Genomic DNA, 56,930 nt, shown 5'->3' on the forward strand with positions numbered 1-56,930 from the left:
TGCTGCTTGAGGCGGATGGCGGCCGACAGGCCGGCAGGACCGCCGCCGACGATGACCACGTCGTAGTCCATGGTGTCGCGCGGACCGTATTGGTCGAGGAGGCTGGCTGGTGAAATGGCTTGCGTCATGTTTCTCAATGGTGAATTCGATCAGGCAAACCGCATGCGATGCCGCGCCGACAATCACGCGGCGACTGGTCGCGACATGCGGTTTGCTTTTCGTGTAATGATACCGTCTCCCGCCCCGGTTTTGAGGCGGATGTGCAACGGATAATTTCAAGAAGGCAGGAGACGCGGTGGGTATCGAGGTGAATTTCGAGGGCAAGGTGGCATTGATCACGGGTGCATCCAGCGGTCTGGGCGCGCGTTTCGCCAAGGTGCTGGCGATGGCGGGCGCGCAGGTGGTGCTGGCCGCGCGTCGCATGGACAGGCTGAAGGAATTGCGGGCGGAGATCGAGGCCGAAGGCGGCGCTGCCCACGTGGTCGCGCTCGATGTGACCGATTACGCGAGCATCAAGGCTGCCGTCGCGCATGCCGAGACCGAAGCCGGGCCGATCGACATCCTCGTCAACAATGCCGGCGTCTCCAGCAGCCAGCGCCTGATCGACGTCACGCCCGAGGATTATGCCTACGTGATGGATACCAACCAGCGCGGCGCATTCTTCGTCGCGCAGGAAGTGGCGCGCCGCATGATCCTGCGCTACAAGGGCGATCCGCGCAAGCAGCATCGCATCATCAACATCGCATCGCTGGCCGCCTTGCGCGTGGTGCCGCAGCTCGGACTTTATTGCATGAGCAAGGCGGCGGTGGTGCACATGACGAAATCGATGGCGCTCGAATGGGGCCAGTTCGGCATCAATGTGAACGCGATCTGCCCCGGCTACATCGGTACCGAGATCAATCTCGATTACTTCGACAGTGAGCAGGGCAGGCAACTGCTGGCGACCTTGCCGCGCCGCCGCCTTGGCAAGCCGGAAGACCTCGACGGCCTGCTGCTCCTGCTGGCTGCCGAAGAATCGCACCTGCTCAACGGTACGATCGTGAATGCGGACGACGGGCTGGGTGTTGCATGAGCGAAGCGGGAGAACGAGAGCATATCGACAGCGCGCGCAAGGTCCTGCAACAGGCGGCTGCCACGGCGGTGCCGCGTATCCGTCACGTGCAATGCATGTCTCCCGCCGGCCTGCACCGCATGGCCTACAAGGAATGGGGAACGCATGACAATCCCGACGTGCTGGTCTGCGTGCATGGCCTGACGCGCGTATCGGACGACTTCGACGCGCTGGCCGCCGCGCTCGGCCAGCGCTACCGTGTGATCTGTCCGGACGTGGTCGGACGCGGGCGCTCCGATCATCTGCGCGATCCCCGGCACTACCAGATACTGCAGTACGTGGCCGACATGGTGACGCTGATCGCGCGGCTCGACGTGGAATCCGTGCACTGGCTCGGCACTTCGATGGGCGGGCTGATCGGCATGGTGCTGGCGGCACAGCCGACCGGACTGATCCGCAGCCTGATACTCAACGACATCGGCCCGGTGCTGGATGCGACGGCAATGGCGCGCATCGGAGAATACATCGGCCAGGACCGGCAGTTCGCGAGCTTCGAACAGGCTCGTGATTACGTGCGGCAGATCTCGCATTCCTTCGGTGCGCATGACGATGTGCAATGGAACAAGCTGGCGGCCGACGTGCTCAAGCAGGGTGCCGACGGCAACTGGCGATTCAGCTACGACCTCGGGCTCGCGATCCCGTACAAGGCAATGACGCCCGACGACGCGCAGCTCGCGCAACAGCAGCTGTGGGCTGCCTACGATGCGATCCGTTGTCCGACCCTGCTGCTGCGCGGTGCGCTGTCCGACATGGTGTCGCGCGAGACAGCACAGGAAATGACGCAGAGAGGACCGCAGGCGCAGTGCATCGAATTGCCGAATGTCGGCCATGCGCCGACCTTCCTGAGCGCCGAGCGCATTGCGCTGGTGAAAAATTTTCTGCCGGACTGAAGTCCGCTTCGATTGGAATTGGTATGAACATTGCTCGCATTCACATGGGCGACACTTTGTCCGAAATCGCCATTCATGGCGGCACGGTATACTTGGCGGGGCAGATCGCCGAAGACACGACGCAGGACATGCGTGGGCAGACGCGCGAGGTGCTGGGACACATCGATCGTTTGCTGGCCGACGCCGGCAGCGACAAGACACGCATTCTGTCGTGTCAGATATTCATTGCCAACACAGACGATTTCGAGGCGATGAACGAAGTGTGGAATGCATGGGTTCCGGAAGGCCATGCACCACCGCGCGCAACCGTCGGCGTGCGCTTCCCGGACCCGCGGCGATTGATTGAAATAATTGTAGTGGCAGCAACGAATCAGGTTTCTTGAATGGTTTCCACCGTTTCGGCACAAAGTGACGCACAGGCATTGCTCCGCTCGGATCTCAACGAGTCGGATGGTGATCGGGTGCTGGATGCGCTTGCTTTCGTCAAGCCTTATTACGAGGGCAGTACGGTATCTGCAGGACAGGACGCGTTCGAAAGCGACCAGGACGTCCTGGAATTTTCGCAATGCGTGGCGACCGTGCTGGCTCAGGTCGAAACCGATGCCGATACGCGCATTGCGGCCTTGCTGTTCGAACTGCCGGCCATCGATCCGGCTGCCGCTAAGAAGATAGAGGAGCGTTTCGGCAAGGAGGTGCACGATCTGGTCAATGGCGTGCGCCAGTTGATGCGCCTGCACGAACAGACTTTCGTCCAGCATGAAGCGTTGCGCAGCAAGAATGCCGCGCAGGAAGCGGCGGCCCAGCTCGAGGTGCTGCGCAAGATGCTGCTGGCGATGGCGGTCGATATGCGCGCGGTGCTGGTGCGCCTCGCCACGCGCGTGGCGACGTTACGCTATTTTGCCGACCGCAAGCTGCAGAACGAACGCTCGCGCCAGTATGCGCGTGAGACTTTCGATCTCTACACGCCGCTGGCCAATCGGCTGGGCATCTGGCAATTGAAATGGGAACTCGAGGATCTGTCTTTCCGCTTCCTCGAACCGGAAGCCTATCGCCGCATCGCTTCTTTGCTGGAAGAAAAGCGCGTCGAGCGCGAAGCCTTTGTCGCGGATGCCATCAAGCGACTGCAGTCGGAAATGGCAGCAGCCGGAATCAAGGCCGAAGTGTTCGGGCGGCCCAAGCACATCTTCAGCATCTGGAACAAGTTGCGGGGCAAGGAGATCGAGTTCTCGGATCTCTACGACGTGCGTGCCTTTCGCGTGATCGTGGAAGACGTCAAGACCTGCTACACGGTGCTTGGCATCGTGCACAACATCTGGCCGCCGATTCCCGAGGAATTCGACGACTACATCTCGCGTCCCAAGCCCAACGGCTACCAGTCGCTGCATACCATCGTGATCGCCGAGGACGGTCGTCCGCTCGAAGTGCAGATCCGCACCAACGACATGCACGAGTTCGCCGAGTATGGGGTGGCGGCGCACTGGCGCTACAAGGAAGCCGGTAACTCCAATTTCTCTGGACAGAAGTACGACGAAAAGATCGCCTGGCTGCGGCAACTGCTGGCGTGGAAGAGCGAGGTCGTCGATACGGTGGTGGGGCAGGAGGATGTGCACCGCGACTGGGTAGAGAAGCTCAAGTCGGCCACGCTCGATGACCGCATCTATGTGCTGACGCCGCAGGCGCGCGTAATCGAACTGCCGAACGGCGCCACGCCGATCGACTTTGCCTATCATTTGCACAGCGATATCGGCCACCGTTGCCGCGGCGCGCGTGTCGATGGCGTGCTGGTACCGCTCAATACGCAATTGAAGAACGGCCAGACCGTCGAGATCATCACTGCCAAGGGCGTCAACGCCGTTGCCGGTGCCGTCGGTCCGTCGCGCGACTGGCTGTCGCCCGGTTATGCGGCCAGTTCGCGCACGCGTGCCAAGGTACGCGCCTGGTTCAACGCGATCGACATGCAGGAAACGCTGGCGAACGGTCGTGCCCTGATCGAAAAAACGCTGCAGCGCGAGGGCAAGACTGCCATCAATCTGGAAGAGCTTGCGCATACGCTCGGCTTTTCCAAGCTGGATGACCTGTTCCTGGCGGTCGGCAAGGACGAGTTCAGTCTGCGCACGGTCGAACATGCGCTGCATGGTGAAAATCCCGATGCGGCACGGCAGGAAGAGGACGCGGTCATCCCGCGCAAGAGCCGTTCATCGAGCGTGGTGCATGGCGCCAAGTCCGGTGTGCTGGTGGTCGGTACCGATGGTCTGCTGACGCAACTGGCGCGCTGCTGCAAGCCGGCGCCGCCGGACGAGATCGTCGGTTTCATCACGCGCGGCAAGGGTGTGTCCATTCATCGCGCGGACTGCAAGAACTTCGCCGAAATGCAGAGCAGGGCGCCCGAGCGCGTGATTCAGACTGCATGGGGCAGTCCGGAAGCGACGACCGTCTATCCGGTCGATATCTTCGTGCTGGCCAGTGATCGGCAGGGGCTGCTGCGTGACATCTCCGATATCTTCCTGCGCGAAAAGATCAATGTCATCGGTGTCAGCACGCAAAGTGCAAAGGGCACCGCGCGCATGGCCTTCACGGCGGAGATCGGATCGACCGCGCAACTGAACAAGGCGCTCAATGTGATCAGCGAGGTCAGTGGTGTGATCGAAGCCAAGCGTCATTGAGCACAGGGAGACATGTCATGCTGCGCAGTACGATGCGGTCTGTTTTGCGAAGGCTTGAAGGCGTGACAAGACAGCCTGCCGTGAGGGTGTTGCAGAGGGCAATGAAATTTCCTGCAGAAATTTCAATTCGGCACTAGGCAAACAAAATCTTTGTGGCTATAATCTTGCTTCTTTAGGCGCGTAGCTCAGCTGGTTAGAGCACTACCTTGACATGGTAGGGGTCGTTGGTTCGAGTCCAATCGTGCCTACCAAAATACTTTGGTAAAACCTGTAAGAGCGAGAAAGGCATCCCGGTTATGACACCGCGAACGACGACCACCACGGTTTTCAAGCGCATCTAGCCGATTTCTTTTTTCGTTTGCCAATTGAGAAAAACGCGGCTGGTCCGCGTTTTTTTTTCGTCTGCAGTTTCCTGCGCAGTTTCTATATTGATTCCTTCCAACGTCAGCCGCGCCGCCGGCTGAAACGGAGAACACCATGATTACAGTCCGACTTCCCGATGGTTCGCAACGCCAGTTCGACGACGCCGTCACCGTGGCGCAGGTCGCCGCCAACATCGGCACCGGCCTGGCCAAGGCGGCCTTGGCCGGCAAGGTCAACGGCAAGATCGTCGATACCTCTTTCCTGATCGAGGAAGACAGCGATCTAGCCATCGTCACCGACAAGGACCCGGAAGGGCTGGACGTCATCCGCCACTCGACGGCGCACCTGCTGGCTTACGCGGTCAAGGAGCTGTTCCCGGAGGCGCAGGTGACGATCGGTCCGGTCATCGAGAATGGTTTCTACTATGACTTTTCGTACAAGCGTCCGTTTACTCCGGAAGACCTGAAGGCGATCGAGAAGAAGATGACGGAGCTGGCGAAGAAGGACGAGCCGGTCACGCGTCAGGTGCTGCCGCGCGACGAGGCGGTGGCCTACTTCAAGTCGATCGGCGAGGACTACAAGGCGGAGATCATTTCTTCGATTCCGGCCAATGAAGACGTGTCGCTCTATACCGAAGGCAAGTTCACCGATCTGTGCCGCGGCCCGCACGTGCCGTCGACCGGCAAGCTGCGCGTGTTCAAGCTGATGAAGCTGGCCGGCGCCTACTGGCGCGGCGATTCGAAGAACGAAATGCTGCAGCGCATTTACGGCACCGCCTGGGCGAAGAAGGAAGAGCAGGAACAGTACCTGCACATGCTGGAAGAGGCCGAGAAACGCGACCACCGCAAGCTCGGCAAGCAGCTCGATCTGTTCCACTTCCAGGACGAAGCGCCAGGCCTGATCTTCTGGCATCCGAAGGGCTGGACCATCTGGCAGCAGGTCGAGCAGTACATGCGCCATACCTACCAGATCAATGATTATCAGGAAGTCAAGGCGCCGCAGATTCTCGATGCCAGCCTGTGGGGCAAGACCGGTCACTGGGAAAATTATCGTGAAAACATGTTCGTGACCGAATCCGAGAACCGTTCGTATGCGTTGAAGCCGATGAACTGCCCGGGCCACGTGCAGATCTTCAACTCCGACCTGCGCAGCTATCGCGACCTGCCGCTACGCTACGGCGAATTCGGCCAGTGCCATCGCAACGAACCGTCGGGTGCGTTGCACGGGACCATGCGCGTGCGCGGCTTCACGCAGGATGACGGTCACATCTTCTGCACCGAGGAACAGATCCAGTCGGAAGTGATGGCCTTCCATCCGCAGGCGATGAAGGTCTATGAGGATTTCCGTTTCAGCAACATCGATGTCAAGATTGCATTGCGTCCCGACAACCGGATCGGTACCGATGAAATCTGGGACAAGGCCGAGGATGCACTGCGTACCGCGCTGCGTTCGTGCGGCGTGAGCTGGACCGAACTGCCGGGCGAGGGCGCATTCTACGGTCCCAAGATCGAATATCACTTGAAGGACAGCCTCGGCCGCCCATGGCAGGTCGGTACCATGCAGGTCGATTTCTTCATGCCGCAGCGCCTGGGCGCCGAATATGTCGATGTCGACAACACGCGCAAGACGCCGGTCATGCTGCATCGCGCGATCGTCGGTTCGCTCGAGCGTTTCATCGGCATTCTGATCGAGAATCATGCGGGCGCAATGCCGCTGTGGCTGGCGCCCGAGCAGGTCGCGGTCCTGAATATTTCGGACGCGCAAGCCGATTACGCGCGCGATGTTGCACAAAACCTGAAAAAACAAGGGTTTAGGGTACGGCTCGATTTGCGCAACGAGAAGATTACCTATAAAATACGCGAGCATTCCGTCCAGAAGCTGCCTTATATCGTCGTCATCGGCGACAAGGAGCGGGATGCCGGTACAGTGGCCGTGCGAGCGCGAGGAAACGTCGATCTGGGTGCGATGCCCGTCGATGAATTGGTGAAGCGCCTCAGGGATGAGGTCGAAGCCAAGGCCTGAAAAGGCGATCCGATGCGCAGGAGCACGGCTTAATTATTTGATTTTAAAAGGAAATTGCGATAGCTACTGACAAGTCTCATCGAATCAACGGTGAAATTACTGCGCCCGAATTGCGTTTGAGCGGTGTCGATAACGAACCGCTCGGTATTGTGAGCCTGGCAGAGGCGCTCCGCCTGTCGGAAGAGGCCAATGTCGATCTGGTGGAAATTGCGCCGACCGCGCAGCCGCCGGTTGCCCGCCTGATGGATTACGGCAAGTTCAAGTATCAGGAACAGAAACGCGCGCACGAAGCCAAGCTGAAACAGAAGGTCATCTCGGTCAAGGAGGTGAAGTTCAGGCCGGGTACCGACGATGGTGATTACAACATCAAGCTGCGTAACCTGACCAAGTTCCTGGAAGACGGCGACAAGACCAAGATCACGCTGCGTTTCCGCGGTCGTGAAATGGCCCACCAGGATATCGGCATGCGCATGCTCGAACGTCTGAAAGCGGATCTGGAGCCATACGGCCAGGTCGAGCAGTTTCCGAAGATGGAAGGCCGCCAGATGATCATGGTGCTGGCGCCCAAGAAGAAAAAATAAGATTCACCCGTTTGCCGCTCCGGCGGCAGGCAGGTAGAAGGCAGCGGTTCATGCCGTTGCATAACAAGTGAGAGCAGGCATCCAAGCGCAACGAAATTGTTGCCACCTGTGATCATCCAAAATGGAGCTGTCCGAAAAGGACAGATATGTGTCATGCCTAAAATGAAAACGAAAAGCAGCGCCAAAAAGCGCTTTCGTGTCCGTCCGGGTGGTACCGTCAAGCGCGGTCAGGCGTTCAAACGCCACATCCTGACCAAGAAAACCACCAAGAACAAACGTCAGTTGCGCGGTGCGGTCGGTGTCCACGACACCAACCTGAATTCGGTACGCGCAATGATGCCGAACGCTTAACCTCACACAAGGAGAAATCATGCCTAGAGTCAAACGTGGGGTTACCGCACGGGCCCGTCACAAGAAAGTTCTCGACCAAGCCAAGGGTTACCGCGGCCGTCGCAGCAAGGTCTATCGCATCGCCAAGCAGGCGGTCATGCGCGCTGGTCAATACGCCTATCGCGATCGCCGCAACAAGAAACGCGTGTTCCGCGCTCTGTGGATCACCCGTATCAATGCAGCGTCGCGTGAGCATGGCCTGACCTACAGCAAGTTCATGAACGGCCTGAAACGCGCTTCGATCGAACTCGATCGCAAGGTGCTGGCAGACATGGCTGTGTTCGACAAGCCGGCATTTGCAGCCATCGTCAATCAGGTGAAGGCAAACATCGCTGCTTGAGTGTTGTGATCGCATGCGCCGCTTCCGGGCGGCGCGGCAATATCGCGGGGCAGGGTTCATACCACTGCCCCGTTTTGTTTTCTTGTTCTTCTTTGCATTCCTTTTCGGCTTCCTGTAAAGGCGAAAACAAACCGCATGAATATTTTGGATCAACTCGTCACGCAAGCCCAGACCGATTTTGCCGCCGCTCCCGACGCGGCCGCTCTGGAAAATGCAAAAGCAAAATATCTCGGCAAGACCGGGCAGATCACCGAACAGATGAAGGGTCTCGGCAAGCTGGCGCCTGAAGAGCGCAAGACGCAGGGTGCCGTCATCAATGCCGCCAAGGAAAAGATCGAGCAGGCACTGACCGCGCGTCGCGATGCGCTCTCGAATGAGCAACTCGAAGCGCGTCTGAACGCCGAAGCGATCGACGTCACGCTGCCGGGCCGTGGCCGCGGCGTCGGCGGTATCCATCCCGTGATGCGCACCTGGAAGCGCGTCGAGGAAATCTTCGGTTCGATCGGTTTCGATGTGGCGGACGGTCCCGAGATCGAGAATGACTGGACCAACTTTACTGCACTGAACAGCCCTGAAAACCATCCGGCGCGTTCGATGCAGGATACGTTCTACATCGACGGCAAGGACACGCAGGGCAAGCCGCTGCTGCTGCGTACGCATACGAGCCCGATGCAGGTGCGCTATGCGCGCATGAACAAGCCGCCGATCCGCGTGATCGCGCCGGGCCGTACCTACCGCGTCGACAGCGACGCGACCCACTCGCCGATGTTTCATCAGGTCGAAGGCCTGTGGATCGACGAAAGTGTCAGCTTCGCCGATCTCAAGGGCGTGTATCTCAATTTCGTGCGTGCCTTCTTCGAGACCGACGACCTGCAGGTGCGCTTCCGTCCTTCCTATTTTCCGTTTACCGAACCCTCGGCCGAGATCGACATCGCCTTCGGCAGCGGTCCGCTCAAGGGCCGCTGGCTCGAGGTTTCGGGCGCCGGCCAGGTGCATCCGACCGTGCTGCGCAACATGGGCTTCGATCCCGAGCAGTTCATCGGTTTCGCGTTCGGCTCCGGCCTCGAGCGCCTGACGATGCTGCGCTACGGAATCAACGATCTGCGCCTGTTCTACGAAGGCGATCTGCGTTTCCTGAAGCAATTCAACTAAGACGGTAGCGGACGGGCGGCGCAGATCGTCGCTTCTCGAGGGTTCCGCTCCCTTTCCTTGTTCATGATGTTTGAAGGTATTTGAATCATGCAATTTTCCGAAAGCTGGCTGCGCACGATGGTTGATCCGAGCATGACCTCGGATGAACTGGCGCACATGTTGACGATGTCGGGCCTGGAGGTCGAGGAAGTCGAGCCGGTCGCGCCGCCGTTTTCCGGTGTGGTCGTGGCCGAGGTGCGCGAAGTCGTCAAGCATCCGGATGCCGATCGCCTGCGCGTGTGCCAGGTTGATGCCGGCACCGGCACCTTGCTCAACATCGTGTGCGGCGCACCCAACGTGCGCGCCGGCATGAAGGTGGCTTGTGCCACGGTCGGCGCGGTGCTGCCGCCGGGTGCGGACGGCAAGCCGTTCAACATCAAGCTCGGCAAGCTGCGCGGCGTGGAGTCGCAGGGCATGCTGTGCTCGGCCAAGGAACTGGGATTGCCGGACGAGGCGGACGGCCTGTTGGACCTGCCTTCGGATGCGCCGGTCGGCCAGAATTTCCGCGATTATTACCAGCTCAACGATCTGAAATTCACGATCAAGCTGACGCCCAACAAGGCGGACTGCCTGTCGGTGCTCGGCGTGGCGCGTGAAGTCGCGGCGCTGACCGGTTCCGTACTCAAGCAGCCGGCCTGGCAGCCGGTGGCGACCAGCATCGACGAGGTGCTGCCGGTGCGCATCGATGCGCCCGATCTGTGCGGACGTTTTGCGGGACGCATCATCAGCGGCCTCAATGCCAAGGCGCCGACGCCTGCCTGGATGAAGCAGCGCCTCGAGCGCAGCGGCCAGCGCCCGATCTCGGCGCTGGTCGATATTTCCAATTACGTGATGCTCGAGCTCGGTCAGCCGACCCACGTGTTCGACCTCGACAAGATCAAGGGCGGTCTCGCCGTGCGCTGGGGCAAGCCGGGTGAATCGCTGAGGCTCCTGAACGGCAACACGGTCGCCATCGACGACTGGATCGGCGTGATCGCCGACGACAAGGAAATCGAATCACTGGCCGGCATCATGGGCGGCGATGCCACGGCAGTCTCGCTCGAGACGCAGGACATCTATCTGGAAGCCGCATTCTGGCATCCGGCTGCGATCCAGGGCCGCGCGCGCCGCTTCAATTTCTCGACCGATGCCGCGCATCGCTTCGAGCGCGGCGTCGATTTCGCAGCCACGGTCGAACGCATCGAGCGCATCACCGCGCTGATCGTCGAAATCTGCGGCCAGCCTGGCAAGACGCAGGTCGGCCCGGTCGACGACCACGTGGTCAACCTGCCGGCGCGTGCGCCCGTCACGCTGCGCACCGCGCGTGCGGCCAAGGTCATCGGCGTGCCGTTCGACGATGCGCAGATCGCCGACATCTTCACGCGCCTTGGCCTGCAGTACACGCAAGGCGAGGGGACTTTCTCCGTTACGCCGCCGTCCTACCGTTTCGACATCGAGATCGAGGAAGACCTGATCGAGGAAGTCGCGCGCGTGCACGGTTTCGAGAACATTCCGGCGCTGCCGCCGGTGGCAGCCAATGCGATACGCATCGCGCCCGAGAACACGCGTTCGCTGTTCACGATCCGCCGCCAACTGGCCGATGCCGACTATCAGGAAGTCGTCAACTACAGCTTCGTCGAGCAGGCGTGGGAAGAGGATTTTGCCGGCAACAGCGATCCGATCCGTCTGCTGAACCCGATCGCGAGCCAGATGAGCGTGATGCGCTCGACCATGATCGGCAGCCTGATCGCCAACGTGCGCTACAACCTGAATCGCAAGGTGGCGCGTATTCGCGTGTTCGAAATCGGTGCCGTCTATCTGCGCGCGAACACCACGCAGGATGGTCCGCTGTCGGTCGCCGGTTACGATCAACCCAAGCGCGTGGCGGCATTGGCCTATGGTCCGGTGGTCGAGGAGCAATGGGGGCAGACGGCGCGCAATGTCGATTATTTCGATGTGAAGGCCGATCTCGAGACACTATTCGCGCCGAAAAAGTTAACATTTGTAAAAGTCGAGCATCCGGCATTGCACCCGGGGCGTTCCGCAGCCATCCTGCTGGATGGCCGACAGGTCGGCGTGATCGGCGAACTGCATCCGCGCTGGCAGCAGAAATACGATTTGCCGCTGGCCCCCGTGTTCTTCGAGGCAGACGCTGCCGCATTGCAGCAGGTCGGTGTTCCGTCCTATCGCGAAATCTCGAAATTCCCCGCAGTGACGCGCGATCTCGCGCTGGTGGTGAAACAGGACGTCGCAGCACAGGCGCTGGTTGATGCGTTCGAGGCGGAAAAGGCCGGCAATCCCGTTTGCAACATTCTGCAAGTGGTTGTTTTATTTGATGAATATCGCGGCAAGGGACTGGAGTCGGACGAAAAAAGCCTTGCTTTCCGCTTCACCTTGCAAGATACTCAAACGACCCTGCAGGACGATCAGGTGGATGCCGCGATGAATGCTTTTGTCGCTGCCGCAGGCAGGCATCATGGCGCCAGATTGCGTTGACTCTGCAGGAAAAAGACATGAATGACGTGAATTCAGCAGAACTCCAATCCGTACTGACCGCCGACCTGAACCGGGCCATGCTCGAGTCGCAGGTGCGTTCGCAGGCCGAGAAGGACCTGCCAACGCTGACCAAGGCCGAACTGGCGGAACTGCTGTTCGAGCAGGTCGGCCTCAACAAGCGCGAAGCCAAGGACATGGTCGAGACCTTCTTCGACGAGATCCGCGACGCGCTCGAGCGCGGCGAATCGGTCAAGCTGTCCGGCTTCGGCAATTTCCAGCTGCGCGACAAGCCGCAACGCCCCGGACGCAATCCCAAGACCGGCGAAGAGATTCCGATCACCGCGCGCCGCGTCGTGACCTTTCATGCGAGCCAGAAACTCAAGGGCATGGTCGAGGACGTCAGCAACCCGCTCACGCAGACAGCCTGATAGATGAACGAACGCGTCAACAAGGCCGAACTGGCCGTTCTGCCGCCGATTCCCGCCAAGCGTTATTTCACGATTGGCGAGGTCAGCGAATTGTGCGGCGTCAAGCCGCACGTGCTGCGTTACTGGGAGCAGGAATTCACGCAGTTGAAGCCGGTCAAGCGGCGCGGCAACCGCCGCTATTATCAGCACCACGAAGTCCTGCTGATCCGCCGTATCCGCGAGCTGCTGTACGAGCAGGGTTTCACGATCAGCGGCGCACGCAACAAGCTCGACAGTCGCATCCTGGATGCGGAAGAGGGCGACGCACAGGAAGAATCCGGTGCACAGAATGCGCGGCTGCTCGAGATCCGCAACGAGCTGCAGGACATTCTTTCGCTGCTGCGTCCGGACGCGCTTTCTTGAGCCGGAAGCTGGTTAAAAAAGGTTTTGCTCTGCTATAATCTTTCGTTCGTCGGGGCGTAGCGCAGCCTGGTAGCGTACTTGCATGGGGTGCAAGGGGTCGTGTGTTCGAATCACACCGTCCCGACCAATAGAATCAAAGACTTACGGATTTTTCTGTACGTATCCACAGCACTGTATATTAGACGCCGTCTAATATTCGAGTGCTGTTTTGTTTTCCGCTCATCGTCGTTGTGGCAAGATCGGCGCAGGGCATCGATATTTCGCGTTTTTGAATCATGGAGGAACACGCATGAAATCGCATTACGAAACCTACAAGGGCTGGAGCGTATCGGTTCAAGTCTCTGCGCATCTGTCGGCAGTCGAGGTGGACAAGCAGTTTGACGAATACATGCCGCGTGTCTTCGTTACCGAACATCTGGGCGGTCGCGATTTCAGGGACTTCGAGGTGATCGACGGTCACTCCTATCCGACCCGCGAAGAGTGCATCCAGCGCGGCATCATCGCCGCGCACGAATACATCGACCGCAAGACCGGTGCGCCGAAGAAGACGCTGCACTGATTGAAGTTGCGCCTGCTCGCAGGTCCGAATAAAAAGCCCGCATCTGCGGGCTTTTTATTTTTGTCCGAGACCACGCGTGCCTATTGTTCCTTGTAGCTTTCCTGGCGTCGCTGGTTGACGTTGAATTCCGACTGGGTGTCGGCAGCTTTTTCCTTTTCGATGGTGTCCGTCTCATGGCGCCCCTTTTTGCCCAGGCCGGCCTGCGGGGACTGCTTTTCGCGTTGCTTGTTCGTCTTCGTTTCCTTGTTCTGCATGGCATGCTCCTTGGTTGGCGATAGAGGACGTCCCATGATAGGAAAACGATGTCCGTCTTCACATCGGACAAGCGGAGTTTGATACGTGGGAAAAGCGGTCAGCGTGTGGATTCCTTGCCATGCCTCAATCATTTGCGCTCGGGAAAACATCTGCATTTTCAATGCGTTAACGCGACTGCCCAAGTCTTTTTCACATGGCTATCCACAGTTTTGCGGGATAACTTGAGAGGGAATGAAAGTGAATCCTACATGGAATGAATTGTGTGGCCGACATCGTGTTTCGGGCTTTCGCCTTACAGTGACGGATACATGTTCAACAACGCAAGGAGAGAACAATGAGCACGGAAAAAGATAAACTGGTGCCTGCAAGGCCGGCCACGCCTACCACGCCGGGCCACGACAAGGATCCGCGCTGGATTGCGGGCGACAATCTGGGAAAAGACAATGAAGAAAAACTGGACAAGGACCACCTGGACGACAAATCGAAAAAGATCGGCGGATGAGAATACCGCTACGCCCGCGCATAGCCGGCAAGGAGCGCTTTGATGGCGGCGCCGCTGTTCGGGTTCGAGCAGGATGGGCGTTATGCACTGCGCCGCATTCCGATGATCGTGCGATTCAATCTGGATGCGGTCGGTGTGCGATTCGATTTTGCCGCCTGGGCGGTGCTGTCCCGGGATGAGCGGCAGGAACTGGTGGAGCTGCCGTGCGAGACCGAACAGGAGCGCCAGGCTTATCGCCAGCGGTTGTTGCAGATGCTGGCACCTCATGCGGACAAGCCTGAAACGGCCATCCGCGATATCGATATCGACCCGTCACCGCCCTGGAGCCAGCCGACGATTCCGGCGCAGGTGGTCGATACGCTATCCGAACTCGACCTCGATATTCCCACCGATACACAGTGGCAGGGCCTGAGCGATCTGCAGCGTTTCGTCTTGACCAAGCTGACCCGACCAGGCCACAAGAATGCCAATCTGCCGGCGGCGCTGGAAGAGTTCGGGCTGGTGGGCAACGGCATCGCATAGAAGGAAGCCCGGTATCGCGATGGCTGTTTGCGACGCCGGAATCCTCTACAATTTCCTTCCTGAATGAAGGTGCATGCCGCGCCTTCACTGCATTTCCATCCCCGACGGATTCCATTCATGGCCATTCATATCAGCTCGGCATTCGATGCCGGCGCGATCGAGGTGGTGCGAGCCGATGAGGCGCACGCCATCGATCTTCGTTTGCGCAAGGACTCGCATGCCGACATTGCGCAATGGTTTTATTTTCGCCTGCAGGGCGCGCGCGGCCAGCGCTGCAGGTTGCGCTTCCTGAATGCGGCGGAGGCGGCCTACCCGGAGGGCTGGAAGAATTACCAGGCGGTGGCCAGCTATGACCGCGAACACTGGTTTCGCGTGCCGACTGCGTTCGATGGCAAGGTCATGACCATCTCCCATACACCGCTGCATGACAGTATCCATTACGCCTATTTCGAACCGTATTCGTGGGAGCGCCATCTGTCGCTGCTGGCGCGTGCGCAATTGTCGCCACGCGCACGCATCGTGCATCTGGGCCGCACGATCGATGGGCGTGATCTCGACATGGTGACGATTGGCGATCCGGTGGCCGGCGATCCGGCGGCCGGCGATGCCGCGGCACGCAAGAAGGTATGGATCATTGCGCGCCAGCATCCGGGCGAAACCATGGCCGAATGGTTTGTCGAGGGCCTGCTGGATGCGCTACTGGACGAGGACTGCGCAGTGGCGCGGCAAGTGCTCGATCACGCGGTGTTTCATATCGTGCCCAACATGAATCCGGACGGCGCATGCCGCGGCAATCTGCGCACCAATGCAGCCGGCGCCAACCTCAATCGCGAATGGATGTCTCCTTCGCTGGAGACGAGTCCGGAAGTGTTCCATGTGCGCCAGCGCATCCACGAGACCGGCTGCGATCTGTTTCTCGACATTCATGGCGACGAGGGATTGCCGTACGTCTTTGTCGCCGGCAGCGAAATGCTGGAAGGCTTCACGTCGGAGCAGATGACGGAGCAGCAGACCTTCATCGAAAGGCTGCAGCAGGCGAACGAGGATTTCCAGACCGAATACGGCTATCCGGCCGGCAAGTACCGCGAAGACATGCTCAAGCTCGCATCCAAGTACATGGGCCATGTCTTCAAATGCGTGTCGCTGACGCTGGAAATGCCGTTCAAGGACAATGCGTGTTCGCCGCAACCGAAGATCGGCTGGAACGGCGCGCGCAGTGCGCAATTGGGGCGTGACATGTTGCGGCCGATTCTCGACAACGTACGGCGCAGCACGCGATGAACATCGAGATCGAGCGCAAGTTTCTGGTCGTTGGCGATGCCTGGAAAAAGCAGGGAACGCCGATCCTGATCAGGCAGGGTTATCTGTCATCACACCCGGATCGCGTCGTAAGGGTGCGCGTCGAGGGCGAGACAGGGACCCTGACGATCAAGGGCAGGGTGGAGGGCATCAGCCGCGGGGAATGGGAATATGTCATTCCGCTTGAGGAAGCGAATGCCTTGCTGAGCGGGTTGTGCGAACGGCCTCTGATCGAAAAGACGCGCACACGCATCGTTCATGCCGGACTGACCTGGGAAGTCGATGCCTTCCTTGGCGACAATGCCGGGCTGGTGGTGGCCGAGATCGAACTGCAGAGCGAGACACAGGCCTTCGAGCGGCCGCAGTGGGTCGGGCAGGAAGTGTCCGACGATGCGCGTTATTTCAATGCCAGCCTGCTGCGGCATCCGTACAAGGACTGGCAGCAGGCCCGGTAGGCGACGTCAGTGCAGATGGCCTGAACCGCTCGCCGCTTCCTCGGGCATTTCCGCATGCACGAGTTCGGCATCCTGGTCGGCAAACAGCGGCGCGCCGCAGTCATCGCAGAATTCCATCACGAACGGTTCGGTGTGGCGCCGAATGCGGATGATGCCGCATCCTTCGAGCAAGGCATGAATCTCTTCCAGAGGCGTCTTGCGTGGCGGCATCGCGTCGGCGACTGTCCGGTACGGGGATTCCTCTGCTTCTTCATCGCCGTACAGCGGCCAGATCACGCCATACAGGATGTCGGATTGGTTGACGGGAGCAAAGCCGATCCGGTATTCGTCGATACGTCCATCATTTTCGTCTTCGCAGAAACCGCCAATGACAGCCTGCAAGGCAGCCGGTTCGACCGCCAGCGTGTGCGTCAGATAGTGCACGGCGGCGCGGATCGAGGCCGGACGAATCTGCTTGTCGCCTTCGCGGCAGGCGACAAAGTAGGCTTCTGGCAGCAGCAATTCGATGCCGCAGCCCGGCAGCAGGCGTGCGATGTTGGGCATGGCCTGCGCACTCCATTGCGCCAATGCGTCATCGCGGTCTGCCAGGTTGGTACTGGCCTGCCAGCGGAACATGGGTTCGCCGCACCTGACCGTCACGACCGCCAGCAGATAGCGCGTATCGGCCAGAAAGGGCGCGGTCTCGGCCTGCTTGGCGGCGGCCTTGATGGGCGTGCCGTTCAGCGCAGCCTGCGCCATTTGCTGCGTCAGCATGAAGATATCGCTATGCGAGCGCGGCAGCTGGTCGATCGAAAACAGCATGGGAGCCATTGCCAGTCTGGCGTTGTCCGACAGCACATGGGCATGCAGATGGGCCGAGAGGGTAGCGACCATGTCGGCGGCGATCGGTCCGGCCGCGATAGAGAAACGGGTCCAGGCGAGGATGGGCGCGGCAATCAGCAGCGCGTCGTAGGCGGTGCCATCGTGTTCGATGACGCAGGATTCGCTGGCGGCTTCCACCGCATCGGTCAAGGCGTCGTAAGCGGTCGGGGCCTGCTTGAACAGATGGTCGAGCGCCGCGTCGAGCGTGTCCTGATGGCGCGTGCGCAGCAGCTTGTGCAGCACGTCTTCCATCTGGTTTTCCCACTGTCGTTCCTCCACGCGGCTCGAAGCCTGAATGATGGCCTGGGAAAGCATGATCAGGCGTTGACTGTCGGCGGATAACTTGCGGGGGGAATTCTTGAGTGGGCGACGCATGGAAACCGATGAAAGAAAGTGAGGTGTCTATTGTAGTTGAATCGTGAAATTGCGACTGTACGACAAGCAACAAAAGAATCTCTCCGCATTCGGGCGAACCGGCATGCTGATGGGGCAGCCTGTTTTCCGGCATCGCTGGCGATAAAAAAAGGGCCGCATGCACAAGCATGCGACCCTTGCAGGCGAAGCCGGCGACTGGTGCGATCAGGCAGCCAGCAGCTGGCGCAGCACGAATGGCAGAATGCCGCCGTGCTTGTAGTAATCGACCTCGATCGGCGTGTCGATGCGCAGCAGCACGGTGACTTCGTGCGTGCTGCCGTTGGCGCGATGAATGACCAGCGTCAGTTCCTGTTGCGGCCGCAGTTCGCCGTCGAGTCCCTTGAGATCGAAGGTTTCGTCGCCCTTGATACCGAGTGTAGCCACGCTGTCGTTGCCGATGAACTGCAGCGGCAGCACACCCATGCCGACCAGGTTGGAACGGTGGATGCGCTCGTAGGAGCGCGCCACCACGGCTTTCACACCCAGCAGTTGCGTGCCCTTGGCAGCCCAGTCGCGCGAGGAGCCGGTGCCGTATTCCTCGCCGGCGAACACCATGGTCGGCGTGCCTTCGCGCTGGTAGCGCATGGCGGCGTCGTAGATTGACATTTCCTCGCCGCTCGGCTGGTGCAGCGTGATGCCGCCCTCGACGCGCGAACCGTCGGGCTTGACCGGCAGCATCAGATTCTTGATGCGCACGTTGGCAAAGGTGCCGCGCATCATGATCTCGTGGTTGCCGCGGCGCGAGCCGTAGGAGTTGAAGTCGGCCTTGAGCACGCCGTTCTCGGTCAGCCATTTGCCGGCCGGGCTGCTTTCCTTGATCGAACCGGCAGGCGAAATATGGTCGGTCGTGATCGAATCGCCGAATACGCCGAGCGCGCGCGCGCCGCTGATCGCGGTGGCGGTGGCTTTCGGCTCCATGGCGAAATCGGCAAAGAACGGCGGTTCTGCGATATAGGTCGAGGAAGGCCAGTCATAGACCTGGCCGGTGGCCACGCCCTTGATCTGTTCCCACAGCTTGCCGGGCTTGGTCTTGACCTGTGCGTAGTTGTCCTTGAAGTTCTTGGCATTCATGGCGAACTTCATGAGCTTCTCGACTTCCTGCGAGCTTGGCCAGATGTCGCCCAGATAGATGTCCTTGCCGTTCTTGCCGCGACCGACCGGTTCGGTCATCAGGTCGCGCGTGACAGTGCCGGCAATCGCATAGGCCACCACCAGCGGCGGCGAGGCGAGGAAGTTGGCGCGGATGTTCGGATGGATGCGCGCCTCGAAGTTGCGGTTGCCCGACAGTACGGCGGCCGCCACGATGTCGTTCTGCACGATCGCTTCGTTCATCGCGGGCGTCAGGTCGCCGGCGTTGCCGATGCAGGTGGTGCAGCCATAGGCGGTCAGGCCGAAACCGAGTTTTTCGAGATAGGGCAGCAGGCCCGCTTCTTCCAGGTATTGCGTGACGATGCGCGAGCCGGGCGCCAGCGAGGTCTTGATGTGCGGCGAGACCTTGAGCCCGGCTTCGACGGCCTTCTTCGCCAGCAGGCCGGCGGTCAGCAGCACGCTCGGGTTGGAGGTGTTGGTGCACGAGGTGATGGCGGCGATCAGGATATCGCCATTCTTGACCGGAATGCCATCGGCGTTGGTGTAGCTGGCCGGCAGGTCCTCGGCCTTCTTGTTGAAACCGTTTTCTGCCACCGGCTTGACGAACAGGTCGGTGAACTGCTGCTTGACCTGACCGAGCTCGATGCGATCCTGAGGGCGCTTGGGGCCGGCCAGCGAAGGCGAAACGGCACCGAGATCGAGGGCGACCACATGGGTGTAGTCGATCTCGCCGGATTTCGGAATGCCGTACAGATTCTGTGCCTCGAAATACGCCTTGAAGGCGGCGATTTCGTCCTTGGTGCGGCCGGTGCCCTTGAAGTAATCGATGGTGGCGTCGTCAACCGGGAAGAAGCCCATGGTGGCACCGTATTCGGGTGCCATGTTGGCGATCGTGGCGCGATCGGTCAGCGACAGCGATTCGGTGCCTTCGCCGAAGAATTCGACGAACTTGCCGACCACTTTTTCCTTGCGCAGCAGTTCGGTGATGGTCAGCACCAGGTCGGTGGCGGTGACGCCGCCGCGCAACTGGCCGGTCAGGTTGACGCCGACCACGTCCGGCGTCAGGAAATAGACCGGCTGGCCCAGCATGCCGGCTTCCGCCTCGATGCCGCCCACACCCCAGCCGACCACGCCGATGCCGTTGATCATGGTGGTATGGGAGTCGGTGCCGACCAGCGTGTCCGGATAGTAGAGGTCCTGCTTGCCGGTCTTGCGCTTGTGCACGCCGCGCGCCAGATATTCGAGATTGACCTGGTGCACGATGCCGAAGCCCGGTGGCACCACGCCGAAGGTGTCGAACGCCTGCATGCCCCATTTCATGAACTGGTAGCGTTCGTTGTTGCGCTGGAACTCGAGCTTCATGTTCAGATCGAGCGCCTTCTTCTCGCGGAAGTGATCGATCTGCACCGAGTGGTCAACCACCAGATCGACCGGCACCAGCGGTTCGATGTTCTTGGGATTCTTGCCGGTGCGTGCCGCCACGCCGCGCATGGCGGCCAGGTCGGCCAGCAGCGGTACGCCGGTGAAGTCCTGCAGCACCACACGCGCCACCACGAAAGGGATTTCCTCGGTGCGTGCCGCATTCGGCTGCCAGTTGGCGAGCTGGCGTACGTGTTCCTCGGTGACCTTCTGGCCGTCGCAGTTGCGCAGGACCGACTCGAGCACGATGCGGATGGAGACCGGCAGTCGCGAGATGTCGATACCGAGCTGCTTGCCCAGTGCCGGCAGCGAATGGAATGCGCCTTTCCGGGAACCTGAAATATTGAATTCCTTGAGCGTATTCAATGTGTTGCGCGACATGATTTTCTCCTTGATGCTAAATGGCCGATAAGCTGATGTTCGTGGCGATGGCACCGAATGTCGGCTGCAAGATGCGCCATCGCGATAGGTAGGCGGCAGATCGCAAGGCGAGTCTGCCGCTGAAACCGGTGTGGTTATCCTTTTTTTGCGGCAAATGCCTGTTGCTGTTCCGGATTGCGGCACTCGTTCGCCAGTTGCTGGCCCTTGCGGGAATCGAGCAGCATGGCCTTGGAAGGAATGTTGATCCAGACGATGCCGTAGCGGCGATTCTCGAAACGGTTGGCACCGGTGCTGGTACCGACGCGGCGCAGGCGCTCGACCGAATTTTTCCAGCGCAGCGCAATGTACTTGTCGTCATTGTCGTTATGGTAGGTAACGATCTTGACGCCGAACTCGCAGGTGTATTCGGTGACGATCGAGCCTTCGATATCGGCCTTGCCGAGATCCTCTTCCTGATCGTCGGCGATCAAGGCGGCGCCTCCCGCAGCGGCCGCGGCCGGCTTGGCGGCCTTCTTCACGGTTTTGGCCGCGGGCTTGCTCGCGGTGGATTTCTTGGCCGTGGTGGCCGATTGCGCCATGGCGGACGGCAATGCCGAGGACATGCCGATCAGAAGCAGGGCGCAGAACAGTTTTTTCATGCAGTTATCTCCAATCATGGGTTTCCGCTCGATGCGCGGAAGAAAGTAATTATTCAGGATAGTGTCCGTATCGAATCGGGCAGGGCAATGCCGGCAGCCTTCGCCCTTTGCACGATGGTCCAGTAATAGCGGTAGCTTGCGCGGTCGTGCAGCTTGCCTTCGTGCTGGATCGGCCCCCATTGCACGGACTGAGCCTGCGACAGAATTGTCGCGGCTTCGTTCACTTCGCCGAGCTGCGGCGAGAATGCCTGCACGATGGGTTGAATCTGGTCGGGATGGATGCTCCACATGCGCGTGTAGCCGAATTGGGTGGCAGCCAGTTGCGCATCGCCGGCGATAACACTCAGGTCGCGGATTTCGGTGGTGACGCTGTGCGATGGCGTTTTCCCGTGCGCATGGCAGGCAGCGGCGATCTCGAGCTTGGCGCGTGCTACCAGCGGATGCGTGAACTGGCCGGGCGAACGCATCGCTTCGCCCGGAATCGCGCCATAGTGGGCGGAAACGAAATCCATGATGCCGAACGACAGGCATTCGACCTGCGGCAGCGCGGCGATCGCGTGCACGTCGGCCAGTGCGCCATGGGTTTCGATCAGGACATGCACGGGCAGGTCGCGGCGGCCGTGCTTTTCGGCATGGCGATTGACAACGGCGATGGCGTCGCGCGTGTCGGCCACGCCGCCGACCTTGGGAATGACGAGGTAGGCCAGCTTCTGTGCCGCATGTTCGAGGACGATCCGCACGTCGCGCTCGAAGGAGTCGCTGCCGATGTCATGCACGCGCACGCCGATGCGGCCGAAGCGGTTGTCCTCGCCGGCCAGCAGCGAACCGATCAGGTGCGCATGCGCTTCCTCGTTGCCGTGGGCAGCGCCATCCTCGCAGTCGAAGGTGATGTCGAAGATCGGTCCTAACTGCTGTTGCAGGGCCAGCGACTTGCGCATGAGTTTTTCGGAACCCGCATAGTGGTCGCAGACCGGGATCGAGACCGGGGGGGGGGTGCCTTGAAACAGGACTTCGGAAGGATGCATGTGATGCGTATCGGGTTGGGCTTGCGTATTGGCTGGCATGGGAAAGGGGGAGGACGCAGACGGACATCTTCCCCTCGTTCCGTCAACTGAGCAGATGTTGGATGCTTTCGCGTTCTTCCAGGAGTTCCTTGAGCGTCTGTTCGATGTGTTCGCGCGAGAAGGTGTCGATGTCCAGCCCCTGCACGATCTTGTATTCGCCGTTTTCCGTGGTCACCGGGAAGCCGAAGATGGTGCCTTCCGGAATGCCGTAGGCGCCGTCGGACGGCACGCCCATGGTGGTCCACTTGCCGCCGGTACCGAGCAGCCAGTCGCGCACGTGGTTGACCGCGGCATTGGCGGCGGAAGCGGCAGACGACAGGCCGCGCGCCTCGATGATGGCGGCGCCACGCTTGCTGACGATGGGCAGGAAGACGTCGCGGTTCCACGCTTCGTCATGGATCAGTTCGGGAATCGGCTGGCCGTCGGCGGTGGCGAAACGGTAATCGGGATACATGGTCGAGGAGTGGTTGCCCCAGACAAAGAGCTTTTCGATGGCGGTCACGGGTTTGCCGACCTTGGCGGCGACCTGCGACAGCGCGCGGTTGTGATCGAGGCGCAGCATGGCCGTGAAGTTCTTCGACGGCAGGCCGGGCGCGGATTTCATCGCGATGTAGGCATTGGTATTGGCCGGGTTGCCCACCACCAGCACCTTGACGTTGCGCGAGGCCACTGCATCGAGCGCCTTGCCCTGTACCGTGAAAATCCTGGCGTTTGCTTCGAGCAGATCCTTGCGTTCCATGCCGGGACCGCGCGGGCGCGAACCGACCAGCAGGGCGACGTCCGCATCCTTGAAGGCTGCCGTCGCATCGCTGTGGGCGCTGATGCCCGCCAGCAATGGAAAGGCGCAGTCCTGGAGTTCCATCATGACGCCGCTCAGGGCTTTCTGAACCTTCTCATCGGGAATTTCCAGCAACTGCAGGATGACCGGTTGATCCTTGCCGAGCATGTCGCCATTAGCGATGCGAAACAGCAGGGAATAGCCGATCTGTCCGGCTGCACCGGTAATGGCGACACGCATGGGAGCTTTGGCCATATTGAATCTCCAGGACGATGGTGGATATCGGGTCTGCGTCGAAAATGCTTGCGTCGCGCAATGATACAGTCGAATACCCGATAAGTCAGCGGGGGTAAAGACAAAGAGCGATGAGGCTGTCACGCGGCTGTCATGTTCGGGCTGGACCATGTCGGCAATGCCATGCGGAAATCGGCAGCGGTAAAACGTAGTGCGATTTCCGCAGGGCAGGCGCCTGCGGCGAGTGTAAGAGTGCCTCAGGTTGATGTCAATATTTTTATCTTATGTCTTATATAAGACATATTTATTTTCATATTTCTCTGGACGCCGGCAGGGGTTTTGTGGTGAAATTCTCCGTCATGAGCTCTGCCAATCCACCATTGCCAGGTTTGCAGGCGGCGACTTCCTCGGGAGCGTCGGGAGCGGCTTCGCCGACTTTCAGTCCGCTTTACCAGCAGATCAAGAAGCTGATCATGCAAAGTCTGCAGTCGGGGCAATGGCGTCCGGGCGATCTGATTCCGAGCGAAATGGAGCTTGCCGCGCGCTTTGGCGTCAGCCAGGGCACGGTGCGCAAGGCGATCGACGAGCTGGCAGCCGAGAACCTGGTGGTGCGGCGGCAGGGGCGCGGCACCTTCGTCGCCACCCATCGCGAGGCGCGCTCGCAATTCCGCTTTCTGCGATTGAAGCCCGACGTCGGCGAGGCGCATTACCCGGACAACGTCATCATCGAGGCGCGGCGCGTGCGCGCGCCGGCCGACATCGCGCGCCAGCTCGACCTCAAGACCGGCGATTCCATGATCTTCCTCAAGCGCATGCAGTCCTTCGACGGCGCGCCGACCATCCTGGAAGAGCTCTGGCTGCCGGGCGCGAACTTCAAGGGGCTGTCGCTGGAACGCCTGCTGGAATACAAGGGGCCGATGTACGCGCTGCTGGAAACCGAGTTCGGCATGCAGATGCTGCGTGCGACCGAGAGCATACGCGCCGTTGCGGCCGACAAGGAGACGGCCGCCATGCTGCGGGTGCCGCTGCATTCACCGCTGTTGAGCGTGCATCGCGTGTCCTATACCTATGATGACAAGGCAGTGGAAGTTCGTCGTTCGTTCTATGTGACGAACGGGCATCACTATCACAACGATTTGAGCTGATGCCTCGTCGCCGCGGCGAGATGCATGCAGGAGACCGGTCTCATGAAAAATATCGATGTCACATGGTGTGGCACATCAAAATCGGTGAAAATGTGGAGTCTGTACCATCCGCGAAAGTCCGAACATGCCTGATCCAAGCAAAGCCGCCGCCAAGCCACAGTTCCGGAACATCGGACTGACGGATCTGTCCCGCTACCGCCTGCCACTGGCCGGCATTCTCTCGATCCTGCACCGAATCAGCGGCGCCATCATGTTTCTGCTGCTGCCGTTCGTCCTGCTGCTGCTGGACAAGAGCCTGATGTCGGAAATCTCCTTCGCCCACTTCAAGGGCATTGCCTCGCACTGGTTCGTCAAGCTCGTCATTCTCGGTCTGGTGTGGGCCTATCTGCATCATTTCTGCGCCGGCATCCGCCATCTGCTGATGGACGTGCATCTTGGCGTCGACAAGGACACCGGGCGCAAATCCGCCGTGATCGTGTTCGCGATCAGCCTGCCGCTGACGGCGCTGGTCGCTCTTAAACTGTTCGGAGCGTTCTGATGGCCAAGGACAATATCGGACCGCACCGCCTCGTCGTCGGTGCGCACTACGGACTCAGGGACTGGCTGGCGCAACGCGTCACGGCGATCGTGATGGCCGTCTATACGCTGGTGCTGCTGGTGGCGTTTCTCGGCGCGAGCGAGATCAGCTACGAAGGCTGGGCCGGACTGTTCGCGCACCAGTGGTTCAAGCTGCTGACCTTCGTCACGCTGCTGTCGCTGTTCTATCACGCCTGGGTCGGCGTGCGCGACATCTGGATGGATTACATCAAGCCCGTTTCGGTACGCCTTGCGCTGCAGGTGCTGACCATTCTGTGGCTGCTCGCGTGTGCCGGCTGGTCGGCGCAGATTCTCTGGAGAGCGTAACTTGGCTGCAATCAAAACCGCCATTCCCACCCGTCATTTCGATGCCGTGATCATCGGTGCCGGCGGCTCCGGCATGCGGGCCTCGCTGCAACTGGCCGAAGCTGGCCTCAATGTCGCCGTGCTGTCCAAGGTCTTTCCGACGCGTTCGCACACGGTGGCGGCGCAGGGCGGCATCGGCGCTTCGCTCGGTAACATGGCAGAAGACAACTGGTACTGGCACATGTTCGATACCGTCAAGGGCTCGGACTATCTGGGCGACCAGGATGCGATCGAATTCATGTGCCGCGAGGCGCCCAAGGTCGTCTATGAACTCGAACACTTCGGCCTGCCGTTCGACCGCAACAACGACGGCACCATCTATCAGCGTCCGTTCGGCGGCCACACCGCCAACTTCGGCGAGAAGCCGGTGCAGCGCGCCTGTGCCGCCGCCGACCGTACCGGGCATGCGCTGCTGCATACGCTGTACCAGCGAAACGTGCGCGCACGCACGCATTTCTACGTCGAATGGATGGCGATCGATCTCATGCGCGACGCCGAGGGCGACGTCATCGGCGTGGTCGCACTCGAGATGGAAACCGGCGACGTCATGATGCTGGAGGCCAAGACCACGCTGTTTGCCACTGGCGGCGCGGGTCGCATCTGGGCCGCTTCGACCAATGCCTTCATCAATACCGGCGACGGCATCGGCATGGCGGCACGCGCCGGCCTGCCGCTGGAAGACATGGAATTCTGGCAGTTCCATCCGACCGGGGTGGCCGGCGCCGGCGTGCTGATCACCGAGGGCGTGCGCGGCGAGGGCGGCATCCTCGTCAACAGCCAGGGCGAGCGTTTCATGGAGCGCTATGCGCCGACGCTCAAGGATCTGGCGCCGCGCGATTTCGTCTCGCGCTCGATGGATCAGGAGATCAAGGAAGGGCGAGGCGTCGGTCCGCACAAGGATCACGTGATGCTGGACCTGCGCCACATCGGCGCCGATACCATCCGCAAGCGCCTGCCGTCGATTCTCGAGATCGCGCACAAGTTCGCCAATGTTGACGCCACGCGCGAACCGATCCCGGTGGTGCCGACCATCCATTATCAGATGGGCGGCATTCCGACCAATATCCACGGCCAGGTGGTGGAGCCGCGCAACGGCAATCCGAACCACGTGGTCAACGGCCTCTATGCGATCGGCGAATGCGCGTGCGTCTCGGTGCACGGCGCCAACCGGCTCGGCACCAATTCGCTGCTCGATCTGATCGTGTTTGGACGCGCCGCCGGCAACCACATCGTCGCCAGCAACCTGCGCAAGCGCCAGCACAAACCGCTGCCGGCCGATGCGGCCGACATGGCGCTGTCGCGCCTGTCGCGGCTCGAGCACAGTACCGGCAGCGAGCGCGTGCAGGACGTCGCCAACGATATCCGCTCCACCATGCAGCATCATTGCGGTGTGTTCCGTACCGACGAGCTGCTGCAGGGTGGCGTCAAGAAGATCATGGAGCTCGACGAGCGCCGCAAGCATGTCTCGTTCAAGGACAAGTCGCGCGTCTTCAACACCGCACGCATCGAGGCACTGGAACTCGACAACCTGATCGAGACCGCCAAGGCGACCATTACCTCGGCCGCGGCGCGCAAGGAATCGCGCGGCGCGCATGCGCACCGCGATTATGAGCTGCGCGACGACGAGAACTGGCTCAAGCACACGCTGTACTACTCGGAAGGCAATCGTCTCGACTACAAGCCGGTCGTGACCAAGCCACTGACGGTCGAGACCTTCAAGCCGAAACCACGTACTTTCTAAAGGTCAGAACATGGCACGCACGCTGAGACTCAAGATCTACCGCTATGATCCTGACAAGGATGCCAAGCCTTACATGCAGGATGTGACGGTGGAGCTGCAGCCGCACGACAAGATGCTGCTCGATGCGCTGCAGCGCATCAAGGCATCGGTTGACGATTCGCTGGCGCTGCGCCGCTCGTGCCGAGAAGGCGTGTGCGGTTCGGATGCGATGAACATCAATGGCAAGAACGGGCTGGCCTGCACGACCAACCTCAATGAGCTGACCGAGCCGATCGTGCTGCGTCCGCTGCCGGGTCTGCCGGTGATCCGCGACCTGATCGTCGACATGACGCAGTTCTTCAAACAGTACGACTCGATCAAGCCGTTCCTGATCAACGATACAATCCCGCCCGAAAAGGAGCGGCTGCAGTCGCCGGCCGAGCGCGAGGAGCTCGATGGTCTTTACGAATGTATACTGTGTGCCTGCTGTTCGACATCGTGTCCGTCGTTCTGGTGGAATCCGGACAAGTTCGTCGGCCCCGCAGGGTTGCTGCAGGCGTATCGCTTCATTGCCGACAGCAGGGATCACGCAACCGGCGAACGGCTGGACAATCTGGAGGATCCGTACCGGTTGTTCCGCTGCCATACGATCATGAACTGTGTCGATGTCTGTCCGAAGGGGCTCAATCCGACACGCGCGATCGGCAAGATCAAGGAGTTGATGGTGCGGCGTACGGTATAGTCGCGGCCTGTTTCGCATTGCACAGTCTGGACCGATCATGCCGATATCCCACCAAGCCGACCCAGTGAAACGCGCACGCTTGCGCTGGCGCGGTCGCCGCGGTCTGCTGGAAAACGATCTGATCGTGACGCGTTTTCTCGATCGTCACGAGGAGACGTTGAGCGATGAAGAGGTGGAAGCCTTTTCCATGCTGATGGAGTTGCCGGACAACGATTTGCTGAATCTGCTGTTGACACGCAGTGAACCTGAAGGGGAGAGCGACCTTCCGCATGTTCATGCGTTGCTGGCGAAAATGCGCGCAGTCTGATGCAGGAGGCTGCGGCCGTTTTTTTATTTGCGATTTCCCGGAAATCGACCCTTGTTACCAGAAGGAAGAGCCATGCCACAAGCACAATCTGACACCAAAGCCACACTGTCGTTTTCCGACGGTTCGCCATCGGTGGAGCTGCCGATCTACAAGGGAAGTCTCGGCCCCGATGTCATCGACATTCGCAAGCTCTACGCCGGCACCGGCAAGTTCAGCTACGATCCGGGCTTCATGTCCACGGCGTCGTGCGATTCCACGATCACCTACATCGACGGCGACAAGGGCGAACTGCTGTATCGCGGTTACCCGATCGAACAACTGGCGGTCAACTGCGATTTCATGGATACCAGCCATCTGCTGCTCAAGGGCGACCTGCCATCGGCAGCCGAGAAGAAGGAGTTCGTCGGCCTGGTCAAGAAGCACACCATGCTGCACGAGCAGATGCAGTTCTTCTTCCGCGGCTTTCGCCGCGATGCGCATCCGATGTCGGTACTGGTCGGCACCGTCGGTGCGCTGGCTTCCTTCTATCATGACGCGCTCGACATCAGCGATGCGCATCACCGCGAACTGTCGGCAATCCGCCTGATCGCCAAGATGCCGACGCTGGTGGCCATGTCCTACAAGTATTCGGTCGGCCATCCCTTCGTCTATCCGCGCAACGATCTGTCGTACACGGCGAATTTCATGCACATGATGTTCTCCACGCCGAGCGAGGAGTACCGCATCAACGACGTGCTGGTGCGCGCGCTGGACCGCATCCTGATCCTGCATGCCGATCACGAGCAGAACGCCTCGACCTCGACCGTGCGTCTGGCCGGTTCGTCGGGTGCCAATCCGTTCGGCTGCATTGCGGCCGGCATTGCCTGCCTGTGGGGCCCGGCGCACGGCGGCGCCAACGAAGCGGCGCTGAACATGCTGAAGGAAATCGGCAGCATCGAGCGCATTCCGGAATTCATCAAGAAGGCAAAGGACAAGGATTCCGGCTTCCGCCTGATGGGCTTCGGCCACCGCGTCTACAAGAACTTCGATCCGCGCGCCAAGCTGATGCGCGAAACCTGCTACGAAGTGCTGAACGAATTGGGTCTGCACGACGATCCGCTGTTCAAGCTGGCAATGGAGCTCGAACGCATCGCGCTGGAAGACGACTACTTCGTCTCGCGCAAGCTGTATCCGAACGTCGATTTCTACTCGGGCATCGTGCAGTCGGCGCTGGGCATTCCGGTGCAGTTGTTCACCGGCATTTTTGCCATGGCCCGTACCATCGGATGGGTTGCCCAGTGGAACGAGATGATCTCCGATCCGGATCAGAAGATCGGTCGCCCGCGCCAGCTGTTCGTCGGCGAAACACATCGCGACGTGCAGATCAAGCGCTGATCGATTCCGAACGGGCAGCATGCATGCACGCTGTCCGATTTGCAGTTAAGCTCCAGTAATTACCGTTTGAACGTATAGATAACACACCGTCCTTCCCCACAACTTGATGTGCAATCCGCTAACCGGTCAGGCCGTGTCGCGGAAGGTTGAACAACCCGCTAATCTCGCGAAACGCGAAGAAAGGTGAGCAGAAGATGATGCAGCAGTCGATCTCCAATTCCTACCTGTTTGGAGGGAATGCGCCGTACGTCGAAGAACTGTACGAGTCGTATCTCGACAATCCGGGTTCGGTCCCCGATAACTGGCGCGCCTATTTCGACGCCATGCAGCACGTTCCCGCCGTTGACGGTTCGACGCGCCCCGACGTGGCGCATGCCTCGGTGATCGCCTCGTTTGCCGAGCGGGCCAAGCATGGCCCGATCCGTACCGTGACCGCAGCCGCCGATCCCGAGATGGAGCGCAAGCGCGTCGCCGTCGCCCAGCTGATCGCCGCCTATCGCGTGCTGGGCAACAACTGGGCCAATCTCGATCCTCTGCAACGGCAGGGACGGCCTTCCATTCCGCAGCTCGAGCCTTCCTACTATGGCTTCACCGATGCGGATATGGATATCGTGTTCAATATCAGCAATACCTATTTCGGCATGGAGAACGCGTCGCTGCGCGATCTGCTCAATGCCCTGCGCGATACCTATTGCCGGTCGATCGGGCCGGAGTTCATGTACATCAGCGATCCGAAGCCCAAGCTGTGGCTGCAGGAGAAGTTCGAATCCATTCGTTCCCAGCCTGCCTTTCCGGTGGAAAAGAAACGGCACATTCTCGAACGCCTGACGGCGGCAGAAGGCCTCGAACGCTATCTGCACACCAAGTACGTCGGCCAGAAGCGCTTTTCGCTGGAAGGCAGCGAAAGCTTCATCGCCGCCCTCGACGAAGTCGTGCAGCGTGGCGGTGAACGAGGCGTGCAGGAAATCGTGATCGGCATGGCGCATCGCGGCCGCCTCAACGTGCTGGTCAACATCCTCGGCAAGACGCCGCAGGAACTGTTCGCCGAATTCGAAGGACGGCACGTCGATGATCTGCCGTCGGGCGACGTCAAGTATCACCAGGGCTTCTCGTCCGACGTCAGCACGCCCGGTGGCCCGGTCCATCTGTCGCTGGCCTTCAATCCCTCGCACCTCGAGATCGTCAACCCGGTGGTCGAGGGCTCGGTGCGCGCGCGTATCGAGCGGCGCGGCGCCAACGATCCGTCGCAGCAGGTATTGCCGGTTCTGATCCATGGCGATGCCGCCTTTGCTGGCCAGGGTGTGGTGATGGAAACGCTGAACCTGGCGCAGACGCGCGGTTACGGCACCGGCGGCACGGTGCACATCATCATCAACAACCAGATCGGCTTTACCACTTCCGACCCGCGCGACTCGCGCTCGACGCTGTACTGCTCGGATGTCGCCAAGATGATCGAGGCGCCGGTGCTGCACGTCAACGGCGACGATCCCGAAGCCGTGGTGCTGGCCGCGCAGATCGCGCTCGATTACCGCCTCGAGTTCCGCAAGGACATCGTGGTCGATATCGTCTGCTACCGCAAGCTCGGCCACAACGAGCAGGACACACCGGCGCTGACGCAGCCGCTGATGTACAAGCGCATCGCGCAACTGCCCGGAACGCGCAAGCTGTATGCGGACAAGCTGGTGGTGCAGGGCGTGATCGGCGAAGCCGATGGCGACGAGCTGGCGAAGGCGTTCCGCGATGCGATGGATGCCGGCAAGCACACCATCGATCCGGTGATCTCGAATTTCAAGAGCAAATACGCGGTGGACTGGCTGCCATTCCTCAATCGCAAGTGGACCGATGCTGCCGATACGGCGGTGCCGATGACCGAGCTCAAGCGTCTGGCAGAACGCATCGTTGCGCTGCCCGAGAATTTCAAGGTGCATCCGCTGGTCGAGAAGGTGCTGGAAGACCGTGCCGCCATGGGGCGCGGCGAAATGAACCTCGACTGGGGCATGGCCGAACACCTGGCCTATGCCTCGCTCGTCAGCTCCGGCTATGCGGTGCGTCTGACCGGCCAGGATTCCGGACGCGGCACTTTCGTGCATCGCCACGCGATCCTGCATGACCAGAACCGCGAGCGCTGGGATGCCGGCACGTATTGCCCTCTGCAGAATGTGTCCGATCAGCAGGCCTGGTTCCGCGTGATCGACTCCGTGCTGTCGGAGGAAGCGGTGCTGGCATTCGAGTACGGGTATTCGACCGCGGAGCCGAACACGCTCGTCATCTGGGAAGCGCAGTTCGGCGATTTCGTGAATGGCGCGCAGGTCGTGATCGACCAGTTCATCAGCTCCGGCGAAGTCAAGTGGGGCCGTGTCTCAGGACTGGTGATGATGCTGCCGCACGGTTATGAAGGGCAGGGGCCGGAGCACTCGTCGGCACGTCCAGAACGCTTCCTGCAGCTGTGCGCCGACAACAACATGCAGGTGGTGCAGCCGACCACCGCCGCGCAGATTTTCCATCTGCTGCGTCGCCAGATGATCCGCCTGTTCCGCAAGCCGCTGGTGATCCTCACGCCGAAGTCGCTGCTGCGCAACAAGGATGCGGGTTCGCCGTTGACGGAGCTGGCCAAGGGTTCGTTCCAGACCGTGCTGGGCGAAGTCGATGACAAGATCGATCCGAAGAAGGTTAAGCGTGTCATCGCCTGCTCGGGACGCGTCTATTACGATCTGATGGCCGCGCGTCGCGAGCGCGGCCAGAACGATGTGGCCATCATTCGCGTCGAACAGCTTTATCCGTTCCCGCACAAGGCGTTTGCGGCGGAGCTGCGCAAGTTCCCGAATTTCACGGAACTGGTCTGGGCGCAGGACGAGCCGCAGAACCAGGGCGCATGGTTCCAGATCCAGCACAACATCCTCGAAAACATGGCGGACGGGCAGAAACTGGCATACGCAGGTCGTCCGGCCAGCGCGTCGCCGGCGGTCGGTTATTACGACAAGCATTATGCGCAGCAGAAGGCATTGATCGAAGCGGCTTTTGCCAAGCTCAAAGGCTTTGTACTGACGAAGTGAAGACCCTGTGACGGTACGGAAGCCGGACCGTCGCATGAACAAACCGAAACGGAGAGTTAAATGGCAATTCTTGAGGTGAAAGTTCCGCAATTGTCGGAATCGGTTGCAGAGGCGACGCTGCTGCAATGGCATAAAAAGGAAGGCGAGGCTGTCGAGAGGGATGAAAACCTGATTGATATCGAGACCGACAAGGTCGTGCTCGAACTGCCGTCGCCGGGCGCCGGCGTCATCAAGCAGATCGTCAAGCCCGACAGCGCCACGGTCACGGCAGGCGAAGTCATCGCCCTGATCGATACCGATGGCGCGGCGGCGGCCAAGTCGGACGCGCCGCCGGCCGAGGAGAAAAAGGAAGCGTCCGCTGCAGCACCGGCGGCAAGCGCGCCAGCTCCGGCGGCCGCGCAGGACAAGCCTGCATCGGGTGCCGCGGGCAATATTGCCATGCCGGCCGCGGCCAAGATGCTGGCCGAGAACAACCTGTCGGCCGGCGATGTGCAGGGTACCGGCAAGGATGGCCGCGTCACCAAGGGCGACGTGATCAATCAGCTGGAGAAGCCGCAGGCTGCAGCGCCTGCGCAACCCGCTGCCAAACCGGCGTTGCAGCAGGTGCCTGCGCCGACCAGCCCGGCCTTGCTCAACCGTCCCGAAGAGCGCGTGCCGATGAGCCGTCTGCGCGCCCGCATCGCCGAACGTCTGCTGCAGTCGCAGTCGAGCAATGCCATTTTGACGACCTTCAACGAAGTCAACATGCAGCCGGTGATCGATCTGCGCACCAAGTATCGCGACAAGTTCGAGAAGGAGCACGGCGTCAAGCTCGGCTTCATGTCTTTCTTCGTCAAGGCGGCGGTCGCGGCGCTCAAGAAGTATCCGATCATCAATGCCTCGGTTGACGGCAACGACATCGTCTATCACGGCTACTTCGATATCGGTATCGCCGTCGGTTCGCCGCGCGGTCTGGTGGTGCCCATTCTGCGCGATGCCGACCAGATGAGCATCGCCGATATCGAGAAGAAGATCGGCGAATTCGGCGCCAAGGCCAAGGACGGCAAGCTCACGCTCGACGACCTGACCGGCGGCACGTTCTCGATTTCGAACGGCGGCATTTTCGGCTCCATGTTGTCGACGCCCATCATCAATCCGCCGCAATCGGCGATTCTCGGCATCCACGCGACCAAGGAGCGCGCCGTGGTGGAGAACGGCCAGATCGTGATCCGGCCGATGAACTACCTGGCACTGTCCTACGATCACCGCATCATCGACGGTCGCGAAGCGGTGCTCGGCCTGGTCGCGATGAAGGAAGCGCTGGAAGATCCTGCGCGTCTGCTGCTGGATCTCTGATAACGATATGCGAAGCGCGTCTGAGCGCGCTTCGCGCAGGAGTCATGTATGCCAAAGAATTTTGATGTGGTCGTCATCGGCGGCGGCCCTGGCGGCTATGTTGCCGCCATCCGTGCCGCGCAACTCGGCATGTCCACCGCCTGCATAGACGAATGGAAGAACGAGAAGGGTGGTCCGGCGCCCGGCGGCACGTGTACCAACGTCGGTTGCATTCCGTCCAAGGCGCTGCTGCAGTCGTCCGAGCATTTCGAGCATGCGGGCCATGCCTTTGCCGATCACGGCATCGAGGTGAAATCGTTGTCGCTGAACCTGAAGAAAATGCTGGCCCGCAAGGAATCGATCGTCAAGCAGAACAACGACGGGATTCTCTATTTGTTCAAGAAGAACAAGGTCACGTTCTTCCACGGCCGCGGTTCCTTTCACAAGAGCGGGAACGATGCGCATGAAATCCATATCGCGGGTGCGACCGAGGAAATCCTGTTTGCCAAGCATGTGATCGTTGCTACCGGTTCGGTGCCGCGCGCATTTCCCGACTTGCCGTTCGACGAAAAACTGGTGTTGTCCAATACCGGTGCGCTGGCGTTGAACGAGGTGCCGAAGAAGCTGGGCATCATCGGTGCCGGCGTGATCGGTCTGGAGATGGGCAGCGTCTGGCGCCGGCTCGGTGCAGAAGTGAAGATACTCGAGGCCTTGCCGACCCTGCTCGGCGCGGCGGATGCTCAGGTCGCAGCCGAGGCAGGCAAGCAATTCGCGAAGCAGGGTTTGGAGATCGAGCTTGGCGTGAAGATAGGTGCGGTGACGGTCGGCAAGAGCGATGTCACGATCAATTACGCCGATGGCAAGGGCACGGCGCAGAAGGCCGTGTTCGATCGCCTGATCGTCTCGATCGGACGTCTTCCGAATACCGAAGGGCTCAACGCGCAGGACGTCGGTCTGAAACTCGACGAGCGCGGTTTCATCGCGGTTGACGGCGAATGCAGGACGAGCCTGCCGAACGTGTGGGCGGTGGGTGACGTGGTGCGCGGACCGATGCTGGCGCACAAGGCGGAGGAAGAGGGCGTGGCGGTGGCGGAGCGCATTGCGGGCCAGCATGGCCACGTCAATTTCAATACGATTCCCTGGGTGATCTATACTTCACCCGAGATCGCCTGGGTCGGCAAGACCGAGCAGCAGGTGAAGGATGAGAAGATCGATTACCGGACCGGCTCCTTTCCTTTCCTTGCCAACGGCCGTGCGCGTGCGCTGGGCGATACCACCGGGTTCGTCAAGTTCATTGCCGACGCGAAGTCGGACGAAATACTGGGCGTGCATATCATCGGTCCCAGCGCATCGGAACTGATCTCGGAAGCGGTGGTGGCCATGGAGTTCCGTGCTTCGTCGGAAGACATTGCGCGTATCTGCCATGCTCACCCGTCGCTGTCGGAGGCGGTCAAGGAAGCGGCGCTGGCAGTCGATAAGCGCGCACTGAATTTTTAGGAGTTTCATCCATGCGGTATCCAAGTCTGCTGTTGTCCCTGCTGCTGGTAGGCTGCGCGAGCACCGGTCCCAACGATGGGCGCGTGTCGATTGCCACCGCCGAGAACGGGCAGGAATTCGGCGGCGCCAGTTGCACGGTGCTCAACAACTCGCAAAGCTGGAATATCGTGACGCCGACCACGCTGTCGATCGGCGGTGCCAGCGGCGAGTTGCGTGTGGTTTGCAACAAGCCGGGCTACCGTACTTCCGAAGTGCGTCTGCCGCCGATCGGCCAGTCGGGCTCCAATGTCGGTGTCGGCCTCGGTGGCGGGAGCGGTGCGGTTGGCCTGGGACTGGGTTTCAGTTTGCCGATCAGCTCCGGCGGTGGTTATTATCCGCCGCGCATCACGGTCAACATGACACGGCAGTAAGCCGACGATTTGAGGTGTCTGTAACGGGCGAGTCGCGACTCGCCCGTTTTTCTTGTGTGACGCAAGCCACGCCTGCGAGATGGAAAGAGGGAAGGAAACTGCCTGCCATGAATGTGGCCGAATTTTATGAACATGCCTTGTCGCAACGCGGCTTCATGGCGGACGAGGCACAACGATGCGCAGTGGCGCGCCTGCAGCAGGCCTATGACGAATGGGTGGATTTCAAGGCGCGACGCAAGAATGTCTTGCTGCGCATCCTGCGCGATCCACCGGTGCCGCGTGGCGTCTATATGTGGGGTGGCGTCGGTCGCGGCAAGTCGTTCCTGATGGACAGTTTTTACTCTGTGGTGCCGCTGGAGCGCAAGACGCGCGTGCACTTCCACGAGTTCATGCGCAGCGTGCACCGCCAGCTCGACGAGCTCAAGCAGATCGCCGATCCGCTGGAAGAGGTGGCGCGCCGCATCGCAAAACAGTTTCGCCTGATCTGCTTCGACGAGTTTCATGTCACCGATATCGCGGATGCCATGATTCTCTACAATCTGTTCAAGGCACTGTTTGACCATGGTGTCTCGTTCATCATCACGTCAAATTTCCATCCGGACACGCTGTATCCGGACGGCTTGCATCGCGACCGTATCCTGCCGGCGATCGATCTGCTGAAGGACAAGCTCGACATTCTCAATGTCGATGGGGGAACCGATTACCGCAAGCGCGCGTTGAGCCAGGTCGAGGCCTATCATTTCCCGCTCGATGATGCTGCCGCACAGACCTTGAACGATGCCTTTTTGCGCATTGCGGAAGTGTCGGATGAGGAGCCGCTGCTCGATATAGAAGGACGCCAGGTGCGCGCCTTGCGCCGTGCCGGCGGAGTGGTCTGGTTCGATTTCCAGACCCTGTGCGGCGGGCCGCGGTCGCAGAACGACTATCTCGAACTCGCCAGCCGCTTTCACACCGTGATCCTGTCGGAGGTGCCGGCCATGTCGGCAGCCATGTCTTCCGAGGCGCGCCGCTTCATCTGGCTGATCGACGTACTGTACGATCATCGGATCAAACTGCTGGTGTCGGCGGCGGTGCCGATGGACGCGTTATATACTGCGGGGGCGCTGGCGATGGAATTCCAGCGCACGCTGTCGCGTCTGATCGAGATGCAATCCGGCGAGTACATGGAAGCCACGCGCCGGCAGGCTGGCAGCACGTTATGATCCCGCAGCTCCAGCTGTTTATCCACAGGAAGTCAGTATCGCAATGAAATCGTTTCTCAAGATCATGACCAGCGCGTCATTCATGTTGCTGTCGGCTTCGGCACTGGCACAGGACACGCCGCCGACCGCTTCCGCACCTTCGGTGGCGGAGGTGGTGCAAAGCTATCCAGCCGGCTCGATTCAATCGACCGAGAGCGCAGACGAGGCGATCAAGACCGTGGCCGAGGCGCGCGCGCAGATCGAAAAGCGCCACCTGGAAGACAGGCAGGCCTGCTATCCCAAATTCTTTACTACCGCCTGCCTCGACAAGGCGACGGAACGGCGTCGTCAGGACATGGCAGCAGTAAGGCCGATCGAGCTCGAGGCGAATTCGTATATTCGTCACGCACGCGTGGCCGAACGTGACCGGCGCCTCGAAGAGGCCGCCAAGGAACGCGAAGCGAAGAACGCCACGCGTTCCAGTGTGCCGGTGCCGCAGATCAACGATACGCCAAGCGCTTCCGACGTATCGGATGCGCAACGCGCGGCACGCGCACAGGCTCATGCGGAAAAGAATGCCGAACGCGCACAGCGTGAACGGGAACGCCACGCATCGGCTACGGCCGATGCGCAGAAACGCGCAGAGAACGTCGAGCGTTACGAGGAAAAGCAGCGGGAGTCGCTGGAGCGGCAAAAGGAAGTGGAGCGTCGCAAGGCTGAACGCGAGGGTAGGAAAACTGCTCAATAAGTGTCAATTTCCCATCATTTCCTGCAGGCTTCCAATTGTGTTCCGAAGTCGGCAGAGAAAATCAACCATTTTATTTTTATCCGGTTATAATCAGCCATCGTGGAGATTCGAGCTAGTGGTGCAGTATGTCTGTCATTCCTGTCTTGGTTGAAACGATCCACGGGCGCAAGCCCATTTAACTGAAATTAGGAATAGTAATGGCAACTGGTATCGTAAAATGGTTCAATGATTCGAAGGGTTTCGGCTTCATCACTCCCGACGAAGGCGGCGAAGATCTGTTCGCACACTTCTCGGCAATCCAGTCGACCGGCTTCAAATCGCTGCAAGAGAACCAACGCGTTTCTTTCGAAGTGACGACCGGCCCGAAAGGCAAGCAAGCTTCGAACATTCAAGCAATCTGATTGCATCGAATTCTTGACAAAAAGCCCCGGCATGCCGGGGCTTTTTTACGTCTGCAGCAAACGCGTTCAGGATGACAAGGTGCGACGCAGATTGCGTTCTTCCTGCCATTCCTGATAGTCGGCATTCTTGCTACCCTGTTCTGCGAGCGCGGCGGGATCGAGCCGGGCATAGGCATTGAGCAGGCGCAGCGCAATACCCGCATCGGGCAGGGTGGTGCCGTAGAAGGCGACCTGGTCGCCGCGCTGGATGAGGACGGTAGGAAAATTCTCGACATCAAAATCGCCAACCATATCGGCGCGGTCTTCGACATCTATCCACACGAACAGCGTTTCTGGATGTGCGGCGGCAAGCGCATCGAAGTCGGGACGATAAGCGGTGCAGACATCGCACCAGGCGGCGCACAGGCAGGCAACGACCCAGGTATCTTCGCTCATGCGTGCCACCAGGCTGTTGCGGTTGTTTTCTTCAAGAACAATGCTGGACATGGCGCTATTCTAGCGGGTTCTGCTGTCCGGCGGCGTGCACGATGCAAGGTGCGGCACATCCATCGCGTGGCATCGCGGCGCACGGTAAAATACCGGCATGTCCACCATCCTCGCCATTGAAACTTCTTCCGAACGCGCGTCAGCCGCGCTGTTGCATCGCGATGTCCTGATTGCTCGGGATATCGACGGTGCAAGCATGCATTCGCAGACCATTCTGCCGATGGTTCAGTCCCTGTTGAGCGAAGCGGGGATTGCGCTGGCGGAGTGCGATGCCATCGCTTACGGTGCGGGGCCAGGTTCGTTCACCGGCGTACGCACTGCCTGCGGCATCGCGCAGGGTCTGGGTTTCGGCGCGCAGCTTCCACTGGTGCCGCTGGTGACACTGCTGGGTCTGGCGCAGGCCTGTCGCGAGCAGTGCGGTGCCAACGACGTGCTGGCCATCGTCGATGCACGCATGGGAGAAGTCTATTGGGCACAGTATCGCCACGATGGCGTACGCTGGCAGGCGGTGATTGCGCCGACCTTGTCTTCCGCTGCCGAGGTGCAGCCGACGGGAGCAGTAACCGCGTGCGGCAATGGCTTGAAGGCTTACGTCGATGATTTTCGCGCGCGCTCCTTTTATGGCGAGGCATGGCAGGACTTGATGCCGCATGCGGCACAACTGGCCGTGTTGGGCGCTGCCGCCTTCGCCCGCGGCGAGCATGTGCCGGCGGGAGCGGCCGAACCGCTTTATCTGCGCAACAAGGTCGCGCTGACGACGCGGGAGCGGCAGGAGAAGGCGGAAAGGGCGCTGACATGAGTTCCGTCCCGACCAGCGTGACGGCACAGGAAGCCGGCGCAGCACGCAAGCTCTACTTCTACCGCATGCAGCCATCCGATCTCGACGAGGTGCTCGGAATCGAGAACGATGTCTATCCGTTTCCATGGACCCGTGGCAATTTCATGGATTCGATTGCGAGCGGATATGAAACCTGGGTGCTGCGCGATGGCGCCGGCACCATGTACGGCTATTTTCTGCTGATGCTGTCCGTCGATGACGCGCATCTTCTCAATATCACCGTGGAACGCGGCCTGCAGGGGCGCGGCATCGGCCTGACGCTGCTCGACAAGGCACGCGCGATCGCGGCCGGACGCAAGCTGGGATCGATACTGCTCGAAGTGCGTCCCTCCAATGAGCGCGCGGCAAAAATCTATCTGCGTTACGGTTTCGATCGCATCGGCATTCGCAAGGGATACTACCCGGCGCAGAACAACACGCGCGAGGATGCCATCGTGATGAGGCTGGAGTTATGAGCGATCCGCATCGCCGCATGGCGTTTCTGCACGAGATGGGCCTGGGGCCGGTATGGTCGGCACGCCATGCCGCGCAGGCTGCCGCCGGGGTATCGGATGAGATGCCCTATGCCGAGACTGCATACGGCGAGACGATATCCGATCCGGCACCCGCGATGGCGCCTGCGGTTGCGCGCGCACCGGTGTTGTCCATGGACGATGCTTTTGCCGCCTCTTCGCCACCCGTCGGCGAAACCGTCGTGGAAGAGGAGCAGATCGACCGCGCGCGCATGGTGGCGCGGATGGATTGGTCGCAGTTGCAGGAAACGGTCAGCGAATGCGTGCAATGCGGATTGTGCAGAAACCGTACGCAGACCGTATTCGGTGTCGGCGATCAGAAGGCGCGCTGGTTGTTCGTCGGCGAGGGACCGGGGCGTAACGAGGATTTGCAGGGGCAACCGTTTGTCGGCCCGGCCGGCAAGCTGCTCGACAACATGATGGGTGCCATGGGACTGCAGCGCGGCGAGAATACCTATATCGCCAACATCGTCAAATGCCGGCCCACGGACGAAAACCGCCGCGATCGGCCGCCAAGCCTGGAAGAGGCATCGGCGTGCATGCCCTACCTGAAGCGGCAGATTGCGCTGATCGATCCGACCGTCATCGTCGCGATGGGGAAGACGGCGGCGCTGTCGTTGCTGCAACTCGATCCGGCGACACCGGTCAGTCGTCTGCGCGGGACCATTCATCGCTATGAAGAGATTCCGCTGATCGTCACCTATCACCCTGCGTACCTGTTGCGCAATCTGCGCGACAAGCGCAAGACCTGGGCCGACCTGTGTCTGGCCATGCAGACTTTCTCCGCATGACGTGTGACCTCCCGACCGCCATTCGCGAGAGTGGCTGTCAGCATCGCTTTCATCGATCATGGGGGCATTTGCGCAATCGGCATGTGCGCGACCTCGCATGGTTGATCGATGCGCCCGACCTGTTCGACGCCGATGCTGTCGGCTGGCACGGCCGCATTGCATGCCTTGGCGAGGCGACGCCGCAGACCGACACCGCCTCCTTTCTCGATGCCCTCGACCGCGAGCCGACGCCATTGCTGGCCGCGCTCGATCTGCATGCGCATACGCGTCTGGGGCGTTATGCCGAATCGTTGATGGCTTTTTATCTGCGTTCGCAGGGCGTGCTGGTGGCGCATGGATTGCAGGTGCGCAGCGCGGACAGGCAGACGATAGGCGAGTTCGATTTTCTCGTACGCATCGGTGCCCAACTCGTGCACTGGGAGTTTGCGACCAAGTTCTATCTGCTGGAAGCAGGGGGATCCGGGCACGATGCGGATTACTTCGTCGGTCCCAATCTTGCCGATACGCTGGGCGCCAAGATGAACAAGATCTTCGAGCGGCAATTGAACCTGTCTTCGCATCCGGACGCGCAGGCGCTGCTCGCGGAGCCGGTGGCCCGCGCCCAGGCGTTCGTGAAAGGATGGTTGTTCTATCGAAGGCAGGGCATGCAGGCGCCCACGATAGATGGGTTGTCTTCCTCGCATTGCCGCGGATTCTGGTGTACGCAGACGGAATGGCGTGAAGCGCAATCGGCTTCATCCAGCTTGCGTCATATGGTTCTGCCGCGTCTGCAGTGGCTTGCGCCGGCGCGGGCGGAGACGCACGATACGTTGACACACGCGCAATTGCAGCAATGGCTGGCCCAGTATTTCGATGGTGACGACATGCCGATCATGGTGGCCTCGATGGCCGTGGATGGCATGCAAATGCATGAAGTGGAACGCGGTTTCGTGGTGCGCGACGACTGGCAGGAGCGCGCCAGCCGGCGCCTTGGGCTGGCGCGCTAGAGGGCAGAGCGGCAGGAAGTAATTGTTTTCTTGCTCAGTGCTTGGGTTCGCCGATCAGCGACAGCGAATCGTGCTCGCGCTGATTGGCGGCATGACGACGCATGATGAGCAGCATGATGCCGGCCACGAACAGGCCGAACAGACCGATCACGACATTGATGTTGAGATCTATCCGGACCATCAGCGCATACAGCAGCAGCATGGTCAGCACAGACAGGTTTTCATTGAAGTTCTGCACCGCGATCGAGTGGCCGGCGCTCATCAGCACGTGGCCGCGATGCTGGAGCAGCGCATTCATCGGCACCACGAAATAACCCGACAGTGCGCCGATCACGACCAGCAGCGGATAGGCAAACCAAACCGAATTCACCATCGTCATCGCCAGCACCACGAAGCCCATGATCACGCCCAGCGGCATGACGGTCAGCGATTTCTTCAGCGGCACGAAGCGTGCTGCCGCCACCGCGCCGAGCGCGACGCCGACCGCGACGATGCCCTGCAGGATGGCGGCCTTGTCGAGCGGCATGCCGAGCGAGCTTTCGGCCCACTTGAGGACGATGAACTGCAGCGTGGCGCCGGCGCCCCAGAACAGCGTGGTCACCGCCAGCGAAATCTGCCCGAGGCGGTCGCGCCAGAGCGTCATGAAGCAGCCGGCAAAGTCGCCGATCAGCTTGATCGGATTGCGTTCCTGGTGCGGATATCGCGCGCCGGTATCGGGAATCTTGAGGTTGAACAGCGCCGCCAGCACATAGGCGAGCGAGATGATGCAGAGTGCCGCCTCTGCTGCGGTCTCGATGCCGAAGTTGATGCCGGGAATATCGAACGACAGCAGGTAGGCCGATACCTTGGGATTGATGAGCGCACCGCCCATCACCGTGCCGAGGATGATGGAGGACACCGTGAGTCCCTCGATCCAGCCGTTGGCCGCCACCAGTTTTTCGGCAGGCAGCAGTTCGGTCAGGATGCCGTACTTGGCCGGCGAATAGGCGGCTGCACCAAAACCGACCACGGCGTAGGCGATCAGCGGATGGACGTCGAAGAACATCATGGTGCAGCCGACGATCTTGATCATGTTGGTGATGAACATGACGCGCCCCTTGGGCAACGCATCGGCGAAGGCGCCGACGAAGGCGGCCAGCAGCACGTAGGAAAGAACAAAGAACAGCTTCAGCAATGGCGTCATCCACTCGGGTGACTGCATCACTGTAAGTAGGGCGATTGCCGCAATGAGGAGGGCGTTGTCGGCGAGCGAGGAAAAGAACTGCGCCGCCATGATGGTGTAAAAACCGCGATTCATCCGATCCGATCTTGTTCTGGCTTTTTGTCTCTGTGCAGCTTTATACCATGAAAAGGGGAGGGGAATTAGCGGAATCATGCGCAAAAGAAAATGCCGGGCTCCGGTAGAATAGAGCTTGCCTGATTGACCATTCCTCCTTGTTTTTCCATGCCCAGACCGCTCGTCGCCACCGTCGATATCGCCGCACTCAAACACAATCTCGACGTGGCTCGCGCGCATGCGCCGGGCGCGCGCACGTGGGCGGTGGTCAAGGCCAACGCCTACGGCCACGGGCTGGAACGCGCGGTGCGCGGCTTTGCTGCCGCCGATGGGTTGGGACTGATCGAACCGGAGGGCGCGCTTGCCCTGCGCCGCCTGGGATGGAACAAGCGCATCCTGCTGCTGGAAGGCTGTTTCGACACGGAAGACCTGATGCAGTCCGCGCAGCATGGCGTCGATATCGTCGTGCATTCGCCGGAGCAGCTTGCCATGCTCGAACAGACGCAGCTCACGCAGGCAGTCGATGTGCACCTGAAGATCAACACCGGCATGAATCGCCTCGGTTTCGCGCCTGCCGTGTGCCGCGACATCCATGCACGCCTGCGGGCGATTCCGGCGGTGCGCTCGATTTCCTTCATCACCCATTTCGCCAACGCCGACGAGGATGCGCATGCCGTCCTGCCGGCAGCGGAGCAGCGTGCGCGCTTCGAGTCGGCCATCGCGGGACTCGGCGGCGAGCGCTGCCTGTCCAATTCGGCGGCCGACCTGCTGCATGCGGATTGCGCGGGCGACTGGGTGCGTCCCGGCATCATGCTGTACGGCGCCACGCCGTCGGCTGGATCGGCAGCTTCGTTCGGCCTGCGTCCGGCGATGACGCTGCGCAGCGAGATCATCGGCGTGCAGCACATCGACCGTGGCGACGCAGTCGGTTACGGCAGCACCTTCGTGGCCGATGGACCGATGACGATCGGCGTGGTCGCCTGCGGTTATGCCGACGGCTACCCGCGCCACGCGCCCAACGGCACGCCGGTGCTGGTGAACGGCGTGCGCACGCGCATGGTCGGGCGCGTGTCGATGGACATGATCACGGTCGATCTGACGCCGATCGCGCAAGCCGGTGTCGGCAGCGAGGTCGTGCTGTGGGGCGAGGGCTTGCCGATCGACGAGGTGGCGCGCGCGGCCGGTACCGTCGGCTATGAACTCATGTGCGCAGTGGCACCGCGCGTGCGCATGGCAGAGATCGGCTGACGCACAATTACAGTTAAAAGAAAACAATGGCCAAGGCAAAGACGAATTACACCTGTACCGAATGCGGCGGTAGCGCGCCCAAGTGGACCGGACAGTGCCCGGCATGCGGCGCATGGAACACGCTGGTCGAGACCGTGGTGGAGGCGGGTGGCAACAACCGTTTCTCCGGACAGCGGCAAGGACTCGCGCAGACTGCACCGGTATTGAGCCTGGCCGATATCGAGGCGATCGACGTGCCGCGCTTCGGCACCGGCATCGACGAATTCGACCGCGTGCTCGGCGGCGGCCTGGTGGCGGGCGGCGTGGTGCTGATCGGCGGCGATCCGGGCATCGGCAAATCGACGCTGCTGCTGCAGGCGCTGGCAAACCTCTCCAAACTCAAGAAAGTGCTGTATGTCAGCGGCGAGGAATCCGGCGCGCAGATCGCATTGCGCGCGCGGCGGCTGGCGGTGGACGGCAAGGACCTCAAGCTGCAGGCCGAGATCCAGCTCGAGAAAATCCTGGCCACGCTCGGCGAACAGAAGCCGGACGTGGCCGTCATCGATTCGATCCAGACTCTCTATTCCGATGCGCTGACCTCTGCGCCGGGTTCGGTGGCGCAGGTGCGCGAATGCGCGGCGCAACTGACGCGCGCCGCCAAGCAGAGCGGCGTGACCATCATCATGGTCGGTCACGTGACCAAGGAAGGTGCGCTGGCCGGTCCACGCGTGCTCGAGCACATCGTCGATACCGTGCTGTATTTCGAGGGCGATACGCATTCGAGCTTCCGCCTGGTGCGCGCGATCAAGAACCGCTTCGGTGCGGTCAACGAACTCGGTGTGTTCGCGATGACGGAAAAGGGATTGAAGGGCGTTTCCAATCCGTCGGCGCTGTTCCTGTCGCAGCACGACAATCCGGTGCCGGGCTCGTGCGTGATGGTGACGCAGGAAGGCACGCGCCCCTTGCTGGTGGAAATCCAGGCGCTGGTTGACTCCTCGCATGTGCCGAACGCGCGCAGGCTATCGGTCGGTCTCGAACAGAACCGGCTGGCGATGCTGCTGGCGGTCATGCATCGGCACGCGGGCGTCGCGGCCTTCGACCAGGATGTTTTCATCAACGCCGTCGGCGGCGTCAAGATCACCGAGCCGGCAGCCGACCTCGCCGTGCTGCTGGCGATCCATTCATCGATGCGCAGCAAGCCGCTGCCGCGCGGGCTCGTGGTATTCGGCGAAGTGGGACTGGCCGGTGAAATCCGCCCGGCACCGCGCGGCCAGGAACGCCTGCGCGAGGCAGCCAAGCTCGGTTTTTCGCTGGCGCTGATTCCGAAGTCGAATGCGCCCAAACAGAAGATAGAGGGCTTGACCGTGATCGGCGTCGAGCGCATCGACGAGGCGCTCAATCGCATTCGCGAACACGAATGACGATGGCGCTGTTGCGCGCCATCTAATCCGAAAAATGTTCGATCAATAGTGACGCCGCACGGCGTCCGCTACGCACCGCCGATTCGATGGTGGCCGGATACGGTCCGGCCAGGTAGTCGCCGGCCAGCACCAGATCGGGATAACTTGTCCGTTCTTCGATGCGTTGCAGGTTCGGCGTGCAAGAGAACGTTGCACGCTTCTCCGTGATGACCTGCGTCCACAGAGGCGAAGCCAATGCCGGCATGGCGAAGGCAGTCGCCAGTTGGCCGGCAATTGCCTTTGCCAGCTCACCCTGATTGCGTTCGCCGGCCGCGCTGGCGGTGCTGACGACCACAGCCAGCAAGCCATCCTGTTCGGCATCCAGCTGGCCGCGATCGAACACGAACTGTCCCCAGCGGCCTTGCGCCGGATCGTCGAGCAGCGCATGCATGGCGTGCTCGAGCCGCGTGCCCGGCGCATATCGCAGATAGCAGGTCGCGATCGGCTCGTGCTGCATGTCGGGCACGCCGTCCATCAGCGTGTCGGCCAACAGCGTGCGCGCGGCGGATGCCGAGGTCGCGACGACGATGCCGTCGAAAGCCTGGTCCGGTTGCGTGGCGGTGGACAGCGCCCATCCTTGTTCGTTACGCGCGATGCTGCGCACCGCCGTTCCGCTCCGCACGGTGCCGCCGCGCTGCTGCACGTAGTCCGCTGCCGGTACTGGAAACAGCGCGCTGAGATTTCGGCGCGGCACCAGCATGTCGGAGGCGCTGCGTTTTGCGCCCAGGCTGTCGCGCAGCACGTTCAGAAAGACCTGGGCCGACGCCTGTTCTGGCGGCGTGTTCAGTGCAGCGATGCACAGCGGGCGCCACATCAGGCGATACAGTCTTTCGGTCTGGTCGAAACGTTCGAGTAGCGTGATCACGCTGCAATCCTCGTGCAACTGCCAATCCATCCAGCGCGCACTGGTCGTGAAGCGCGCGAGCGCCAGCTTGTCCTCACGTGCGAGTCCCTTGGCACGCAGCAGGGCGGCCAGCAGATGCAGCGGCGCTGGCAGGCGCGGCGCGATGAAATCCATGCCGTCGTCGGCCAGCGGGTAACGCATCTGCAGCGGCAGGCGCAGGAAAGCCTGTCGCGTATCGACGCCGACCTTTTCCATCTGACGCAGGGTTTCGACATAGGCGCCGAGCAGGATGTGCTGACCATTGTCGAGCGAGTGCGAGCCGACGGACACCACGCGTGCGCGGCCGCCGAGTGCGCGTGCCGCTTCGAACACGGTCACGGCATGTCCTGCCTCGGCCAGCTCGACGGCAGCAGTGAAGCCGGCCCAACCGCCGCCGATGACGGCGATCGATGCGTGTTTCATGGAGGAAGCATGCGCATCAGCCGCGCACGTAGGTGATCCATGCGAGCCACAGCTTGCGGATCGGCGTCAGCGAGATGCGCTGGTTCAGCACATGGAAGCCGTCGCGTTCGATCTCGTTGAGCAAGGCACGATAGATGGATGCCATGATCAGGCCGGGACGCTGCGCGCGCCTGTCCTGCTTCGGCAGCAGCGAAAGCGCTTCGTCATAGCAATGCTGGGCGCGCTCGGCCTGGAACTGCATGAGTTTTACGAAATTTTCGGTGTGCTGTGCATTGAGGATGTCGGCTGCCGTGACGCCGAATTGCTGCAGTTCGTTGACCGGCAGATAGATGCGGCCCTTGCGCGCATCCTCGCCGACGTCGCGGATGATGTTGGTCAGCTGGAAGGCGAGGCCGAGTTTCTCCGCATATTCGAGCGTGCGCACGTCGGTCACTCCGAAAATCCGCGCCGACAGGATGCCGACCACGCTGGCGACGTGCCAGCAGTATTTGCGCAGGCCGGCGAAATCAAGATAGCGGGTCTGGTCGAGGTCCATCTCCATGCCGTCAACGATCGCCAGCAGGTGCGTGATTTCCAGCGAATAGGTTTCCAGATGCGGTTGCAGCGCCTTGGTGACGGGATGCGTGGGCGTGCCGTTGATCATGGTGCCGATCTCGGTGCGCCACCAGGCGAGCTTGGCGCGTGCGACAGAGACGTCGGTGCAGTCGTCCACCGTGTCATCGACTTCGCGGCAGAAGGCGTAGAGCGCCGTGATCGCGCGCCGGCGTTCGGGCGGAAGAAAGAGAAAGCTGTAATAGAAACTTGAGCCGCTCTGGGCTGCTTTTTGCTGGCAGTATTCGTCGGGGGACATGGAGTCTGTGGCGCCTGGGCGGAAACAAGCCGCTATGCTAGCCGACTCGCACCCTCAGGACAAATAAACTGTGTATGCGCGAGGCAAATCAGGACGACATCCGTTGCGCGGTTTTCATGCGGCTGGCGCGCCAGGTCATGTGCAGCCAGTCGCTCGGCCCAAGGCGCGGTCGGTGGCGGAAAACATCGTAGTCGGCCTGCTCGATGGCTTCGAGGATGCGCAGGCCGCCCTGCACCACGAGTCGCAGTTCCCAGCCGATGCGACCCGGCAGCCGCAAGGCAAGCGGGGCGCCGGACAGCAGCAGGGCGCGGGCGCGCGTCACCTCGAATTGCATCAATGCATGCCAGGCTGCGTCGCATCGCTGTTCGGCGATATGGGCTTCGCATACGCCGAAGGTTCGCATGTCGTCCTGCGGCAGATAGATGCGCTGTTTCTGCCAGTCGATCGCCACATCCTGCCAGAAGTTGATCAGTTGCAAGGCCGAGCAGATGGCATCGCTGTCGTGCAGATTCTGCTCGGTGGCCGCGTCATAGAGATGCAGCATAAGCACGCCGACCGGGTTGGCCGAACGCCGGCAATAGTCGAGCAGGGTGGCGAAGTCGTCGTAACGCGTGGTGACCACATCCTGTTCGAAGGCCGACAGCAGATCGAGAAAGGGTTGCAGCGGCAGACGGTATTCGGCAATCACGCCTGCCAGTGAACGGAACAATTCGGTTTGCGGCTGCTCTCCTGCGGCGATTCTGTCCAGCTCGATGCGATAGGCTGCCAGCGCAGCGCAGCGTTGCTCCGGTGTGGCATCGCCTTCGTCGGCCAGGTCATCGGCACTGCGCGCGAAGGCATAGATGATCTGCACCGGCGCGCGCAGGTGCCGCGGCAGGAGAATGGAGGCAACGGGAAAGTTTTCGTAATGATCGGCGGACATGGGGCAGGAGGGCGCAGGCGGAAGACGCAGGGTATGCGCATGGTAAATGAAATTGCCGGAGCGGCAATCCATTGCGCGCAGGGAAACAGGCCGCAGACAGCGATATGGACGGGCAGGCAATGGTCGGAATGTCAAAAATCAATGCAGCCTATCCAAAATCCGTTAAAATCGCGTGTTGAAGTCGAGCAGCCGATGAAAAGGCCAACCGGGCGACCCCATTTTCACTTCGCGGTCGCCCTTTGCTTTTTATCCGCTCCCAGTACATCCGGCGAGGATGGCGAAATTGGTAGACGCACCAGGTTTAGGTCCTGACGCCAGCAATGGTGTGGGGGTTCGAGTCCCCCTCCTCGCACCATAGAATTCTTTATTTTTTGGACAATTAACATGGCAACTGCAGTCGAAACTCTGGACAAACTCGAACGCCGTATCACGATCACGGTGCCGCTGGCTGATGTGCAGGCGGAAGTGGAAAAACGCCTCAAGGTTCAAGCCCGCAAGGCGAAGGCGCCGGGGTTCCGCCCGGGCAAGGTGCCGATGAAGATGGTGGCCGCCCAGTACGGCTACCAGATCGAGAACGACGTCCTGAACGACAAGGTCGGCCAGGCATTCAACGCCGCCACCAACGAGAACAACCTGCGTGTGGCCGGTTTCCCGAAGATCGAAGCCAAGTCGGACGACGTGGCCGAAGGCACGGTTGCCTTCAACGCGACCTTCGAGGTCTATCCTGAGGTGAAGATCGGCGACCTGTCGGCTGCCGACGTCGAGAAGACCGTGGCCGAAGTCAGCGAAGCCGAGATCGACAAGACCATCGACATCCTGCGCAAGCAGCGCGTGCACTACCACGTCAAGGGCGAACAAAGCGCGCATGGCGACGGCGGCGGTGACCTGACCGCGCAGAATGGCGACCGCGTGACCATCGATTTCGTCGGCACCATCGACGGCGTCGAATTTCAGGGCGGCAAGGCCGAAGACTACGCGTTCGTGCTCGGCGAAGGTCGCATGCTGCCGGAGTTCGAAGCCGGCACGCTGGGCCTGAAGGTCGGCGAATCGCGCACCTTCCCGCTGTCATTCCCGGCCGATTATCACGGTGCGGACGTTGCCGGCAAGACGGCTGAATTCAAGGTCACGCTGAAGCAGATCGAATGGGCGCACCTGCCGGAAGTCGATGCCGAATTCGCCAAGTCGCTCGGCATCCCCGATGGCGATCTGGGCAAGATGCGCGACGACATCAAGGTCAACCTGCAGCGCGAGGTCAGCAGCCGCGTCAAGGCGCGCACCAAGGAAAGCGTGATGGACGCGCTGATCAAGATCAGCGAACTCGACGTGCCGAAGGCGCTGATCGACCAGGACGTCGAACGCCTGATGGAAATGACGCGCCAGGACATGCAGCAGCGCGGCATGAAAGTCTCCGATACGCCATTCCCGCGCGAACTGTTCACCGAGCAGGCGGAACGCCGCGTGCGTCTCGGCCTGATCCTGGCCGAAGTCGTCAAGGCCAACGAACTGCAGGCCAAGCCGGAGCAGGTCAAGGCGCAGGTCGAGGAATTCGCGCAGAGCTACGAAGACCCGCAGCAGGTTCTGAAGTACTATTTCAGCGATCGCAGCCGCCTAGCAGAGGTGGAAGCTCTTGTATTGGAAGAAAACGTCGTCAATTACGTGCTTGGCAAAGCCAAGGTCGCCGAGAAGACGGTCGCCTTCGACGAATTGATGGGCAACAACGTACAGGGTTGATGAACCCTGTACCTATCCAGGGGAAAGCACATGACATTTAGCATGAACCGTACTTCCGCTCTCGATACCGACATGCTCGGTATGGTGCCGATGGTGATCGAGCAGAGCGGCCGCGGCGAGCGCGCGTACGATATCTATTCGCGCCTGCTCAAGGAGCGCATCGTTTTTCTGGTCGGTCCGGTCAATGACCAGATGGCCAATCTGATCGTTGCGCAATTGCTGTTCCTGGAAAGCGAGAATCCGGACAAGGATATTTCGCTGTACATCAACTCGCCGGGTGGTTCGGTATCGGCCGGCATGGCAATTTTCGACACGATGCAGTTCATCAAGCCGAATGTATCGACGCTGTGCACGGGCCTGGCCGCATCGATGGGTGCCTTCCTGCTGGCTGCCGGCGAGAAGGGCAAGCGTTTCTCGCTGCCCAACTCGCGCATCATGATTCACCAGCCGTTGGGCGGTGCGCAGGGTCAGGCGTCCGACATCGAAATCCAGGCGCGCGAAATCCTCTATCTGCGGGAACGTTTGAACGGCATCCTTGCCGAACGGACGGGCAAGTCGATCGAGGAAATCAGCAAGGATACCGATCGCGACAACTTCATGTCGGCCGAGGCGGCCGTCAGCTACGGCCTGATCGATCAGGTGCTGGCGCACCGGGAGTAATTTCCCCGATGCATCCCTTGGACGCCCGGACGATGCAACGTGCCGGGCGTTTTTGTTTTCGGTATTGCATCACGGGAAACAGAACCCTTGCGTGACGAATTCCCGATTCGCAGGTAATATCAAATCCGTACTCAACCAGAGAAACCCGCACCATGTCAGACAAGAAATCCTCCAGCGGCGAGAAACTGCTTTACTGTTCGTTCTGCGGCAAGAGCCAGCACGAAGTAAAGAAGCTGATCGCCGGCCCGTCGGTGTTCATTTGCGATGAGTGCATCGACCTCTGCAACGACATCATTCGCGACGAGGCATCGAGTGTCGAGACCGTGGGCGGTGCGCCGCGCAGCGATCTGCCGACGCCGCAGGAGCTGTGCGAACTGCTCGATCAATATGTGATCGGTCAGAATTCCGCCAAGCGCATCCTGTCGGTTGCCGTCTATAACCACTACAAGCGCCTGCGTCACCTCGGCAAGAAGGACGACATCGAGCTGGCCAAGAGCAACATCTTGCTGGTCGGTCCGACCGGTTCCGGCAAGACGCTGCTGGCGCAGACGCTGGCGCGCACGCTCGATGTGCCGTTCGTGATCGCCGATGCGACCACGCTGACCGAAGCCGGCTACGTCGGCGAGGACGTCGAGAACATCATCCAGAAGCTGTTGCAGAGCTGCAATTACGAAGTCGAGAAGGCGCAGAAAGGCATCGTCTATATCGACGAGATCGACAAGATTTCGCGCAAGTCCGACAACCCGTCGATCACGCGCGACGTCTCGGGCGAAGGTGTGCAGCAGGCGCTGCTCAAGCTGATCGAAGGCACCATGGCATCGGTGCCGCCGCAGGGCGGACGCAAGCATCCGAACCAGGATTTCGTGCAGATCGATACGACCAACATTCTGTTCATTTGCGGCGGCGCCTTCGACGGCCTGGCCAAGATCATCTCCGAACGTTCGGAAAAGAGCGGCATCGGCTTCTCGGCCAGCGTCAAGAGCCGCGAGGAGCGCACGGCCAGCCAGGTGATGATGGATACCGAGCCTGAAGATCTGGTCAAGTTCGGCCTGATTCCGGAGCTGGTCGGCCGTCTGCCGGTGATCGCGACCTTGCGCGAACTCAACGAGGAGGCGCTGATCCAGATCCTGGTCGAACCCAAGAACGCGCTGATCAAGCAGTACACCAAGCTGCTGCAGATGGAAGGCGCCGAGCTCGAAATCCGTCCGGCCGCGCTGCAGGCGATTGCGAAGAAGGCGATCGCCCGCAAGACCGGCGCACGCGGCTTGCGTTCGATTCTCGAGCATGCCTTGCTGGATGTCATGTTCGAGCTGCCGAGCGAGCAGGATGTCGCCAAGGTGGTCATCGACGAGGGCACCATCACCAACGGTGCCAAGCCTTTGCTGATTTACCATGAGCAACCCAAGGTTTCGGGTTCCAAATAAGGCATAGGCAAAACAGGAAAATATCCTCATAAAGCATGGGGAAATAGCGAAAAACAGGCCAAAAAGGCCTGTTTTTCGTTTGAAAAGCAGTACAATGAAGCCGAGCAGAACACTTTTCAGGCTTCCATCGCAAAGCCACTTCGAAGATTCCTTCGCAAGTGGCTTTTTTGTTGGCTGAATCGTCTTTTTGTTTGCTGTCCGGGCTTGTGTTTTGGCCTTTCGCGCCAACATCATCAACACGTTTATCGATAAGGCTCGCCATGACGACTACACCATCACTCGAACAAACCCAATTGCCGTTATTGCCACTGCGGGATGTCGTTGTCTTTCCGCACATGGTGATTCCGCTTTTCGTCGGTCGTCCCAAGTCCATCAAGGCGCTCGAAGCCGCCATGGAGCAGGGCAAGAGCATCATGCTTGCGGCCCAGAAGGCCGCCGCCAAGGACGAACCGTCCGCATCCGACATCTATGAAATCGGTTGCGTCGCCAACATTCTGCAAATGCTGAAGCTGCCCGACGGCACCGTGAAGGTGCTGGTCGAAGGCGCGCAGCGTGCGCGCATTCATCACATCAGCGAACTCGACACGCATTTCATCGCCGACCTGACGACCATCGAATCCGAAGCTGGCGACGAGTCGGAAGTCGAGGCGATGCGCCGTGCGATCGTCCAGCAGTTCGACCAGTACGTCAAACTGAACAAGAAGATTCCGCCGGAGATCCTGACTTCTCTGGCAGGCATCGACGATGCCGGTCGCCTGGCCGACACGATCGCCGCGCACCTGCCGCTCAAGCTCGAGCAGAAACAGGTCATCCTCGAAATCTTCGACGTCGCCAAGCGCTACGAGCATCTGCTCGGCCAGCTCGAAGGCGAACTCGACATCCTGCAGGTGGAAAAACGCATCCGTGGCCGCGTCAAGCGCCAGATGGAAAAGTCGCAGCGCGAGTACTACCTGAACGAGCAGGTCAAGGCGATCCAGAAGGAACTGGGCGAGGGCGAGGACGGTGCCGATCTCGAGGAACTCGAGAAGAAGATTGTCGCCGCCAAGATGCCCAAGGAAGCGCTGGCGAAAGTGCAGAGCGAGCTCAAGAAGCTCAAGCTGATGTCGCCGATGTCGGCCGAGGCGACGGTGGTGCGCAACTATATCGACACCCTGATCGGCTTGCCGTGGAAGAAGAAGTCCAAGGTCAACAACGATCTGGCGAACGCCGAGAAGGTGCTCGAAGCGGATCACTATGGTCTCGACAAGATCAAGGAACGCATCCTCGAATATCTCGCTGTGCAGCAGCGCGTCGACAAGGTCAAGGCGCCGATCCTGTGCTTCGTCGGTCCGCCGGGTGTCGGCAAGACCTCGCTCGGTCAGTCGATCGCGCGCGCGACCAACCGCAAGTTCGTGCGCATGGCGCTCGGCGGCGTGCGCGACGAGGCCGAGATTCGCGGCCACCGTCGTACCTACATCGGTTCGATGCCGGGCAAGATTCTGCAAAGCCTGGCCAAGACCGGTGTGCGCAATCCGCTGTTCCTGCTCGACGAGATCGACAAGCTCGGTACCGATTTCCGTGGCGATCCGTCGTCGGCGCTGCTCGAGGTGCTCGATCCCGAACAGAACCACACGTTCTCGGATCACTACGTGGAAGTCGATTTCGATCTGTCGGACGTAATGTTCGTCGCGACCTCGAACTCGTACAACATTCCGCCGGCCCTGCTGGACCGCATGGAAGTCATTCGCCTGTCGGGTTATACCGAGGACGAAAAGACCAACATCGCGCAGCGCTACCTGCTGCCCAAGCAGATCAAGAACAATGGTCTGAAGGAAGACGAGATCAGCATCAGCGAAGCGGCGATCCGCGACATCATTCGCTACTACACGCGCGAAGCCGGTGTGCGTTCGCTCGAGCGCGAGATTTCGAAGATCTGCCGCAAGGTCGTGAAGATGTTGCTGCTGAAGAAGCAGGAGCGCAAGGTCACGGTCACGCCGCGCAATATCGACAAGTTCCTCGGTGTGCGCCTGTTCGATTTCGGCGTGGCGGAAAAGGAAAATCAGGTTGGCCAGGTGGTCGGACTTGCATGGACCGAGGTCGGCGGCGATCTGCTGACGATCGAATCGGTGAGCATGCCGGGCAAGGGCAACATCATTCGTACCGGCACGCTGGGCGATGTGATGAAGGAGTCGATCGAGGCGGCCCGCACGGTGGTGCGCAGCCGTGCGAAGAAGCTCGGCATCAAGCCTGCCGTATTCGAGAAGAGCGACATCCATATCCACGTGCCGGAAGGTGCGACGCCCAAGGACGGTCCGTCCGCCGGTATCGCGATGACGCTGGCGATGGTGTCGGTCTTCACCGGTATTCCGGTACGTGCCGACGTCGCGATGACGGGCGAGATCACGTTGCGCGGTGAAGTGCTGCCGATCGGCGGTCTGAAGGAAAAACTTCTTGCCGCGCATCGTGGCGGCATCAAGACCGTGCTGATTCCCGAGCAGAACGTCAAGGATCTTGCCGAGATTCCCGACAACGTGAAAAACAAGCTCGAGATCGTACCTGTGCGCTGGATCGACAAGGTGCTCGAAGTCGCACTGGAGCGCGCGCCGGAGCCGTTGTCCGACGAGGAGATCGCCGAGATCGACAGTGCCATCTCGAAGGCGGCAGAAACGCCGGACTCGTCGCACGTCAAGCATTGATTCCGCGAACCAATGAAAGCGCTCTTCGGAGCGCTTTTTTTTATGCAGAGGCAGAAGGGCAGGCGTTTGCACACGCAAACGAGTGCAAACATCAGGGTTTTCAGAGGAGAATCTTCGGAAAACCGCTTGACACATGGCGTTGCCGCTTGTTTAATACTTGCTGCAGATTTTGCTGCCACCGCACGATCGTGATGCCTGACCTGGTGTGCGCGATGTGCGGCATTCAACCTTTTTGAGGGGACGTAAGTGAACAAAACCGAATTGATCGACCACATTGCTGGTTCCGCCGATATTTCCAAAGCTGCTGCAACGCGTGCACTCGACTCCATCATCGGTGCAGTCAAGACCACGCTCAAAAAGAACGGCACCGTGACCCTCGTTGGTTTCGGCACGTTCTCGGTTGGCAAACGCGCAGCGCGTACCGGCCGCAACCCACGCACTGGCGAAGCGATCAAAATCAAATCGGCAAAAGTGCCCAAGTTCAAACCGGGCAAGGCACTGAAAGACGCCGTCAACTGATGCAAATTGCGTAGTGCAAATTACGCGCACATGTTGTAAAATCTTTTTTCTTTGCGGCGTGGTGACAACGCTGTATGTTTGACGGGTCAAGCGCTTGGGTGCTTAGCTCAGTTGGTAGAGCGGCGCCCTTACAAGGCGTAGGTCGGGAGTTCGAGCCTCTCAGCACCCACCACCAACGCTCCGTCAGACTCGCAAGGAATATTCAAGCAGTTCAGGAGTGGTAGTTCAGTCGGTTAGAATACCGGCCTGTCACGCCGGGGGTCGCGGGTTCGAGTCCCGTCCACTCCGCCAAGAAAAAGAAAAGGCGAACGCAAGTTCGCCTTTTTTCACATCCAACGCATGAATCGTGCTTTATCCGTGATTGGTTAGTCATGTTCGAATATATCCGTTCCCATCAGCGCCTGATGATGCTGCTTCTGCTGCTGATCATCTTTCCTTCGTTTGCATTCTTCGGGCTGGAAAGCTACATGGGCATGGGCGATGCCCGCGATACCGTGGCCAAGGTTGACGGCAAGGAAATCTCGCAGCAGGAACTCGACAACGCACAGCGCGAGCAGGCAGAACGCATGCGCCAGATGTTTGGTGGTCAGTTCGATTCGAGCATGCTCGATACGCCGGAAGCGAGGAAGGAAATTCTCGACGATCTGATCGCGCGCCGTGTGCTGGCCGCCGAGGCGCGTCGCAATGCGTTGACGGTATCGGATCGTTCGCTGCAGCAGACCATCGCCGGCATGGGCGGTCTTACGCTGCCGGACGGCAGGTTCGATCTCGAGCGTTACAAGGCGCTGCTGGCAGCGCAGGGCATGACGCCCGAGATGTTCGAAGCCAGCCTGCGACAGGACATGGCGATCCAGCAGGTCAATGCCGCGATCCAGAACACCGCCTTTGCTCCGGTTTCCCTGGCGCAGCGTCTTTCGGAACTGAACGAGCAGGAGCGTGAGGCGCAGCAGCTCGTCTTCAAGGCGGCTGATTACGCGAAGCAGGTCGAGGTGACCGACGAGGCGCTGCAGTCCTATTACGCGCAGAGCAACGAATTCAACGTGCCGGAACGCGTCAAGGCCGAATACGTGGTGTTGAGCGCCGATGCGCTGACGTCGCAGATCACGG

The 56,930-nt window shown here is 60.5% G+C and carries 55 protein-coding genes and 5 tRNA genes (1 of these 60 running past the window's edge); 48 read left to right on the forward strand and 12 right to left on the reverse strand.

Annotated elements, in window-relative coordinates; translation table 11 throughout:
- A partial coding sequence (locus tag IEV38_RS03535; RefSeq protein WP_188395420.1) for an FAD-binding protein occupies positions 1–116 on the reverse strand: 116 nt, incomplete at its 3' end.
- A gap of 179 nt (positions 117–295) precedes the next feature.
- Between IEV38_RS03535 and IEV38_RS03540 the strand changes: the two genes are divergently transcribed.
- From IEV38_RS03540 to IEV38_RS03610, 15 genes are all read left to right on the forward strand, one after another.
- Positions 296–1,072: an SDR family oxidoreductase gene (locus IEV38_RS03540; protein WP_188394817.1), complete on the forward strand. Its 777-nt coding sequence runs from the start codon at positions 296–298 to the stop codon at positions 1,070–1,072.
- Between the two features lie 95 nt (positions 1,073–1,167).
- Complete coding sequence (locus IEV38_RS03545) at positions 1,168–2,001, forward strand: alpha/beta fold hydrolase (protein ID WP_229728856.1); 834 nt, start codon at positions 1,168–1,170, stop codon at positions 1,999–2,001.
- A gap of 23 nt (positions 2,002–2,024) precedes the next feature.
- Entirely contained in the window at positions 2,025–2,384 is a 360-nt protein-coding gene (locus tag IEV38_RS03550) for a RidA family protein (RefSeq protein ID WP_188394819.1), read from the forward strand.
- Complete coding sequence (locus IEV38_RS03555) at positions 2,385–4,664, forward strand: RelA/SpoT family protein (RefSeq protein WP_188394820.1); 2,280 nt, start codon at positions 2,385–2,387, stop codon at positions 4,662–4,664.
- Positions 4,665–4,838: 174 nt separating this feature from the next.
- Positions 4,839–4,915 (forward strand) — tRNA-Val (locus IEV38_RS03560).
- A gap of 226 nt (positions 4,916–5,141) precedes the next feature.
- The gene (gene thrS / locus IEV38_RS03565) at positions 5,142–7,049 is read left to right on the forward strand and encodes a threonine--tRNA ligase (protein ID WP_188394821.1); all 1,908 of its coding nucleotides are present in this window, start codon (positions 5,142–5,144) and stop codon (positions 7,047–7,049) included.
- Positions 7,050–7,108: 59 nt separating this feature from the next.
- Positions 7,109–7,630, forward strand: a complete 522-nt coding sequence (gene infC, locus IEV38_RS03570) for a translation initiation factor IF-3 (protein ID WP_188395421.1) — start codon at positions 7,109–7,111, stop codon at positions 7,628–7,630.
- A gap of 153 nt (positions 7,631–7,783) precedes the next feature.
- Positions 7,784–7,981: a 50S ribosomal protein L35 gene (rpmI, locus tag IEV38_RS03575; RefSeq protein WP_188394822.1), complete on the forward strand. Its 198-nt coding sequence runs from the start codon at positions 7,784–7,786 to the stop codon at positions 7,979–7,981.
- Positions 7,982–8,000: 19 nt separating this feature from the next.
- Complete coding sequence (gene rplT, locus IEV38_RS03580; RefSeq protein WP_188394823.1) at positions 8,001–8,360, forward strand: 50S ribosomal protein L20; 360 nt, start codon at positions 8,001–8,003, stop codon at positions 8,358–8,360.
- A 135-nt stretch (positions 8,361–8,495) separates the two neighbouring features.
- The gene (pheS, locus tag IEV38_RS03585) at positions 8,496–9,512 is read left to right on the forward strand and encodes a phenylalanine--tRNA ligase subunit alpha (protein ID WP_188394824.1); all 1,017 of its coding nucleotides are present in this window, start codon (positions 8,496–8,498) and stop codon (positions 9,510–9,512) included.
- Positions 9,513–9,599: 87 nt separating this feature from the next.
- On the forward strand, positions 9,600–12,026 hold the full coding sequence (gene pheT / locus IEV38_RS03590; RefSeq protein WP_188394825.1) for a phenylalanine--tRNA ligase subunit beta: 2,427 nt from the start codon (positions 9,600–9,602) through the stop codon (positions 12,024–12,026).
- Positions 12,027–12,043: 17 nt separating this feature from the next.
- Complete coding sequence (locus IEV38_RS03595) at positions 12,044–12,454, forward strand: integration host factor subunit alpha (protein WP_188394826.1); 411 nt, start codon at positions 12,044–12,046, stop codon at positions 12,452–12,454.
- Between the two features lie 3 nt (positions 12,455–12,457).
- Positions 12,458–12,856 (forward strand): MerR family transcriptional regulator, encoded by a 399-nt coding sequence (locus IEV38_RS03600; protein WP_188394827.1) that lies wholly within the window; start codon positions 12,458–12,460, stop codon positions 12,854–12,856.
- Positions 12,857–12,906: 50 nt separating this feature from the next.
- Positions 12,907–12,983 (forward strand) — tRNA-Pro (locus IEV38_RS03605).
- 162 nt (positions 12,984–13,145) lie between these two features.
- Positions 13,146–13,415, forward strand: a complete 270-nt coding sequence (locus tag IEV38_RS03610; protein WP_188394828.1) for a hypothetical protein — start codon at positions 13,146–13,148, stop codon at positions 13,413–13,415.
- Positions 13,416–13,495: 80 nt separating this feature from the next.
- Here the strand turns inward: IEV38_RS03610 and IEV38_RS03615 are convergent, their stop codons facing one another.
- The gene (locus IEV38_RS03615; RefSeq protein ID WP_188394829.1) at positions 13,496–13,669 is read right to left on the reverse strand and encodes a hypothetical protein; all 174 of its coding nucleotides are present in this window, start codon (positions 13,667–13,669) and stop codon (positions 13,496–13,498) included.
- A 335-nt stretch (positions 13,670–14,004) separates the two neighbouring features.
- On the opposite strand from IEV38_RS03615, the gene IEV38_RS03620 reads away from it, so the two are divergent.
- From IEV38_RS03620 to IEV38_RS03635, 4 genes are all read left to right on the forward strand, one after another.
- Positions 14,005–14,172, forward strand: coding sequence for a hypothetical protein (locus tag IEV38_RS03620; RefSeq protein ID WP_188394830.1), 168 nt, complete (start codon positions 14,005–14,007; stop codon positions 14,170–14,172).
- 42 nt (positions 14,173–14,214) lie between these two features.
- A complete protein-coding gene (locus tag IEV38_RS03625) occupies positions 14,215–14,694 on the forward strand; it encodes a nitrate reductase associated protein (protein ID WP_188394831.1) in 480 nt (159 codons plus the stop codon).
- A gap of 117 nt (positions 14,695–14,811) precedes the next feature.
- Positions 14,812–15,975 (forward strand): M14 family metallopeptidase, encoded by a 1,164-nt coding sequence (locus tag IEV38_RS03630; protein ID WP_188394832.1) that lies wholly within the window; start codon positions 14,812–14,814, stop codon positions 15,973–15,975.
- Positions 15,972–16,448 carry a CYTH domain-containing protein gene (locus IEV38_RS03635; protein ID WP_188394833.1) on the forward strand — a complete coding sequence of 159 codons (477 nt, stop codon included), beginning with the start codon at positions 15,972–15,974 and terminating at the stop codon, positions 16,446–16,448. Before IEV38_RS03630 ends, IEV38_RS03635 begins: the two co-directional genes overlap by 4 nt.
- Before the next feature lie 6 nt (positions 16,449–16,454).
- On the opposite strand, the gene IEV38_RS03640 is transcribed toward IEV38_RS03635, so the two are convergent.
- The 5 genes from IEV38_RS03640 to IEV38_RS03660 all read right to left on the reverse strand — a co-directional run bounded on the left by IEV38_RS03640 (position 16,455) and on the right by IEV38_RS03660 (position 23,347).
- Entirely contained in the window at positions 16,455–17,684 is a 1,230-nt protein-coding gene (locus IEV38_RS03640; RefSeq protein WP_188394834.1) for a DUF2863 family protein, read from the reverse strand.
- Positions 17,685–17,888: 204 nt separating this feature from the next.
- Positions 17,889–20,612, reverse strand: coding sequence for an aconitate hydratase AcnA (gene acnA / locus IEV38_RS03645; protein ID WP_188394835.1), 2,724 nt, complete (start codon positions 20,610–20,612; stop codon positions 17,889–17,891).
- A 134-nt stretch (positions 20,613–20,746) separates the two neighbouring features.
- Complete coding sequence (locus tag IEV38_RS03650) at positions 20,747–21,250, reverse strand: hypothetical protein (protein ID WP_188394836.1); 504 nt, start codon at positions 21,248–21,250, stop codon at positions 20,747–20,749.
- Between the two features lie 53 nt (positions 21,251–21,303).
- Positions 21,304–22,275 (reverse strand): HpcH/HpaI aldolase/citrate lyase family protein, encoded by a 972-nt coding sequence (locus IEV38_RS03655; RefSeq protein WP_188394837.1) that lies wholly within the window; start codon positions 22,273–22,275, stop codon positions 21,304–21,306.
- Positions 22,276–22,357: 82 nt separating this feature from the next.
- On the reverse strand, positions 22,358–23,347 hold the full coding sequence (locus IEV38_RS03660) for a malate dehydrogenase (protein ID WP_188394838.1): 990 nt from the start codon (positions 23,345–23,347) through the stop codon (positions 22,358–22,360).
- A gap of 338 nt (positions 23,348–23,685) precedes the next feature.
- On the opposite strand from IEV38_RS03660, the gene IEV38_RS03665 reads away from it, so the two are divergent.
- The 14 genes from IEV38_RS03665 to IEV38_RS03730 all read left to right on the forward strand — a co-directional run bounded on the left by IEV38_RS03665 (position 23,686) and on the right by IEV38_RS03730 (position 38,160).
- Positions 23,686–24,471 (forward strand): GntR family transcriptional regulator, encoded by a 786-nt coding sequence (locus IEV38_RS03665; RefSeq protein WP_229728606.1) that lies wholly within the window; start codon positions 23,686–23,688, stop codon positions 24,469–24,471.
- A 124-nt stretch (positions 24,472–24,595) separates the two neighbouring features.
- Positions 24,596–25,009, forward strand: a complete 414-nt coding sequence (gene sdhC / locus IEV38_RS03670) for a succinate dehydrogenase, cytochrome b556 subunit (RefSeq protein ID WP_188394840.1) — start codon at positions 24,596–24,598, stop codon at positions 25,007–25,009.
- On the forward strand, positions 25,009–25,374 hold the full coding sequence (sdhD, locus tag IEV38_RS03675) for a succinate dehydrogenase, hydrophobic membrane anchor protein (protein WP_371869831.1): 366 nt from the start codon (positions 25,009–25,011) through the stop codon (positions 25,372–25,374). The genes sdhC and sdhD overlap by 1 nt, the downstream gene beginning before the upstream one ends.
- A gap of 1 nt (position 25,375) precedes the next feature.
- Positions 25,376–27,154 carry a succinate dehydrogenase flavoprotein subunit gene (gene sdhA, locus IEV38_RS03680; RefSeq protein ID WP_188394841.1) on the forward strand — a complete coding sequence of 593 codons (1,779 nt, stop codon included), beginning with the start codon at positions 25,376–25,378 and terminating at the stop codon, positions 27,152–27,154.
- Between the two features lie 10 nt (positions 27,155–27,164).
- On the forward strand, positions 27,165–27,875 hold the full coding sequence (locus IEV38_RS03685; protein ID WP_188394842.1) for a succinate dehydrogenase iron-sulfur subunit: 711 nt from the start codon (positions 27,165–27,167) through the stop codon (positions 27,873–27,875).
- A 37-nt stretch (positions 27,876–27,912) separates the two neighbouring features.
- Positions 27,913–28,182: a succinate dehydrogenase assembly factor 2 gene (locus IEV38_RS03690; RefSeq protein WP_188394843.1), complete on the forward strand. Its 270-nt coding sequence runs from the start codon at positions 27,913–27,915 to the stop codon at positions 28,180–28,182.
- A 72-nt stretch (positions 28,183–28,254) separates the two neighbouring features.
- Positions 28,255–29,556, forward strand: coding sequence for a citrate synthase (gltA, locus tag IEV38_RS03695; RefSeq protein ID WP_188394844.1), 1,302 nt, complete (start codon positions 28,255–28,257; stop codon positions 29,554–29,556).
- Between the two features lie 194 nt (positions 29,557–29,750).
- Positions 29,751–32,609 carry a 2-oxoglutarate dehydrogenase E1 component gene (locus IEV38_RS03700; protein WP_188394845.1) on the forward strand — a complete coding sequence of 953 codons (2,859 nt, stop codon included), beginning with the start codon at positions 29,751–29,753 and terminating at the stop codon, positions 32,607–32,609.
- Positions 32,610–32,669: 60 nt separating this feature from the next.
- Positions 32,670–33,944: a 2-oxoglutarate dehydrogenase complex dihydrolipoyllysine-residue succinyltransferase gene (gene odhB, locus IEV38_RS03705; RefSeq protein WP_188394846.1), complete on the forward strand. Its 1,275-nt coding sequence runs from the start codon at positions 32,670–32,672 to the stop codon at positions 33,942–33,944.
- A 48-nt stretch (positions 33,945–33,992) separates the two neighbouring features.
- The gene (gene lpdA, locus IEV38_RS03710) at positions 33,993–35,420 is read left to right on the forward strand and encodes a dihydrolipoyl dehydrogenase (protein ID WP_188394847.1); all 1,428 of its coding nucleotides are present in this window, start codon (positions 33,993–33,995) and stop codon (positions 35,418–35,420) included.
- 11 nt (positions 35,421–35,431) lie between these two features.
- On the forward strand, positions 35,432–35,830 hold the full coding sequence (locus IEV38_RS03715) for a hypothetical protein (RefSeq protein ID WP_188394848.1): 399 nt from the start codon (positions 35,432–35,434) through the stop codon (positions 35,828–35,830).
- Between the two features lie 107 nt (positions 35,831–35,937).
- The gene (zapE, locus tag IEV38_RS03720) at positions 35,938–37,032 is read left to right on the forward strand and encodes a cell division protein ZapE (RefSeq protein ID WP_188394849.1); all 1,095 of its coding nucleotides are present in this window, start codon (positions 35,938–35,940) and stop codon (positions 37,030–37,032) included.
- A gap of 43 nt (positions 37,033–37,075) precedes the next feature.
- The gene (locus IEV38_RS03725) at positions 37,076–37,759 is read left to right on the forward strand and encodes a hypothetical protein (RefSeq protein WP_188394850.1); all 684 of its coding nucleotides are present in this window, start codon (positions 37,076–37,078) and stop codon (positions 37,757–37,759) included.
- A gap of 197 nt (positions 37,760–37,956) precedes the next feature.
- Positions 37,957–38,160 (forward strand): cold-shock protein, encoded by a 204-nt coding sequence (locus IEV38_RS03730; protein WP_188394851.1) that lies wholly within the window; start codon positions 37,957–37,959, stop codon positions 38,158–38,160.
- 66 nt (positions 38,161–38,226) lie between these two features.
- Here the strand turns inward: IEV38_RS03730 and IEV38_RS03735 are convergent, their stop codons facing one another.
- Entirely contained in the window at positions 38,227–38,646 is a 420-nt protein-coding gene (locus tag IEV38_RS03735; protein WP_188394852.1) for a thioredoxin family protein, read from the reverse strand.
- Between the two features lie 97 nt (positions 38,647–38,743).
- Here IEV38_RS03735 and tsaB point away from each other — a divergent pair, with 97 nt between their 5' ends.
- The 4 genes from tsaB to IEV38_RS03755 all read left to right on the forward strand — a co-directional run bounded on the left by tsaB (position 38,744) and on the right by IEV38_RS03755 (position 41,773).
- A complete protein-coding gene (gene tsaB / locus IEV38_RS03740; RefSeq protein WP_188394853.1) occupies positions 38,744–39,445 on the forward strand; it encodes a tRNA (adenosine(37)-N6)-threonylcarbamoyltransferase complex dimerization subunit type 1 TsaB in 702 nt (233 codons plus the stop codon).
- The gene (gene rimI, locus IEV38_RS03745) at positions 39,442–39,939 is read left to right on the forward strand and encodes a ribosomal protein S18-alanine N-acetyltransferase (protein ID WP_188394854.1); all 498 of its coding nucleotides are present in this window, start codon (positions 39,442–39,444) and stop codon (positions 39,937–39,939) included. Before tsaB ends, rimI begins: the two co-directional genes overlap by 4 nt.
- The gene (locus tag IEV38_RS03750; RefSeq protein WP_188394855.1) at positions 39,936–40,787 is read left to right on the forward strand and encodes a uracil-DNA glycosylase; all 852 of its coding nucleotides are present in this window, start codon (positions 39,936–39,938) and stop codon (positions 40,785–40,787) included. Before rimI ends, IEV38_RS03750 begins: the two co-directional genes overlap by 4 nt.
- A gap of 83 nt (positions 40,788–40,870) precedes the next feature.
- Positions 40,871–41,773 (forward strand): DUF1853 family protein, encoded by a 903-nt coding sequence (locus tag IEV38_RS03755; RefSeq protein ID WP_229728610.1) that lies wholly within the window; start codon positions 40,871–40,873, stop codon positions 41,771–41,773.
- 34 nt (positions 41,774–41,807) lie between these two features.
- Here IEV38_RS03755 and lplT read toward each other — a convergent pair whose 3' ends face one another.
- On the reverse strand, positions 41,808–43,070 hold the full coding sequence (gene lplT / locus IEV38_RS03760; RefSeq protein ID WP_188394857.1) for a lysophospholipid transporter LplT: 1,263 nt from the start codon (positions 43,068–43,070) through the stop codon (positions 41,808–41,810).
- A 147-nt stretch (positions 43,071–43,217) separates the two neighbouring features.
- Here lplT and alr point away from each other — a divergent pair, with 147 nt between their 5' ends.
- Both alr and radA read left to right on the forward strand, forming a co-directional pair.
- Positions 43,218–44,297 (forward strand): alanine racemase, encoded by a 1,080-nt coding sequence (gene alr / locus IEV38_RS03765; protein WP_188394858.1) that lies wholly within the window; start codon positions 43,218–43,220, stop codon positions 44,295–44,297.
- 26 nt (positions 44,298–44,323) lie between these two features.
- Positions 44,324–45,697, forward strand: coding sequence for a DNA repair protein RadA (gene radA / locus IEV38_RS03770; protein ID WP_188394859.1), 1,374 nt, complete (start codon positions 44,324–44,326; stop codon positions 45,695–45,697).
- Between the two features lie 22 nt (positions 45,698–45,719).
- On the opposite strand, the gene hpnE is transcribed toward radA, so the two are convergent.
- The 3 genes from hpnE to hpnC form a co-directional block, all read right to left on the reverse strand.
- Positions 45,720–47,042 (reverse strand): hydroxysqualene dehydroxylase HpnE, encoded by a 1,323-nt coding sequence (gene hpnE, locus IEV38_RS03775; protein WP_188394860.1) that lies wholly within the window; start codon positions 47,040–47,042, stop codon positions 45,720–45,722.
- Positions 47,043–47,058: 16 nt separating this feature from the next.
- Positions 47,059–47,892, reverse strand: coding sequence for a presqualene diphosphate synthase HpnD (hpnD, locus tag IEV38_RS03780; RefSeq protein WP_188394861.1), 834 nt, complete (start codon positions 47,890–47,892; stop codon positions 47,059–47,061).
- 88 nt (positions 47,893–47,980) lie between these two features.
- Positions 47,981–48,814 (reverse strand): squalene synthase HpnC, encoded by an 834-nt coding sequence (gene hpnC, locus IEV38_RS03785; protein WP_188394862.1) that lies wholly within the window; start codon positions 48,812–48,814, stop codon positions 47,981–47,983.
- 268 nt (positions 48,815–49,082) lie between these two features.
- Here hpnC and IEV38_RS03790 point away from each other — a divergent pair.
- The 9 genes from IEV38_RS03790 to IEV38_RS03830 all read left to right on the forward strand — a co-directional run.
- Positions 49,083–49,169: transfer RNA gene (locus IEV38_RS03790), tRNA-Leu, on the forward strand.
- 29 nt (positions 49,170–49,198) lie between these two features.
- On the forward strand, positions 49,199–50,545 hold the full coding sequence (gene tig, locus IEV38_RS03795) for a trigger factor (protein WP_188394863.1): 1,347 nt from the start codon (positions 49,199–49,201) through the stop codon (positions 50,543–50,545).
- Positions 50,546–50,587: 42 nt separating this feature from the next.
- Positions 50,588–51,205: an ATP-dependent Clp endopeptidase proteolytic subunit ClpP gene (clpP, locus tag IEV38_RS03800; protein ID WP_371869832.1), complete on the forward strand. Its 618-nt coding sequence runs from the start codon at positions 50,588–50,590 to the stop codon at positions 51,203–51,205.
- Positions 51,206–51,357: 152 nt separating this feature from the next.
- Positions 51,358–52,629, forward strand: a complete 1,272-nt coding sequence (gene clpX, locus IEV38_RS03805) for an ATP-dependent Clp protease ATP-binding subunit ClpX (RefSeq protein ID WP_188394864.1) — start codon at positions 51,358–51,360, stop codon at positions 52,627–52,629.
- Between the two features lie 260 nt (positions 52,630–52,889).
- Entirely contained in the window at positions 52,890–55,304 is a 2,415-nt protein-coding gene (lon, locus tag IEV38_RS03810) for an endopeptidase La (RefSeq protein ID WP_188394865.1), read from the forward strand.
- Between the two features lie 246 nt (positions 55,305–55,550).
- Entirely contained in the window at positions 55,551–55,823 is a 273-nt protein-coding gene (locus tag IEV38_RS03815; RefSeq protein WP_188380012.1) for an HU family DNA-binding protein, read from the forward strand.
- Between the two features lie 96 nt (positions 55,824–55,919).
- Positions 55,920–55,995, forward strand: a tRNA-Val gene (locus IEV38_RS03820).
- Positions 55,996–56,037: 42 nt separating this feature from the next.
- Positions 56,038–56,114 (forward strand) — tRNA-Asp (locus IEV38_RS03825).
- A gap of 80 nt (positions 56,115–56,194) precedes the next feature.
- Positions 56,195–56,930, forward strand: partial view of a SurA N-terminal domain-containing protein gene (locus IEV38_RS03830; RefSeq protein ID WP_188394866.1) — the 5' end (the start) only. The gene runs 1,184 nt beyond the window's last position; only the first 736 of its 1,920 coding nucleotides appear in the window; its start codon is at positions 56,195–56,197; its stop codon lies beyond the right edge, outside the window.

It is taken from the genome of Oxalicibacterium flavum (genome assembly GCF_014635065.1).
Classification (GTDB): Bacteria; Pseudomonadota; Gammaproteobacteria; order Burkholderiales; family Burkholderiaceae_D; genus Oxalicibacterium; species Oxalicibacterium flavum.

Coding starts and splice junctions, on each gene's coding strand:
- IEV38_RS03545 (WP_229728856.1), top strand. CDS start 1,168: ATGTCTCCCGCCGGCCTGCACCGCATGGCCTACAAGGAATGGGGAACG.
- IEV38_RS03550 (WP_188394819.1), top strand. CDS start 2,025: ATGAACATTGCTCGCATTCACATGGGCGACACTTTGTCCGAAATCGCC.
- IEV38_RS03555 (WP_188394820.1), top strand. CDS start 2,385: ATGGTTTCCACCGTTTCGGCACAAAGTGACGCACAGGCATTGCTCCGC.
- thrS (WP_188394821.1), top strand. CDS start 5,142: ATGATTACAGTCCGACTTCCCGATGGTTCGCAACGCCAGTTCGACGAC.
- rpmI (WP_188394822.1), top strand. CDS start 7,784: ATGCCTAAAATGAAAACGAAAAGCAGCGCCAAAAAGCGCTTTCGTGTC.
- rplT (WP_188394823.1), top strand. CDS start 8,001: ATGCCTAGAGTCAAACGTGGGGTTACCGCACGGGCCCGTCACAAGAAA.
- pheS (WP_188394824.1), top strand. CDS start 8,496: ATGAATATTTTGGATCAACTCGTCACGCAAGCCCAGACCGATTTTGCC.
- pheT (WP_188394825.1), top strand. CDS start 9,600: ATGCAATTTTCCGAAAGCTGGCTGCGCACGATGGTTGATCCGAGCATG.
- IEV38_RS03595 (WP_188394826.1), top strand. CDS start 12,044: ATGAATGACGTGAATTCAGCAGAACTCCAATCCGTACTGACCGCCGAC.
- IEV38_RS03600 (WP_188394827.1), top strand. CDS start 12,458: ATGAACGAACGCGTCAACAAGGCCGAACTGGCCGTTCTGCCGCCGATT.
- IEV38_RS03610 (WP_188394828.1), top strand. CDS start 13,146: ATGAAATCGCATTACGAAACCTACAAGGGCTGGAGCGTATCGGTTCAA.
- IEV38_RS03615 (WP_188394829.1), bottom strand. CDS start 13,669: ATGCAGAACAAGGAAACGAAGACGAACAAGCAACGCGAAAAGCAGTCC.
- IEV38_RS03620 (WP_188394830.1), top strand. CDS start 14,005: ATGAGCACGGAAAAAGATAAACTGGTGCCTGCAAGGCCGGCCACGCCT.
- IEV38_RS03625 (WP_188394831.1), top strand. CDS start 14,215: ATGGCGGCGCCGCTGTTCGGGTTCGAGCAGGATGGGCGTTATGCACTG.
- IEV38_RS03630 (WP_188394832.1), top strand. CDS start 14,812: ATGGCCATTCATATCAGCTCGGCATTCGATGCCGGCGCGATCGAGGTG.
- IEV38_RS03635 (WP_188394833.1), top strand. CDS start 15,972: ATGAACATCGAGATCGAGCGCAAGTTTCTGGTCGTTGGCGATGCCTGG.
- IEV38_RS03640 (WP_188394834.1), bottom strand. CDS start 17,684: ATGCGTCGCCCACTCAAGAATTCCCCCCGCAAGTTATCCGCCGACAGT.
- acnA (WP_188394835.1), bottom strand. CDS start 20,612: ATGTCGCGCAACACATTGAATACGCTCAAGGAATTCAATATTTCAGGT.
- IEV38_RS03650 (WP_188394836.1), bottom strand. CDS start 21,250: ATGAAAAAACTGTTCTGCGCCCTGCTTCTGATCGGCATGTCCTCGGCA.
- IEV38_RS03655 (WP_188394837.1), bottom strand. CDS start 22,275: ATGCATCCTTCCGAAGTCCTGTTTCAAGGCACCCCCCCCCCGGTCTCG.
- IEV38_RS03660 (WP_188394838.1), bottom strand. CDS start 23,347: ATGGCCAAAGCTCCCATGCGTGTCGCCATTACCGGTGCAGCCGGACAG.
- IEV38_RS03665 (WP_229728606.1), top strand. CDS start 23,686: ATGAGCTCTGCCAATCCACCATTGCCAGGTTTGCAGGCGGCGACTTCC.
- sdhC (WP_188394840.1), top strand. CDS start 24,596: ATGCCTGATCCAAGCAAAGCCGCCGCCAAGCCACAGTTCCGGAACATC.
- sdhD (WP_371869831.1), top strand. CDS start 25,009: ATGGCCAAGGACAATATCGGACCGCACCGCCTCGTCGTCGGTGCGCAC.
- IEV38_RS03685 (WP_188394842.1), top strand. CDS start 27,165: ATGGCACGCACGCTGAGACTCAAGATCTACCGCTATGATCCTGACAAG.
- IEV38_RS03690 (WP_188394843.1), top strand. CDS start 27,913: ATGCCGATATCCCACCAAGCCGACCCAGTGAAACGCGCACGCTTGCGC.
- gltA (WP_188394844.1), top strand. CDS start 28,255: ATGCCACAAGCACAATCTGACACCAAAGCCACACTGTCGTTTTCCGAC.
- IEV38_RS03700 (WP_188394845.1), top strand. CDS start 29,751: ATGATGCAGCAGTCGATCTCCAATTCCTACCTGTTTGGAGGGAATGCG.
- odhB (WP_188394846.1), top strand. CDS start 32,670: ATGGCAATTCTTGAGGTGAAAGTTCCGCAATTGTCGGAATCGGTTGCA.
- lpdA (WP_188394847.1), top strand. CDS start 33,993: ATGCCAAAGAATTTTGATGTGGTCGTCATCGGCGGCGGCCCTGGCGGC.
- IEV38_RS03715 (WP_188394848.1), top strand. CDS start 35,432: ATGCGGTATCCAAGTCTGCTGTTGTCCCTGCTGCTGGTAGGCTGCGCG.
- zapE (WP_188394849.1), top strand. CDS start 35,938: ATGAATGTGGCCGAATTTTATGAACATGCCTTGTCGCAACGCGGCTTC.
- IEV38_RS03725 (WP_188394850.1), top strand. CDS start 37,076: ATGAAATCGTTTCTCAAGATCATGACCAGCGCGTCATTCATGTTGCTG.
- IEV38_RS03730 (WP_188394851.1), top strand. CDS start 37,957: ATGGCAACTGGTATCGTAAAATGGTTCAATGATTCGAAGGGTTTCGGC.
- IEV38_RS03735 (WP_188394852.1), bottom strand. CDS start 38,646: ATGTCCAGCATTGTTCTTGAAGAAAACAACCGCAACAGCCTGGTGGCA.
- tsaB (WP_188394853.1), top strand. CDS start 38,744: ATGTCCACCATCCTCGCCATTGAAACTTCTTCCGAACGCGCGTCAGCC.
- rimI (WP_188394854.1), top strand. CDS start 39,442: ATGAGTTCCGTCCCGACCAGCGTGACGGCACAGGAAGCCGGCGCAGCA.
- IEV38_RS03750 (WP_188394855.1), top strand. CDS start 39,936: ATGAGCGATCCGCATCGCCGCATGGCGTTTCTGCACGAGATGGGCCTG.
- lplT (WP_188394857.1), bottom strand. CDS start 43,070: ATGAATCGCGGTTTTTACACCATCATGGCGGCGCAGTTCTTTTCCTCG.
- alr (WP_188394858.1), top strand. CDS start 43,218: ATGCCCAGACCGCTCGTCGCCACCGTCGATATCGCCGCACTCAAACAC.
- radA (WP_188394859.1), top strand. CDS start 44,324: ATGGCCAAGGCAAAGACGAATTACACCTGTACCGAATGCGGCGGTAGC.
- hpnE (WP_188394860.1), bottom strand. CDS start 47,042: ATGAAACACGCATCGATCGCCGTCATCGGCGGCGGTTGGGCCGGCTTC.
- hpnD (WP_188394861.1), bottom strand. CDS start 47,892: ATGTCCCCCGACGAATACTGCCAGCAAAAAGCAGCCCAGAGCGGCTCA.
- hpnC (WP_188394862.1), bottom strand. CDS start 48,814: ATGTCCGCCGATCATTACGAAAACTTTCCCGTTGCCTCCATTCTCCTG.
- tig (WP_188394863.1), top strand. CDS start 49,199: ATGGCAACTGCAGTCGAAACTCTGGACAAACTCGAACGCCGTATCACG.
- clpP (WP_371869832.1), top strand. CDS start 50,588: ATGAACCGTACTTCCGCTCTCGATACCGACATGCTCGGTATGGTGCCG.
- clpX (WP_188394864.1), top strand. CDS start 51,358: ATGTCAGACAAGAAATCCTCCAGCGGCGAGAAACTGCTTTACTGTTCG.
- lon (WP_188394865.1), top strand. CDS start 52,890: ATGACGACTACACCATCACTCGAACAAACCCAATTGCCGTTATTGCCA.